This window comes from Mucilaginibacter frigoritolerans (assembly GCF_007830615.1).
Taxonomy (GTDB): Bacteria; Bacteroidota; Bacteroidia; order Sphingobacteriales; family Sphingobacteriaceae; genus Mucilaginibacter; species Mucilaginibacter frigoritolerans.
Genome location: NZ_VLLI01000001.1, coordinates 782,290 through 835,653 on the forward strand (window position 1 = coordinate 782,290; position 53,364 = coordinate 835,653).

The 53,364-nt window shown below is 40.2% G+C and carries 39 protein-coding genes and 1 riboswitch (1 of these 40 only partly in view); of the genes, 20 read left to right on the forward strand and 19 right to left on the reverse strand.

Going from position 1 to position 53,364, the window contains the following annotated elements; all coding sequences use genetic code 11:
- Together JN11_RS03215 and JN11_RS03220 are read left to right on the forward strand one after the other, a co-directional pair.
- Positions 1-30, forward strand: the end of a protein-coding gene (locus tag JN11_RS03215) for a dihydrolipoamide acetyltransferase family protein (RefSeq protein ID WP_144909552.1). It extends 1,506 nt beyond the left edge of the window; only the last 30 of its 1,536 coding nucleotides appear in the window; its start codon lies beyond the left edge, outside the window; its stop codon occupies positions 28-30.
- A 171-nt stretch (positions 31-201) separates the two neighbouring features.
- On the forward strand, positions 202-990 hold the full coding sequence (locus tag JN11_RS03220; RefSeq protein WP_144909554.1) for a hypothetical protein: 789 nt from the start codon (positions 202-204) through the stop codon (positions 988-990).
- Between the two features lies 1 nt (position 991).
- Here the strand turns inward: JN11_RS03220 and JN11_RS03225 are convergent, their stop codons facing one another.
- The 6 genes from JN11_RS03225 to JN11_RS03250 all read right to left on the reverse strand — a co-directional run bounded on the left by JN11_RS03225 (position 992) and on the right by JN11_RS03250 (position 9,112).
- A complete protein-coding gene (locus JN11_RS03225; protein WP_144909556.1) occupies positions 992-2,164 on the reverse strand; it encodes a glycosyltransferase family 87 protein in 1,173 nt (390 codons plus the stop codon).
- Between the two features lie 167 nt (positions 2,165-2,331).
- Entirely contained in the window at positions 2,332-3,567 is a 1,236-nt protein-coding gene (locus tag JN11_RS03230; RefSeq protein WP_144909558.1) for a homoserine dehydrogenase, read from the reverse strand.
- Positions 3,567-4,622, reverse strand: coding sequence for a homoserine O-acetyltransferase family protein (locus JN11_RS03235; RefSeq protein WP_144909560.1), 1,056 nt, complete (start codon positions 4,620-4,622; stop codon positions 3,567-3,569). The genes JN11_RS03230 and JN11_RS03235 overlap by 1 nt, the downstream gene beginning before the upstream one ends.
- Positions 4,623-4,686: 64 nt before the next feature.
- On the reverse strand, positions 4,687-5,997 hold the full coding sequence (locus JN11_RS03240; RefSeq protein ID WP_144909562.1) for an O-acetylhomoserine aminocarboxypropyltransferase/cysteine synthase family protein: 1,311 nt from the start codon (positions 5,995-5,997) through the stop codon (positions 4,687-4,689).
- Between the two features lie 259 nt (positions 5,998-6,256).
- A riboswitch (SAM riboswitch) is annotated at positions 6,257-6,367 on the reverse strand.
- 193 nt (positions 6,368-6,560) lie between these two features.
- Positions 6,561-7,955, reverse strand: a complete 1,395-nt coding sequence (locus JN11_RS03245; protein ID WP_144909564.1) for a serine hydrolase domain-containing protein — start codon at positions 7,953-7,955, stop codon at positions 6,561-6,563.
- Between the two features lie 98 nt (positions 7,956-8,053).
- Positions 8,054-9,112: a nucleoid-associated protein gene (locus tag JN11_RS03250; RefSeq protein WP_144909566.1), complete on the reverse strand. Its 1,059-nt coding sequence runs from the start codon at positions 9,110-9,112 to the stop codon at positions 8,054-8,056.
- A 173-nt stretch (positions 9,113-9,285) separates the two neighbouring features.
- Here JN11_RS03250 and mnmE point away from each other — a divergent pair, with 173 nt between their 5' ends.
- The 3 genes from mnmE to JN11_RS03265 all read left to right on the forward strand — a co-directional run bounded on the left by mnmE (position 9,286) and on the right by JN11_RS03265 (position 12,648).
- A complete protein-coding gene (mnmE, locus tag JN11_RS03255; RefSeq protein WP_144909568.1) occupies positions 9,286-10,647 on the forward strand; it encodes a tRNA uridine-5-carboxymethylaminomethyl(34) synthesis GTPase MnmE in 1,362 nt (453 codons plus the stop codon).
- Between the two features lie 318 nt (positions 10,648-10,965).
- A complete protein-coding gene (locus JN11_RS03260; protein ID WP_144909570.1) occupies positions 10,966-11,523 on the forward strand; it encodes a helix-turn-helix domain-containing protein in 558 nt (185 codons plus the stop codon).
- A 3-nt stretch (positions 11,524-11,526) separates the two neighbouring features.
- Positions 11,527-12,648 carry a tyrosine-type recombinase/integrase gene (locus JN11_RS03265; protein ID WP_144909571.1) on the forward strand — a complete coding sequence of 374 codons (1,122 nt, stop codon included), beginning with the start codon at positions 11,527-11,529 and terminating at the stop codon, positions 12,646-12,648.
- 2 nt (positions 12,649-12,650) lie between these two features.
- Here the strand turns inward: JN11_RS03265 and JN11_RS03270 are convergent, their stop codons facing one another.
- Positions 12,651-12,998, reverse strand: coding sequence for a helix-turn-helix domain-containing protein (locus tag JN11_RS03270; RefSeq protein WP_144909573.1), 348 nt, complete (start codon positions 12,996-12,998; stop codon positions 12,651-12,653).
- A 602-nt stretch (positions 12,999-13,600) separates the two neighbouring features.
- On the opposite strand from JN11_RS03270, the gene JN11_RS03275 reads away from it, so the two are divergent.
- Genes JN11_RS03275 through JN11_RS03290 form a run of 4 tightly spaced genes read left to right on the forward strand, consistent with a single transcriptional unit; the run spans position 13,601 to position 19,686 of the window.
- Positions 13,601-14,683, forward strand: coding sequence for a ComEC/Rec2 family competence protein (locus JN11_RS03275; RefSeq protein ID WP_144909574.1), 1,083 nt, complete (start codon positions 13,601-13,603; stop codon positions 14,681-14,683).
- A 3-nt stretch (positions 14,684-14,686) separates the two neighbouring features.
- Positions 14,687-16,033, forward strand: coding sequence for an ABC-three component system protein (locus JN11_RS03280; protein ID WP_144909576.1), 1,347 nt, complete (start codon positions 14,687-14,689; stop codon positions 16,031-16,033).
- Positions 15,993-16,568 carry an ABC-three component system middle component 1 gene (locus JN11_RS03285; RefSeq protein WP_144909578.1) on the forward strand — a complete coding sequence of 192 codons (576 nt, stop codon included), beginning with the start codon at positions 15,993-15,995 and terminating at the stop codon, positions 16,566-16,568. The genes JN11_RS03280 and JN11_RS03285 overlap by 41 nt, the downstream gene beginning before the upstream one ends.
- Positions 16,549-19,686 carry an AAA family ATPase gene (locus tag JN11_RS03290; protein ID WP_144909580.1) on the forward strand — a complete coding sequence of 1,046 codons (3,138 nt, stop codon included), beginning with the start codon at positions 16,549-16,551 and terminating at the stop codon, positions 19,684-19,686. The genes JN11_RS03285 and JN11_RS03290 overlap by 20 nt, the downstream gene beginning before the upstream one ends.
- Before the next feature lie 371 nt (positions 19,687-20,057).
- Here JN11_RS03290 and JN11_RS03295 read toward each other — a convergent pair whose 3' ends face one another.
- Both JN11_RS03295 and JN11_RS03300 read right to left on the reverse strand, forming a co-directional pair.
- Positions 20,058-20,813, reverse strand: coding sequence for an RloB family protein (locus JN11_RS03295; RefSeq protein WP_144909582.1), 756 nt, complete (start codon positions 20,811-20,813; stop codon positions 20,058-20,060).
- A gap of 4 nt (positions 20,814-20,817) precedes the next feature.
- Complete coding sequence (locus tag JN11_RS03300; protein WP_144909584.1) at positions 20,818-22,065, reverse strand: AAA family ATPase; 1,248 nt, start codon at positions 22,063-22,065, stop codon at positions 20,818-20,820.
- Positions 22,066-22,595: 530 nt separating this feature from the next.
- Here JN11_RS03300 and JN11_RS24820 point away from each other — a divergent pair.
- From JN11_RS24820 to JN11_RS03335, 8 genes are all read left to right on the forward strand, one after another.
- A complete protein-coding gene (locus JN11_RS24820) occupies positions 22,596-22,727 on the forward strand; it encodes a hypothetical protein (RefSeq protein ID WP_262713253.1) in 132 nt (43 codons plus the stop codon).
- On the forward strand, positions 22,684-23,901 hold the full coding sequence (locus JN11_RS03305; protein ID WP_144909586.1) for a ComEC/Rec2 family competence protein: 1,218 nt from the start codon (positions 22,684-22,686) through the stop codon (positions 23,899-23,901). Before JN11_RS24820 ends, JN11_RS03305 begins: the two co-directional genes overlap by 44 nt.
- Complete coding sequence (locus tag JN11_RS03310; protein WP_144909588.1) at positions 23,882-26,155, forward strand: ThiF family adenylyltransferase; 2,274 nt, start codon at positions 23,882-23,884, stop codon at positions 26,153-26,155. The genes JN11_RS03305 and JN11_RS03310 overlap by 20 nt, the downstream gene beginning before the upstream one ends.
- A gap of 1 nt (position 26,156) precedes the next feature.
- On the forward strand, positions 26,157-26,801 hold the full coding sequence (locus JN11_RS03315; RefSeq protein WP_144909590.1) for a hypothetical protein: 645 nt from the start codon (positions 26,157-26,159) through the stop codon (positions 26,799-26,801).
- 49 nt (positions 26,802-26,850) lie between these two features.
- A complete protein-coding gene (locus tag JN11_RS03320) occupies positions 26,851-27,270 on the forward strand; it encodes an HNH endonuclease (RefSeq protein ID WP_211360620.1) in 420 nt (139 codons plus the stop codon).
- A gap of 657 nt (positions 27,271-27,927) precedes the next feature.
- Positions 27,928-30,432: a hypothetical protein gene (locus JN11_RS03325; RefSeq protein WP_144909592.1), complete on the forward strand. Its 2,505-nt coding sequence runs from the start codon at positions 27,928-27,930 to the stop codon at positions 30,430-30,432.
- 2 nt (positions 30,433-30,434) lie between these two features.
- Positions 30,435-31,670 carry a hypothetical protein gene (locus JN11_RS03330; RefSeq protein WP_144909594.1) on the forward strand — a complete coding sequence of 412 codons (1,236 nt, stop codon included), beginning with the start codon at positions 30,435-30,437 and terminating at the stop codon, positions 31,668-31,670.
- 207 nt (positions 31,671-31,877) lie between these two features.
- On the forward strand, positions 31,878-35,768 hold the full coding sequence (locus tag JN11_RS03335) for a tetratricopeptide repeat protein (protein ID WP_144909596.1): 3,891 nt from the start codon (positions 31,878-31,880) through the stop codon (positions 35,766-35,768).
- 151 nt (positions 35,769-35,919) lie between these two features.
- Here the strand turns inward: JN11_RS03335 and JN11_RS03340 are convergent, their stop codons facing one another.
- The 10 genes from JN11_RS03340 to JN11_RS03385 all read right to left on the reverse strand — a co-directional run bounded on the left by JN11_RS03340 (position 35,920) and on the right by JN11_RS03385 (position 49,986).
- Positions 35,920-37,155: a hypothetical protein gene (locus tag JN11_RS03340; protein ID WP_144909598.1), complete on the reverse strand. Its 1,236-nt coding sequence runs from the start codon at positions 37,153-37,155 to the stop codon at positions 35,920-35,922.
- A gap of 11 nt (positions 37,156-37,166) precedes the next feature.
- Complete coding sequence (locus tag JN11_RS03345) at positions 37,167-37,547, reverse strand: hypothetical protein (protein ID WP_170227676.1); 381 nt, start codon at positions 37,545-37,547, stop codon at positions 37,167-37,169.
- Between the two features lie 823 nt (positions 37,548-38,370).
- Positions 38,371-39,201 carry a PRTRC system ThiF family protein gene (locus tag JN11_RS03350; protein ID WP_144909602.1) on the reverse strand — a complete coding sequence of 277 codons (831 nt, stop codon included), beginning with the start codon at positions 39,199-39,201 and terminating at the stop codon, positions 38,371-38,373.
- Positions 39,198-39,941: a PRTRC system protein B gene (locus tag JN11_RS03355; protein ID WP_144909604.1), complete on the reverse strand. Its 744-nt coding sequence runs from the start codon at positions 39,939-39,941 to the stop codon at positions 39,198-39,200. Before JN11_RS03355 ends, JN11_RS03350 begins: the two co-directional genes overlap by 4 nt.
- Positions 39,934-40,359: a hypothetical protein gene (locus tag JN11_RS03360; RefSeq protein WP_144909606.1), complete on the reverse strand. Its 426-nt coding sequence runs from the start codon at positions 40,357-40,359 to the stop codon at positions 39,934-39,936. Before JN11_RS03360 ends, JN11_RS03355 begins: the two co-directional genes overlap by 8 nt.
- 781 nt (positions 40,360-41,140) lie before the next feature.
- Positions 41,141-42,733, reverse strand: coding sequence for an alpha-L-fucosidase (locus JN11_RS03365; RefSeq protein WP_246138931.1), 1,593 nt, complete (start codon positions 42,731-42,733; stop codon positions 41,141-41,143).
- A 122-nt stretch (positions 42,734-42,855) separates the two neighbouring features.
- The gene (locus JN11_RS03370; RefSeq protein WP_144909610.1) at positions 42,856-44,388 is read right to left on the reverse strand and encodes a SusD/RagB family nutrient-binding outer membrane lipoprotein; all 1,533 of its coding nucleotides are present in this window, start codon (positions 44,386-44,388) and stop codon (positions 42,856-42,858) included.
- A gap of 18 nt (positions 44,389-44,406) precedes the next feature.
- Positions 44,407-47,850: a SusC/RagA family TonB-linked outer membrane protein gene (locus JN11_RS03375; RefSeq protein ID WP_246138932.1), complete on the reverse strand. Its 3,444-nt coding sequence runs from the start codon at positions 47,848-47,850 to the stop codon at positions 44,407-44,409.
- Between the two features lie 224 nt (positions 47,851-48,074).
- Entirely contained in the window at positions 48,075-49,244 is a 1,170-nt protein-coding gene (locus tag JN11_RS03380; protein ID WP_144909612.1) for a FecR family protein, read from the reverse strand.
- A 151-nt stretch (positions 49,245-49,395) separates the two neighbouring features.
- Positions 49,396-49,986: an RNA polymerase sigma factor gene (locus JN11_RS03385; protein WP_144909614.1), complete on the reverse strand. Its 591-nt coding sequence runs from the start codon at positions 49,984-49,986 to the stop codon at positions 49,396-49,398.
- Positions 49,987-51,413: 1,427 nt separating this feature from the next.
- Here JN11_RS03385 and JN11_RS03390 point away from each other — a divergent pair.
- The 3 genes from JN11_RS03390 to JN11_RS03395 all read left to right on the forward strand — a co-directional run.
- Positions 51,414-52,286 carry an AraC family transcriptional regulator gene (locus JN11_RS03390; protein WP_144909616.1) on the forward strand — a complete coding sequence of 291 codons (873 nt, stop codon included), beginning with the start codon at positions 51,414-51,416 and terminating at the stop codon, positions 52,284-52,286.
- A gap of 116 nt (positions 52,287-52,402) precedes the next feature.
- Positions 52,403-52,552 carry a MoaF-related domain-containing protein gene (locus JN11_RS24950; protein ID WP_394348822.1) on the forward strand — a complete coding sequence of 50 codons (150 nt, stop codon included), beginning with the start codon at positions 52,403-52,405 and terminating at the stop codon, positions 52,550-52,552.
- A 387-nt stretch (positions 52,553-52,939) separates the two neighbouring features.
- Positions 52,940-53,364 (forward strand): immunoglobulin domain-containing protein (locus JN11_RS03395; RefSeq protein WP_144909618.1); only part of this gene is annotated, 425 nt, incomplete at its 3' end.

Genomic DNA, 53,364 nt, shown 5'->3' on the forward strand with positions numbered 1-53,364 from the left:
GAGAACTGGGATCCTGGAAGAGAATTGTAAATCTAAATACATGTCCCGCCTTAACAAAGGCGGGATTTTTTGTTTTATAGCACAGTTTACCTCAAGAAGACGCTATTTCTGAATTTGTACAGCTTTGTACCAACATGTACAGGCTGTGAATTGGCTGATGTTTTATTCATTCCGTAATTTGAATTATAACAATTACATTGAATGAAAAACCTAATCAAACCTGCGCGCATTTCTTACGGTATTTTAATAGCCGCATTGGCCATACAGCAAATCTTTTACAAAGATTTTAGGCCGGTAATTTTGCCACCATGGCACCCATCTATTACTGGTTACGCCATTTATGTTTACGTAATAAGCACCCTTTTTATTGCGGGTGGAGTTGCCATTATTTTTGAAGTAGGTAGCAGACCGGTATCCCTTATTTTGGGTGGAGTATTGCTCTTGCTTTTTTGCATTTGCCAGATTCCATATGAACTTATTGTCGATCCTTATTATAAACATTTTGGTGTTTGGGTAAATGCCTTGAAAGAACTTGCCATGGCAGGTGGTGCTTTCGTTGTAGCCGGATCATTTATGACGAAAGATGAAGGTAAAGAAAACTCATTAATTATGCTCCTGGAAAGATTGATTCCTTTAGGCAACGTTTTCTTTTGTATAATGATTGTGGGCTTTGGAATTGACCATTTTTTGTATGCTGATGGTATTTCAACATTGGTGCCCAACTGGATGCCCTTGCATCTGTTCTGGACATACTTTGCTGGCGTGGCTCTAATAGGCTCTGGATTAAGTATTATCTTGAGGATAAGGCTTAAATTGAGTTCGTTATTGCTTGCGCTAATGATATTTTTATGGCTCGTTTTGTTGCACATCCCACGTGCCTTTACCGACCCTTATTCACTACAGGGTAACGAGGTTTCGAGCGTGTTTGAGGCATTTGGCTTTAGTGGTATTGCATTTTTAATGGCTTACGGATACCACACCAAAAAATAAATTAAGCAACTATTGAAGTTGCAGATTGTTCCTTATTGAATTTGCGGAATATCGTTTCATAAATAATCTTTAACCATATCAGTACGCAAGGCAAAGCTTTCAATTTATAAGGCACCACATAATTCATTTTAATATATCGTGGAAATAAATCAGATGGCGACATAACGGTTAATATTAGCGCAAAAACCAGCAAACCTATTTCAAAACCGGTAACTGGTCTGTTCAGATTCATAAACCAAATACCCACACCGGCTACTGCAATAATATAAGTTGGCGACTCAGACGAGCTGCTGAAAATAATAACAAATACTAAGGTTGATGCCAGTAATAAAAGTTGGTAGGGTACAGTATTGTATTCCTTTATTCTTAAATACCAGATTGCAAATAGCACAATCGCAGGTGCTATTATAGTGATGTTTGATAATTGCCTGTAGTTGAATATATTACGAATAAGCCCCATTGCAGAAATATCCTGCAAGCTTGGGCCTATATTGGCAAGGTTCTTTTGCACTAAATCGCCATACCAATCATGATAAGTATGGATGATATAGGATGGTGAAGAGATAGCCATTGGCAGTAAAAACAACACTACAGACCAAAATAGAAGGCTTAAAATAAACTTCGGCTTGTTTTTTGAAAAGAAGAAGAATGCCAGGCCAACTATTGGATAAAGCTTGATAAATGTTCCGGCAACAATCATCAGTGCAGCCCAGAAATCTTTTTCGTTCCTAATAAAAACATAGGCCAATATAATTAAAGCACCTATAAATGGATTAATCTCCACGTTTGATGAAGACGTCATCAGCTCATGGGCACAAATAAGTAAAATAGCCAGATATTGATACTCAGTTATAGGTAGTGCCTTAATGGCTTTGTATAATATCCAGGCGTTAAACATCACCCATAATATTACCCCAAAACCATCTGGTAACAAAGCAAACGGAGCCATTAATAGAGCGAACACCGGCCCGTAATGATTTAAATCCTGAAATTGGGGTTGATAGCCGAAAATAGTATGCTGATGAATAACATTGATAAAGTTATATTTATATACAAAGTAATTGTTGTGAATGTGGTTAAGCAGTACGCTTTTACCAACCGCAAAAAAGCTAAGACCAAAGTATAGTGTAAATACAAAAGGTTTGTTTTTTACAAGATTAGCAAGTTTACTCATCAGCTTAAATTATAGCGGTATGCTTGCAAAGATAATAATCCGCCTAATAATACCTGCATAGCACAGAAGATGCTTAACTACGTTCCATGGCAAATGGAACAAGCAAAAAAGGCCCCTTTGCAGGAGCCGTTTTTAAACTAAATAAACCTAAATGAAAATATAAAATTTTAAAATGCTTCTTCAGCTACTGTTGCTTCAGCCGCCAGATTTACACCAGCAAGCTGATCGGCAAAGGCTACAAATGCTTTGTTGTTGGCTATTAATTGTTGGTTATCAATAAGGCTTTGCAGATTGATTTTACCAATAACAAACTTATAGCTGCCCGAATAATAACGCTCATGGATATGGGTGAAATTTAGCGTCTCTACTAATGCTTCATCCTCATAGCGTAGATAAATATTCAGTTCAATATCATTGGTGAAGTTAAGACTGGTGCGTTCTTTCGCCTTTTTGTATTCGTACGCGTAATCATAACGTAAAGCGGCTATATCAGATAATACAGCAGAACCAGTTGGGTGTCCTCCGGCACCTTTTCCGAAAAAGAATTGCTGATCGGCAAAGGCGGCTTGTACAATTACACCGTTGTATTCGTATTCTACATTGTATAAAAATTCTTTTTCGTTTACAAATTTGGGTAGTACAAACAAGGCTACATGTTGATCGTCAAGTTCTTTAGCTACCGGAACCAGTTTTATCTTCAGGTTCTTTTCACGGGCGTATTGCAGATCGTTTGCGGCAAGATTTTGGATGCCAAGGTTAAATACATCATCAGGGTTAACAATTACACCATAAGCATGTGAAGCGGCTATTACCAGTTTATATTTGGCATCAAAACCGCCCACATCACTGGTAGGGTCCGTTTCAGCAAAACCAAGGTCTTGCGCCTGTTTTAGTGCTGTATCATAATCCATATTCTCATTAAATCCTTTAGAAAGAATGTAATTGGATGATCCGTTAAAAATACCACTGATAGAGTGTAGTAACTCATTATCATAATATTCTTCCAGATTACGGATAATAGGAATACTGCCGCAAACCGCACCTTCATATAACAAAGAAGTGCCATGTTTTTGCTGAAGGTCAATAAGCTCCTTTAAATGCAGGGCAATCATTTTTTTACTGGCCGAAACCACATTTTTGCCAGAGCTTAATGCTCTCGAAACAATTTCAAACGCTGCTTCGGTATCATTTATCAGCTCAACAATGGTATTTATTTCCGGGTTGTCCAGCAATTCATCGCGTTCAGTCGTGAATAGGTGTGCTGGAAGTGTACGTTGTTTGTGCGCGTCTTTAATGGCGATCTTTTTGATCTCCAGATTCAGATGTTTGGTTTTAATAATGTCATACAAACCCTGGCCAACCACGCCAAAGCCAAATAGTCCGATGTTTAGTTTTTTGCTCATTATGCAGTGCGTTGCAATTCAATAATTTTTCCTTTTACGTCTGTTTTAAAAAAGGAAGTGATGATATTTGTTAATACTCCGGTTTCAATTAAAAAACCATCGTGTCCGTAAAACGAATCTAATTCGGCGAAAACCGATTTTGGGATGTGCTGAAACAGGTATTGCTGCTCCTCAATAGGAAACAACACATCTGATTTAATACCGATAACCAATGTACGTGCTTTTATCAGGCTTAAAGCCTTTTCAACCCCATGGCGGTTGCGGCCTACATTGTGTGAATCCATGGTTTTTGACAGATACCAATAGCTGTAGGCATTAAATCTGTTCACCAGCTTTTCACCCTGGTAGTTTTGGTATGATGCCGCTTTGTAGCCATCTACATGATTGTCTTTTTCTTCCTGCTGTGTAATGCCGTAGGTTTTGTAGTTACGATAGGAGAGTAATGCTATACTGCGGGCAGCTTTTAATCCCTTTTTACCTCCATCGGGAGCGTTGGCATAAAAAGTACGATCAGTACTGATAGCCAGGCGCTGAGACTCATTAAAAGCTATTCCCCATGGTGAATGACGGGCGTTTGTGGCTATTAGTATCAAATTCTTAATACGCTCGGGTTCCATAATGGCCCATTCAGATGCTTGCTGACCGCCCAGCGATCCTCCTAATAAAATTCCTATCTCTTTAATTCCTAAATGGTCGGCTAATAACTGATGTCCCTTTACAATATCTCTTATAGTAAATTGCGGGAAAGCAAGATAATAAGGATGTCCGGTAACCGGGTTTATACTTAACGGATTACTGGTGCCATATGGTGACCCCAAAATATTGGCGCATACAATAAAATGCTCTTTAGGATTAAAGTAATCATTCTCGCCAAAAAAACCTTTCCACCAGTCAAAAACATCAGAATTTGCTGTAAGCGCATGGCATACCCATACTACATTGTCGCGGTTTTTGTTTAGTGTTCCGTATGTATTAAATCCAATCTCAAGCTCAGCTAATTCCTTGCCCGATTCTAGTTTAAAAGGCTTTTCGTATTTAAAAATCTCTGTACTCATTCTCTTCTCTATTTTTTAAGCCGGAAGGTCTCTCAGGTCTTCCGGCTTTTTGGGTCTTCAGACCTTAAACTAATTCAGCTACTTTGGCAAATGCCTGGGCAAAATCAGCTTTAATATCGTCAATGTGTTCAATGCCTACAGCTACACGAAGGGAGTTTGGTAATACACCCGCTGCAAGTTGCTCTTCATCTGATAATTGCTGATGCGTGGTTGCCGATGGCTGGATGATAAGTGTTTTGGTATCGCCCACATTAGCCAGGTGACTTACCAGTTTCAGGTTATCAATTATGCTGCCTGCATTTTCTTTTCCGCCCTTAACTTCGAAGGTTAACACAGCACCAAAGCCATTTTTTAAATATTTTTTCGCTAATGTATGTTGTGGGGATGAAGGTAATCCCGGATAATTTACCTTATCAACCAATGGATGCTGCTCCAGCCATTTAGCCAGTTCAAGCGCATTGTCCACATGGCGTTGTACACGTAATGACAAAGTTTCTAACCCCTGAATGTTTAACCACGAATTGAATGGCGATTGTGACGGGCCGAAATCTCTCAAACCCTCTACGCGGGCACGGATAATGAACTGGATATTGCCAAACGGACCGCCAATACCAAATACATCAGCAAATACCAAACCGTGATAACCTTCGGATGGCTCCGTAAACTGCGGGAACTTACCATTGCCCCAGTTATAGTTACCGCCATCAATAATGGCACCGCCAATGCTGGTACCATGTCCGCCAATCCATTTGGTCGTTGATTCAACCACAACATGGGCTCCATGCTCCAGCGGACGGAACAGGTAACCGCCAGCGCCAAAAGTGTTGTCAACTATTAAAGGCAGATCATGTTTTTTAGCCAGGGCAGCTACCTTATCAAAATCGGCAATGTTAAAGCCCGGATTGCCAATAGTTTCCAGGTAAATAGCCTTGGTTTTATTGTCAATTAGTTTTTCAAGGTTTTCTGCAGTATCATCTTTAGCGAAACGGGCATCGATCCCTAAACGCTTAAAAGCAACTTTAAACTGGTTATAAGTACCGCCATATAGGAAAGGAGAGGTCACAAAATTATCACCGACCTGCAAAATATTATTTAAGGCGATAAACTGTGCCGCTTGACCTGATGCTGTTGCCAAAGCAGCTACACCACCTTCAAGGGCAGCGATACGTTTTTCAAAAACATCGGTAGTGGGGTTCATTAAACGGGTATAGATGTTGCCAAATTCTTTTAGTGCAAAAAGATTGGCGCCATGCTCTGCATTTTTAAATACATAGCTGGTAGTTTGATACAGTGGAACGGCACGTGAGCCGGTAGCATCAATTTCATGACCGGCATGTAATTGAAGGGTTTCGAATTTCAGGTTTTCAGTTGACATAGGATTTAAGAATTCTTTTATAATTGTTTTTTGATGATTTGGATTAAGACAGTCACAACAAGGGATATAAACGATCACGTTGTGTGAGCATACACGTATTTTTCAGGAAATGGAAAAATTAAAACGTGTTAAGGCTCAGCAACAGCAACGCATACACATATGGTTGCCAGCATAGCTGTAACAATACACAGGTATATAAGTAGGTTGTGCCTTAAAAATGTTTTGCAGAATGTAATTAATCAGACTTTTCATGGTTGTTAATTTATATTCCCCGGGGTTATTTGCCGGGACAGGAATTGGCACCTTCTTCAACATTGAAGGGTTGCCAGCGGGTCATTGAGCCTGATCTCTCGCCGCTTCTTTATAAATCAAAACCTGGGTGAGAGGTAATGATCATTGGTATTGCTACCAAATTTTGTTTCAAAGATAGGATGTTATCATTGTAAATTCCAAATAAAATTTTTATTTGTTGATTTCGATGGAAGGTGAGAAGATAAAAGAGGAAAGAAAAAGCTTTATCATTGACGTTAATATTAACATAGGTTCAAAGAAGCCTAAACAGTCTACTTAGCTAACGGTGGTAAAATGTAGGTTTTTATCAGCTTGTCTGATGGAGATTGGCTATTGAAATTGCCGCCGGTAATTACCACCACCATGTTTTGTTGTTTGAAAATGTAAATTTTTTGACCGCCGTTGCCTTGCGCTCCTACTGTATAGAAACGTTTGCCGTTAACGTCAAAATATTTGAGCCACCACAAGTAACCGTAATCAACCCCTTGTACTACGGAGTGTTTAATGGTTGAGGCAGCCACCCAACTGGCAGGTATCACCTGTTTGCCATTCCAAACGCCGTTGTTTAGATAAAGAAAGCCAAATTTGGCCATGTCCCGGGGGCGCAGGTAAACCTGGCAAAAATCTTCTGATTCCGTTTTATCAGGTTTAAAGCGCCATTTGAAATGAGTTATTCCTAACGGGCCAAATAGGTTTTTCTCTACAAAATAAGCAATAGGATAGCCTGACGCAATTTCAATAATACGGCCCATGGTTATCGGATTACCTGAGTTATAGCGTCCCACCTTGCCTGGCGTGTCAAGCATCGGTAAATCGAAAGTGTATTTTATCCAATCGTTGGTATAGCCCATGGTGGTTTCGTCACCGGCTGCTTTGTTATAAGCTTCATCATAACTTACGCCACTTTGGTTACTTAGCAAGTTATCAATAGTGATGGCCTCTTTTAATGGTGAATCATTAGCGGGGTGATAGCTGGGGAAGTAGGATAACATCCTGTCGTTCACACTTTTTATCAACCCTTTATCAATGGCAATTCCTGTAAGAGCGGACACCACACTCTTTGAGGCCGACCGTTGTGATTGCAGGCTGTCGGCTGTGTATTCGTAAAAATACTCCTCAAATATCAGCTTACCATCTTTTATAATCAACACACTGTGCACGTTTGGATAATCGCCAGCTATAATTTTGCGCACCATATTATTTAATAATGCGCTGTCTAATCCAGATGAGGTTATGCTTCCGGTAGTTAGTCCATCATGGAGTATGGCAGGCTGATGATATTGATAGGTATCAGGGTTGACACCTAACCGTGGATACCACATCTTATCAGATATTTTTATATCGCCATTAATGAGCGCAAAAGTTTGGTTATTGTAAGTATAAGCTACGATTTTATTAGACGTGTTCCGCAAAAATTTAATAGGTTGATGAGCGTTATTCAAAAAGGAGTCTTTACCGGCGGGATGTAATGCATACCTTGCCTGTGCAACAATTGCATACAAAACAGTATCCTTTGGCGATGCGGCCATTTGCAATGTACTACTATTGATATAATGATAAACGCCCTGGTATTCTTTTAACTGCTGATAGGTGTATTTGGAGGCTTGCTGAGCATTGGCAAACAAACAATATAGGCAAAGGCTAAGTAACAACCAGGTGTTTTTCATGCATTAAAAGTATTAAATAATATTTTAATAAACAGGAGGTTACGTTTTTGCTTTGTTTTTTTGCAAGTTTTAGAATTTGACGGAACGATGAATGCTGACTATGCCTCTTCTTTAAAATAAACCTTGTAATAGTTCATGTGTTTATCATCGTCAAAGCCTTTTTCTATTAACTTATTATCACCATGGATATATATGTGAAAGTTTTTATCAAGCTTTAGTACGCTTTTGTATACACGGGCCTGTTTCTTTACCGCATTGTCTGAAATTTCGAAAGTATTGGCAATAGGACTGTCGAACTCCTGTTCGTACTGGCTCTTAAAGTTTTTGAACGATTCTATAGCTTTCTCATTGCCAATCACCTCACCGGTAAACTCGTCCATATCAAAAGTGTCCTTTTCCTTGAAATACTTCATGCTACGATTCAGCAGGTCTATTTTATCAGCCTTGCTCATTTCAAACTCGTCGTCCAGTTTTTGGGTAACAAAGTTTTTGTAGATACCCAGTGTGTTACTGGTCTGGTTAAAACTATCGTTACGGATTTTAAGTTGCAAAAATTGATCTTTCCAGTAAATGGCAGCATCTTGTCCGCCATTTGTTTTATCAACCACAACTACTTTATATCCGTTTTCTTTTTCAATATTAAAAATCAATACGCCTTTATCAAGCTTATTAATATTGATGGCATCCTGTTCATAATCTACCTGGAAACCGCCAGTGTCAGGATAGACTTTAAGGTAGGTTTCCTTGTTTTCTGATTTAAAGATTCCGATGGCATCCAACGGGTTACCTTCAATCTGCACCTGGTTAAAATACACTACATACAGTTCACCACCTTTTATGTTAGGATGATTGGCAACCTTGAACAAATGCTTGGCGATTTGTTTTGATGCTTCGTGGAATTTTTCCTTATCATCAAACACCTGCGTGGCAAAATGATGTAATTCATTAAGGTTTAAATCGCCACTGCTATGGGTTAAATGATAAACTTCATTAGCCTTTTCAAAGGGTTTTAAAAAGTACTGCATTAATAAATTAGGAATAATATCGTCTTTTAATATGATCGGATGATCGGATAATGAATATAGTTCATTTAGGGCTTGATTGCCAACATGATGCACGGAAATAGTATCGAGCGAAGCTTCAAAAAAGGTTACCATAGTTAGTGGCGAAGGTAGGATTTTTAGCGTGAAATAGATAGTTTATAGAGCATAGTTTGTTATGGTTTATATATGACAAAAAGATGATTTAGGAAGATTGGGCTTAAATAGCGACTTTTGCATTGAAAGTTTATTGGTGAATAAAAACAATGATCCAATGACTAAATGACCCAATGACAAATAGTGAAACCATCGTTGCCCTTGCTACCCCGAACGGAATTGGGGCTTTAGGAATTATCCGCCTTTCCGGACCGGATGCCATTACCATTGCCAACAGTGTTTTCAAGGGTAAAGATTTAACCCAACAGGCATCACACACTATCCACTTTGGTAATATTGTTGATGGCGATGTTATTTTGGATGAGGTTTTAATGTCGTTGTTCGTTGCGCCACGATCATACACACGTGAGAATGTTGTTGAAATTAGTTGCCATGGTTCTGCATATATTATTGAGAGCATTATTAAACTGTTGATAAAAAAAGGTGCACGTTCGGCAAAGGCAGGAGAGTTCACACTTCGGGCATTTTTAAACGGACAGCTTGACCTTTCGCAAGCTGAGGCTGTAGCTGATTTGATTGCATCTAATTCAAAAGCATCTCAGCAGGTTGCTTTGCAACAGCTTAGAGGAGGCTTCAGCAACCAGCTTCAAACCCTGCGTGATCAATTGGTACAATTTGCTTCACTCATAGAATTGGAACTTGATTTTGCCGAGGAAGATGTAGAATTTGCCAACCGCGATCAGCTTAAAAATTTGATCCTGCAAATAAACAAAGTCATAATAAACCTAATCAATTCATTTGAGTTAGGCAATGCCATTAAACAAGGGGTAAACACCGTTATAGCTGGCCGCCCTAATGCCGGGAAATCAACGTTGTTGAACGCATTGTTGAACGAAGAACGTGCTATTGTTAGCCACATCCCCGGAACAACCCGTGATACTATAGAGGAGGTCTTGAACATTCACGGTATCAATTTCAGGCTAATTGACACAGCCGGAATTCGCGAAGCGACTGACACAATAGAGCAGATAGGAGTACAGCGAACAATGGAAAAGATCAGCCAGTCGGCCCTGTTGATTTATGTTTATGATGCATCTCAAATCACTCTTGATGAACTTAATCAGGATATTGAAAGCCTGAAAGATCCAGGCATCACCATGATGGTGGTAGCAAACAAAATTGATCTTTTAAACAACGAAGAAATAGCTGCCTTACCACATACTCAGAAGGAAGTAGTAATATCGGCCAAAGAAAAGTTCCATATTGACGATCTGAAGAACAAAATTTACCACGCCGCCATAAAGGACAAATTAACCGGCGACGAAACGCTAGTAACCAATATCCGTCACCTGGAAGCACTGCAAAAAACAGAAGAAGCACTATCAAGGGTACTCAACGGTATGGATACGGTAACTTCTGATTTTTTATCAATGGATATCAAGCAGGCACTGCACTATTTAGGTGAGATTACCGGTGTGGTTAGCACGGATGATCTGCTGGAAAATATTTTCAGTAAGTTTTGTATCGGGAAATAGACCCGCCAAATAACGCATAAATTTGACAAGTATTGAATATTAAATAGCTTATTGTTAATAAGTTACAACTTTTCGCATTGTCGTTATTCCTCAATGTTTCTCCATATTTGACTGCGTTTTGTTACTCAAATGTAACTCAAAAACCAAATTTATATCAGTAAAATTAAGTGGGGGGAATTAAGTCTCTTAACTACCCTTATTGACTCTTATAGCTCCTTAATTACCCTTAACAGGAGAGATTACCACTGATTATTTTTTAGGTTTTTAGGCCAGTTTTGGACTAATAAGATGACAAATTTTAAGTAAATCAGTCAAATTATGAGTTCGAATTTTACGGTAAAAAGATTGTGTGAGCAATGCGGTAATGTATTTGAAGCAAAAACTACAGTCACTCGTTTCTGTGGCAAGCTTTGCAATAAGCGGAATTTCAAACAGCGCATTCGTGGTGTCAAAATGGCGGCTATGGATGAGGTAGTGAAAAGTATTCTAGATAAACCGTCAGATGATCTTAAAGCCACTGAGTTTTTAAGTGTAAGGCTTGCTGCAAAGCTTCTAGGGGCTTCCCAGAAGATTATCTATTCGATGATTAGATCGGGCAGGCTAAAAGCGGTCAATCTGTCTAAAAGGAAAACTACGGTCTATCGAAAAGAGATAGACAATCTATTTGCCTTGCCTGAAATAGATAGCACAAATATTAGCCTTAAACCTGAAATTGTTGAATGCTATCATATGGCTGAAGCTCAAGAAAAGTTTAACATCTCTGAAAAAGCACTATATGAACTGATTAAAAGAAACCATATTTCGAAATTCCAGGCAGGGTGGTACACTTATGTGGCCAAATCGGACTTGGATAAGATATTTTGTTTAACAGTTTAAATTATGCCGAGAGTAACAATAAGACAACGGCCCTTGGCGAATGGAAAGCACAGCATCCTGTTAGACTATTCTCCACCACTTAGGGATCCTAAAACCGGGAAGCCAAAAAGGTTTGAGTTTCTGGAGGTTTATACCTATGACAAACCCGCGGACAAGTTGGAAACAAAGCATAATTCAGAAACTCGAAAGTTAGCCGAAGTTTTAAGAGCACAACGCCAACTTGATATTCAAAATAGGAAATACGGGTTTATTTCGGATGATACAAAGGATTCCAGCTTCATCGATTTTTTTGCTGAGTATATAGGAAAAAGGCAAAAATCAGAAAGTGATAATTGTGCCATGTCGTTCAGATATTTTGTTGCATTTGCTGGACATGACTTTCGTTTTAATGAATTGACGGATTTTCTTTGCGAAGATTATAAGCACTTTATGTTGGGAGGGCCTGGGATTAGCAGAAGGGGCAAGGCAATCACGAGAAACACTGCCGTTAACTACTTTGCTAAATTTAGGTCTGTCCTAAAATTAGCGTACAAGCGCGGTTTTATTCCAATAGATCTTTATGAAATCGTTGATCCGATTTCTCTGAAAGAAACCCATCGTGAGCGTTTAACCATTGAAGAATTCCAATTGCTTGCTTCAACACCGGCTCCATCAGACCTTATTAAAAGGGCTGCAATCTTTTCCGGTTTAACTGGATTGAGGTTTTCTGATGTAAAAGGATTGAAGTGGAAAGACGTTAGGGGGACTGAAGGGAAATATAACCTGCAATTTATACAAGAAAAGACAGAAGGAGCAGAGGTGTTACCTATTTCTGATCAAGCAGTCGAATTGATGAGACAGAGAGGTGAGCCGGAGGAATTTGTATTCAAAAATTTAAGATATTCCAATCTGCAGCTCTTTTTTAGAAAATGGTTAGCAAAGGCAGGCATAACAAAAAATATCACCTTTCATAGTTTTAGGCATACTTATGCTACTTTGTTACTTGATATGGGAGTTGATATCTATACTGTTTCCAAAATGCTCGGGCATAAATCAATTAAGACGACAACTATTTACGCGAAAATCTCTGACAAGAAAAAGGTGGAGGCTTCAGGAAGAATTAGGCTAAACTTAGAGATGGTTTAGTTTCATTGATATTCAAAAGGCTTCTTGAATTTTTTCGAGCGTGATTTTGAATCGGCATTGATTTCAGTAACAGTTTTTTGTTTTCCAGACCGTACCCACTCGTTAAGTTCACCTTTATAAAAATAAAGGTTCTTTCCTGGTTTGTTGGCAGGTATTTCTTTCCTGCTGACTTTAGAATACAATGCGGGCACGGTCGTATTTAAAAATTCAGCAGCTTCCTCGATTGACATAGGGCTACTGTTTTCATCTATCTTGGGTACTGAGTTTCTAATTAGGATCTCCAGTTGCTCAACTTTTTCGAATAGTAAGCGAAGTACTTCAGGGATATTTTCGAATTGAAATGGTTCCATAGTGTCCTGTAAAGGACAGCAAAGTGGAAATTTAACTAGTTAGTTAAAGACAATATGCGAAAGTTGTTATAAATTTTTTTTGGTATAGCTGTTTCCTGTTCTTTCAATAAACGTTCTGTTTCAGCGGAGAGCTAGGGATTTATTTTACCTTTTCAATCAATTGTTAATCAATATTTTATGGCGGTTATTTATTCTTACTCACCGAACTACTCACCGCTTTTTGATTCACTTTGATAGCTGCAATCGCTATGCTCAAAAATAAAAATTAACTATCTATAATCCAAATAGTTGTGAAAATAAATTGGCTGACACCGGAATTTGTCTCCGCTGCAAAAAATCCCAAAGGATTCGAACCCTCAAGAGATTTAAACTGTTTATTCGTTTTAAATTTTGAAGATCATGAATAATTATTGAACACTTTTAGGTTAGGTAGATCGCTTAAATTTCTATGTATGAAATATTCTAAATTGCTCTAATTCTAACGAGGTGTTTTTTGCAAAAAAAAAGATGCGTGATGTGATATCGGATCGAATGGATATTCCAGAAGAAAGCATTTGTTAATACATTAAAATATCTATAGGTTTACCTAACCAAACCAAATCATGAATTTTACTTTCTTACCGGCAAATAATGGCGATGCGATACACATTAACTTCACTAACCACGAAGGGCAAATAAAAAATGTGCTTATCGACGGTGGAATGCCACAGACCTACCTTAGTTATGACAAGAAAGGCAAAATAGTCGATGGCACTTTAAAGCAGCTCATTCGCGATCTCCGGACTGCTAAGCAAAAGTTTGATCTGGTCATCCTCACACATGTTGACCAGGACCATATTGGCGGTTTGGTGCGCTGGATCGAAAAAGATCCCTTGGCTTATGAAATGATAGGTGAGGTCTGGTTTAATTCAGGGAATACCATCAAATCGTATTTAAAGTCTACCGCTGCGCCGCCGCCTGAAATCATACTCACATCCGATTTAGGTAGAGAAACCAGTATTGGTGAGGGCGTTACTTTTGAAAAATACATCACCGATCACGACTTATGGGATAAAAAAGTCTTGCTACATGAAATGGAGCACACATTTCAAGGATTAAACTTCCAATTTTTATCGCCTGGTGAGCAGCAGTTGGAAGGACTGCTCGACAAGTGGCAGGAGGAAAAACCTGATTCGGTGCAGACCACGAAACGACTGGATCATTTTGAACCTTTAGCCAAACTATATCAACAGGATTTGGCGATCAGTGACCTTCAATATAAAGAAGATGCTGCTGTCCATAATGGCAGTTCACTCGCATTTATCTTAACTTTCCATGGAAAAAAATACCTGTTTTTAGGGGATGCTTTTCCATCAGTGTTGATCAAAGGGCTACAATATTTCGGCTATAGCGCTAAAAATCCGATAAAGCCGGAATTTGTAAAGATTTCGCATCATGGCAGCCTGGCCAATAACAGCCGTTTGATGCTGCAAATGATTTCAGCCAGGCACTTTGTGATCAGTACCGACGCAACTAGACATAACCACCCGCACAAACAGTTTTTAGCCCGCTTAATCTATTGTCATCCTAATTGTCACATTTATTTTAATTATCCTGATTTGATCGGACGTATCTTTACAGCAAAGGACAAAGAAGATTTTCCTACATTCAAGTCCTTACCAATAGACCAATTACCTAAAGTTTAAGAAATGGAGTTAGAAGAACTCAGACGATATATCGTGATTATTAATGGTGGCAGCGGGGTGATCTATCAAGCTTCCGATATCAAACATACCTATATTCTGACCGCAAAGCATGTCATCGAAAAAGCCGACAACACGGTAAATCAATTAATTCGCTATGAATATAATGGTGATAGTTGGAGAGCTGAAAAAATACCATTTGAACTCAAAGCTGATGAGAATTACTTTGCTGACGAGCAAGTCGATATCGCGATCCTTAAAATTGCCCGTTTGGATGGATTTGATCAGGTGTTCCGGACACCCGGCAATATAGAACGCAATGGGTATATGCTGGTCGGCTACCCCGCAAAGCGGAGAGGGCAGTATACTTCGATAGATTTGAGCAACAGCTTCAGGGTCAACGAGCCCATTACGCTTCAAACCTTAAAAAACAACCACTTAAGAGAAGCAAACATCGCAGGAAATCCGAACATTGATGAAATTAGCGGGCAATCCGGCGGCGCTATTGGAATCGTTAAAGACAATATTTTCCTTTTAGCAGGCATTCAAAGCCAAATGGCGGAAGCAGTTGATGAGTCGCTGGGTGCTATAGAGTTCTGCCCAATTAGTGCGTTCGACCAGTTGGTTAAATCTTATCCTAGTAAACTATCACCACTGTACCCTGCATTTATGGGCTGCTTTTCACACTTAAAAGAATGCGTGCTCAAGCTGGATGCAGGTTTTTTTGAAACCAATGTCGCTTATACCCGCGCTTACTTACAGGACATGACGACCCGTATCGTAGCCAGCGACTTAACACCGGTAGTGATCAAAGACCATTTTCAAGCCCGTTTGCTCATACATAATCAGCATGAAAACCTGCTCGATCAAAAAGCGATATGGATCGCGTGGCTTGAATTTCTAATCATTCTTCGTTTTATAAAGGAGGAGCAGGTCCTTGCCGAAAATATGGAGCAAATGTTCTGTGAATACCGACTAATGTTTTCCGGCACGAAGGAAGATTGGGCAAAAGATATGTCAAATATCGTGAAATCAGACTTCCGCGGTCTGAAAAAAGGGGGGAAGGTCATTATTGCAACCGATTCGGTACCGCGGCAATCGATCATACCCGCTGGCATAATAGATAATATTGTCCGCGCAAGGGAGCCGCTAAAAAGCCAGATGCAGATTGATGAAGGCATAGCCCATCCATTGGCGAGTTATCAGCTTATTCATTTACATGCATTCCAGGAGCATGGGATTATCAATAAAGCCATGGATTATACAGATTTTTGCGCACTCAATGAAGACCAATTAGTGATTAAATTACAAGATGAATTCAACAGACTCTTTGCTCCAGCAGCGAATAATTGATATTTTAAAGGCGGAATACCCGGAGCAGTTCATATCGCTTCAATCCGTTCCTTACCAGGGTGATATTTCGCTCTTTACGCTTTGGTTTGACAATGAAGCCGGATTGGAAAAAGAATGGGATAAAATTTCGGGGATGATCGCCGCGTATTATCAGGCCAGCCTAACCGATCAATTCACTAAATGGAATATTTACGTATGCTATCTCTGCAAAACACTGATCAGCATCAGCCTGAAATACAAGATCGAAAATGACCGGTTTTCCAGCAGGAAAATCATATTGGACAATTTCAGCGAAACCATCAATGATCTGACTCTGGATCATATCATTCGGACACATATCACAAACAAAGATCTCAACTTTTCCGCAGACGTATCCAAGGCGAGAAACGCCGCCTCCACTTACGACTCAAGCGGTATAGCCTGGGATTTGCTCAAAAAGGTTACGCTAAAGCCAGGTAAGGGCAATTTGAAGGATACTCAGGATGTACTGGAACAAATAGAAGCCAAGTTAACAGATGAAAATAAGAAAAGTTGAAATCCAAGCCTTCAGGGCCTATGATGAAGTCAAAGACGGCACTTTCGATTTTAGTTTAAAAGATGGCCGAGTCGCTGATTTTGTTTCGCTTTATGCCCCAAACGGCTTTGGCAAGACTTCATTCTACGACGCGGTGGAATGGGGCGTAACCAAAAATATCTACCGTTTTACCCGGCAGGATATTAATAAAGCTTATGCTCACGATGAGAAGCAATTAAAGTACGAACTGGCTCCACAAAAAAGTCCGCACTATATCCTGAGGAATAAAAATAGTCCGCCGGAACGTGCCAGCTTTGTTAAACTGGATTTGCAAGGCTTCCCGAACATTACAGGTGAAGAGTTAGAAGAATTGCCCAGAAAAGACAGTTCGGACTATTTGTTTAATGAAAAGGCAACCCAAAATATTTACTTCCGCGATGTCATTCTATCACAGGATAATATCGATGCTTTCTTAAAAGAAGATGACCCGCATCAACGCTACAAAAAATTCATGGATTTTTTCGGCGACAAAGAACTGGACCGTTATTTTACCAATATCTTGTGCCTGATCAGGGCCAACGACCAAAAGATATCGGGACTGGAAGCCGAACTAGATAGACTTCGACAGGAGTTACCGCTAGATACCGATAACCAGATCTTGGAAAAAGTCAATCAAAAGATAAACGACTTGGCTGCGCAAGGAGAACAGATGAACCAGGTCCTGCCAACGTATACCGAACAGGATTTTATCACTTTTTCCAACCATATCTCTGACCGCAAAATCGTTGTCAATCATCAAAAAGAGGCAACGGCGGAACTGTTAACAGTACTGGAGTCCAATCAATCCAAAATTGTCGATTTCCTCATCCTGCGTAGCCGGATCAGATCGGAACAAGGTAAGATGGCCGAACTCGAGCGTTTTAAAAGCGTTTTCGAACAACAGACCAAACTCAATAATGAGCTGTCGAATAAAGCGTTGGAAATCAACAAGACAACTGCTGAAATTAAGAAAACGCAAGAATTGATCGATAAATTACCCGCATTTACCAGGGCATTGTCCAGCATAGCGGGACAGCAGGAAGAAATCAAGAACCAGCGTGACCTTATCGCCCGGCAGGAAATTCAACTCGCAGATATCACCAAACAGTTCAATTCCTTAAATGCCCAGCTGAACAGCGCAAACACCAGTTTATATAATCTGAGCCAAAAGCAAAGCGAAATAGAAGGCTTAAAAGAAACATCGGAAAGCAGTGAGCGGGAAGCAACCCGTTTGCGTGATCAGATCAAAAACGAAACCGCCAAGATAGCCACAATTGATCAAAAAATACAAGTACTGACAGAAGCCCAGGCAGCATTTGAATCAGATATAAGAGAGATCGGTAAGAATAACTTCTCCGAAGCCCTAAAAAAGGATAGCGCTTTTTCCGCATTTATTGCCAATATCGATCTGGAAAACCAAAAACTAAAAGAACTCAACACAACGCTGAAAAAGATCGAAGAAGAAATTAGCCAGAGCAATGTACTGAACAATGAACTTAAACAAATTATTACCATCACATCCGGTTATATCAATAAGACGCAATCACCAACCTGCCCTGTATGCCTGCATGAATATGATAACTTTGAAGAATTGTCTCAGCGGGTTTTAAATAACCCATTGCTGGACGTGTTGGTTCAGGAAAAGCTCACTAGAAAAAACGACCTGACCGGTCAAATAACAGCCGCTGTGGATGATGTCGCAGCCGCCAGATCCGAAATGCTTAAATTGAAAAATGAGCAATTGCTGGCCAATCGTACTGAATTCAAAGATCTCAACCTAGAAAAAACCCGCTTATCGCTCGAGCTCACCAATCTTCGAAATGCCCTGGAAAAAACTGAGACCCGGATCAGAGATATTTTTGTTAAAACGGAAGGAGTAACTATCTCCGAATATCAAAAAAAGATCAGCGATAATATTACGCAAAAGAATTCAGATGTTGAGCAGACCAATAAAAAGATCGATGAACAAACTAAAGCATCCAATGAGCTCAAAGCATTTATTGAAGCCTGGAATAAAACTTTAACCACACTTGAGTCGGGTATCAAAGCCTACCGCGCGTCAGAAGACTACTTGCTATTGGACAACTACATTAGGCGAAATGGCTTAGACGAGAATGTTACGGCCGACTATTTTAATGACTTGCTGCTCAATTTGAACCGCGTGCTCACGAACTATCGTACGGAGGAAAAAGAGTTGCAGAGTCGTATAAAAGTTTTAGCCGATACTTTAAGTCAGCAAAATGTGCTCAGCCTCGACGGCGATATCAAAGACTTGCGCGATTCGATCACAGTCAACAAAGAAGTCACTGATGCCTTCGAACGTTTTCTAAATCAACATTTTTCCAACATTCCCAACGTCGACACGCAGGATATCCTGGACGAGCACTTCGATACGGCTCAAACGGAGGCTCGGCAAAAGATCAACGATGTCGAATCGCTATTGGCAAATTTTGAAAAATTGGAGGATTATAAAAACAATGTTCTTCCTTACTTAAAATTTAAAGCCACGGAATTGCTTATCGCCAATCTTGAAAAGTCGATCCTGCAGCAAAAAGAAGTAGTTGGGGTTTCCTTAGTGACCGAAAAAGACAAACTTTCGGCATTTATCAATCTTCAGATTGAGTCCTTTTTCTATGAAGACCTGATCAATCAATTGTATAAAAAGGTCGATCCCCATCCGGAATATAAAAAGATCAAATTCAAATGCGATTTCCATGGGGATAAGCCTAAGCTGAATGTATTCGTCACCACCGGCAATGAAGATATTCACCTGATTCCTAACCTGTATTTCAGCACAGCCCAGATGAATATCCTTAGCCTGAGCATTTTCTTGGCAAAAGCCCTGAATGCGCACGATGAGGCAGGTAATGCCATAGATTGTATCTTTATAGATGACCCCATTCAATCCATGGATAGCATCAATATCTTGTCCACAATCGATTTATTGCGGAGTATTGTCGTTAATTTTGATAAGCAAATCATCTTGTCAACGCATGATGAGAACTTTTTCTACCTATTGCAACGAAAAATACCTACAGATCTCTTCAATTCCAAGTTTGTCGAATTAGAAACGTTTGGTAAAGTTAAATCGGAAAAATGACCATTATACAAAGATAGCTTCTTGGATTTCAATGGAATTTGATATGTGCTAGATAAGGCGTAAGAATATTAATTTAACTAAAAATGCCCTTATCTATTTTAGAAAGGGCATTTTTGTCGATTTGTTAGTGGAGCCTGAGGATTCTGAATCCTGCGGAGATTATATTTTTAAGTATTTGACTGTTATGTAGTTATGATATATTGTGTGAAATGAGCGTATCGAAAATACCTTAAACAATGACTAATGGTTACGCTAATTTTTTGGATAATTCAAGTTCAAAATACACCAAATTGTAAGCGCTTTAAATTGTGGACAACAGAAACATTTAAGCCGCCGATAAGCGTGTTCTCCGAAGTGTTACGATGGCTTAATTAAAGTATATTAGTTTGAAACGGAAGTAACTTTTCCACTAGATGATGAACCATTGTACAGGGATTTCGGAGGTGAAATTCCGTGTCATTATTAAAGTTATTTTCAAGTTCAATCGCGTTTGCCATTGCTGTTTCGGTGTTTGCACGTAAAATCGGCAATACAAAACGTATAAATAAACTTCTTTTTTTTAACGTTGATTTATATTCAAAATTAGGATTGGAAGCTACTCGTTGGTACTCTTCAGAGTCAGGATGTAGTGATTTAAATATTTCGGTTAGCCTATTATAAAAATAAGTACGATGTAACATGTTTTCAGTCGGGACAGTTTCAAAATGCAGCAATACCCATAATTCAAATGCGTCGTTGCTCCAGGCTACATTAATTCCGGCGTTATTTGCTGCTACTATCGCTGTATCAAACGCAACGTGTTGCGATTGACGTATTTGCGCAAAGACTTCATGCTCCATGTCCCGGTCATAAACACACCAGATGTTTTCATTGCGAGGTTCTTTTACCTGGTAACTATCTTTCTTAAATTCAATCAACCCATTGCTTTTACAATGAGCAATTGTATTATCAAGATTTAATTTACTTTGCTTTTGATTGGGTATCGCATTAATTCGCAAAATATCGCTAACCTGAAATGAACTGAAATAATAAGGTTCGGAAACCTCATCTTCACAAAAAATGATATAGTTAGTTATCTGATCTGCGCTACGGGCATCATTTGTATCAAGTTCCCACTGTTCTGGCATAACGTTAGATCGATTCTTCTTCTAAAAATGTTCCTAATTTGGGTAACGCGCCGTAGTATCCAGCCAAATATTGACGTGCGAAATCGGCATTATTTCTAATCCCTTTTAAATCCGCCAATGAGAATAGCTTGGTTGAATCTGTAACTGTTTTTTCCGTAAAATAAAACTGATCTCTTCTCATTATTTCCGGATCCATCAAGTTGACATCATGGCTGGTAAAAAGTAATTGGGCGCCGGCACTGTTTACTGATTTATTTTGAAAAAGCTTAATTAATTTCAAGAGCAATGACGGGTGGAAGTTATTGTCGATTTCATCGGATACGTATAAACCGCCGCGGGAAAATAATTCAGAAAGATCTCCAATATAATTGTAGAATTTTTTGGTGCCTTCAGATTCATCGGCATCCAAATCCATAGTTACTTTATCAACTATTTCTCCGCTTTCATTGTATATGTTTTTAGTTAACAATATATAGTTTCTTAACCGCGTATTCGAAGAAGCAAGCTCCCTCAGCTCAATATCATTAAAATTGAGACCAGCCTCGGCTAACCATCTTAATACAATATCTTTATTACCCGTTTTTAAAAGGCGATTTGTTCTTGACCTGCTGAATGTAGAAGAATAGAATAAACTACGTGCAGATGTATTTTCAATGATAACTTGCTCGGTCAAATAGTCCTTTATTCGCCCTGAAATATTACCATCATAGGAAGAGCAAAACGTCAGAAATAAGGCGTCTGCTCTTAACCGTGAATAGGGTAACTGCGTGCCTTCTTTAAACCTTTCATCGTTTACTTCGATTTTTGATCCTTTGCGTGTAAAATAAAAAGTTTCGTTTTTATCTGCCGGACCAAATAACCATTCTGACTGGATGTGAGCTTTATCGTCAATAGAAAAACCGTACCTGTATTTTTTGCCTTTGATTAGCAAAATGATTTGAAAATATTCAGAATTATCAAGTAAGCTTTGTGATAGTTTAAATGGATTGTATTCACTGGAAAGAAAATTTTCAAAGGTCAATGAATTCGCGATAAATTCCTTAAAAAACGCTAATGCTTTAATAAGGTTGGATTTACCACTTGCATTAGCCCCATAAACCCCAAGTATTTTCAACAACGGACCGTCTTTGGTACTCAATATATTGCACTTGTCAACCTCTTTATTTTCAGAAACTAAGCCAGTTGGTCTGAAATTAATTGTTTGCCTTTCGTGAAATGATCGAAAGTTCCCCACCGTAAATTGGATAATCATAAGGTATGTTAATTATTGCAAATGTCGGTAAAATTATTTTAAAAATACGTTAATTTTTTGTATAATTGCAGGTATTAAGCAAATTTTTAATTAATAGCCATTTTTTAAACTAATTAAATTAGCAAAAATGGACTTTTTGTCAGCCCAACTAGTGACAGGCTTTAAAAAAAAGAACTGACATGCTGGCATTAATGTTTGTTTATATAGATTTTTTACCAAATTGTTACAAAACTGTTTCAGTGGCATAATAATAGTCGGAGAAAATCGATTCGTTCTTTATAAAAAAGAAAAAGCCTGAAGGATTCCCGCCCTCCAGACTTTTAGGATGTTCAGATTCAGAAGGCGGTATTTAACCGCAACATCCTGCTATCCGTGTTTGTGTAGTATTTAACGCCAAAAATGTATAAAAAGTTTAGACTACCAAAATCTTTTTAACATTATCTCTCACATATAGCCTTATTTCTGGATCAACAATTAATGCCGGGTTACTAATCATGGCCCGGCTATTCTTAAACTCATAATAACTAAAAATGAGAAAATTGTTAACCAATGGCTATACAAGCCGGCCGGGAGCTGTTTTGCGCACCCTATCGCCGAAAGTAACGTTTATGTTTTTTAATGGTATCACTGCTTTATCAGGAAGTGAGGTGTGCTGTGGCTAATTCAAGTATTAAGTATTATCCTGTTCGCAATGGTGACACCGGGTTAATTACACTTTTGGACGGTACAACATTTATTATCGACTGTAATATATGTGAAAGTTCAAAAGGGACCAGTGATCCTACTATGTTCGATGTGAAGGCCGACCTGGTTAAATCATTAAAAAAAGACGGTAAGATACTTTTTACCGACATTTTCATATTGACCCATGGTGACGAAGATCATTGTTTGGGCTTTGAAAATAACTTTTACCTGGGCGACCCAAAGAACTACGGTGATACTGACGCACGTAATGAAAAGATTCGTGTTGATGTACTATGGTTTTCACCGCTGGCGCTTGAAAAAGGCACTAATGACGATGCGAAAGCCTTTCGCAGGGAAGCAAAACGCAGAATCAAATTACATAATGATAACCATCCCGATAAAGATATTGCAGGTAATCGGATCGTTATTATTGGGGATAATGGCAGCGAGGAGTTAAGCACGCTGAATACCGTACGTTATGTTCCGGGGCAAGTTATTACCCGTTTTAACAATAAAACCCGCACAGATTTCTCCATTTTCATCCATTCGCCGTATAAAAAGCAGTTAATGCAAAATGATGCGGAAAAAAATCATTGCAGTATCGTTTTCCAGGCCCGGTTTATACACCCATTAGACCGCAGCAAGTTTACTTGTTTGGCCATGTTCGGCGGCGATGCTGACCACTATGCTTTTAAGAACATTTTGGAACAAACCAAAAAACATGGTAATGATGCCAAAGAGCAGGCCCTTTCCTGGGATTTGTTTTTATCACCGCACCATTGTTCGTGGACGTTTTTTAACGACACGCCCCAAGGCGAAAACCCGAAACCTGTTGCCAGCTCAATATCAATTCTGAGCTATGCCAGAACGGGCGCACGCGTTATCGCTTCCAGCAAAACAATTAAGAATAACGATGATAACCCGCCCCACTACCAGGCAAAACAGCAGTATGTCAATAAAGTAGGTGAAGCCAATTTCCTCAATACTGAAGTGTATGACGTCAAGGGAAAAACTCCCCAGCCTATCATATTCGAAGTATCCAACCAAGGTCCTATGAAGCCTAAAGTAGCCGAAGGCTCTAACCGGAACGCCGGTATGGCAGGTACAAGTGTAATTAATTCTGTATCATCCTATGGCAGCAAAGTTATATAGTGCTTCGCTTCCGATTGTTACGGAAGAGTTGAAGAACCCCGCAACGCGGGGTTCTTTAGTTGCCATTGGCAAATTTTTAGGGCTAAGGAAACTTGTATTAAGGCAATATTCCGATGAGTTAATTGCAATTTCGGTTAAGATCAAAGTTGAACTACCCCCTTTAGGCAACTTTCAGGACATTGATATTCGCCCGGAAGAACCGGTCCTTATTCTTTTCGACGTTAAAAATTATCCGTCGGTACCGCCAATAGTAAAGACTGACCGCCTGGATTTTCCAAAGGACGCTTTGGCCCACCTGTATGTAGCTGTCAAAGGAAAAACGCCTGCTTTTTGCCTGGTGCGCGGCGATATGGCCGACTGGTATGCCAAAAAGAAGCCGCAGGACCTGATCATAAGAATTGGCAACTGGCTTCGCGATGCAGCAAACGGTGAGCTTACCCTTAATGGGGGCCGGTTCGACCCGATGCGTTATGAAGCTTATTCAGGGAAACTGGTTTATGACTATGACCAATTTGCGGCATTGGTTCAAAAAAATCAATCGTTGCCCGGTGAAGCAAATTTTGCCATGGCCATTTTCAAAAGAACATCAAGTAGCACTTATCAGGTTCACAAGATAGTCAGTGCAGAAAACGCCGCAGATACAATAAAACTATTAGCCGATGCATTTAAAAAGGAAGACGATGGTGTCAAAACCACCCATTATCATATTGGTTATATTGCTTGGAGTGCTTCAGAGGAAAATATTGCAACCTATCAGATTGAGGCACCCAATAATTGGCAGCAATTAGTAACCTATGCTGCTAAATATGGGATAGATTTAGAATCTTTAGGCAGGTACATTGCTGTTGATGACCGCAGTCATTTTAGAGGTATCGTTGTAGTGATCGGTATCAAAAGGCCGGCACAGGTTATTGGCTTCAGTAGCTCAATCGAATTTTCTAACCATGTTATTGTTGTAGAGGATGCAGATAAAGCCGGAGGGAAGTTGAATGAGGAGGTCGCCGTGCTTCAATATATCCATAACCAGCCGCTCACCCTTCAACTGGCGCAAAAAATTTCCGGAGTAGAATTTATTCCACCGGGTATTAATCTGGCTGTTGGTTGCGGTGCCTTGGGATCGAAGATACTTTCACACCTGGGCCGCAGTGGCTACGTGAATTTTATTGTGATTGATAAGGAAAAGCTATCCGCACACAATTTAGCAAGGCACGCTTTATTTGCCGACCACATTGGTAGAAATAAAGCAGAGGCTTTAGCTGAAGAAATCAAAAAATTATATCCGGCGAACTCCATTTTAATGACTGGTCTTTCTTCACATATCGACCCAACCATGTCGGATGAAGTTAGTAACGGTTTCAAATGGATTTTTGATTTTACCGCATCTGAAAGCTTTTTTAATACCCTGGTTAAAGCTGATAAATTAACTAGCCCTAATATTTGTAGGGTTTTAATTTCTGATCATGGCCAGATGGGCGTAACTATGCTTGAGGGTGCTAACCGTAATCCACGGATCGATGACCTGCAGATCAGCGTTGTTGCTGCCTATAAAAGTAATCCTTGGGTAACTGACTGGTTAAACCGGGAGGCTGACCAATCCCAATCGAAAGACGTTGAACTGAATATTGGGGTCGGCTGTAATTCTGAAACAACCGTAATTGCTGATGACCTTATTTCCCTGCATGCCAGTTATGCCAGTATAGTTATAAAAAAGGAGATGGAAAATACAGAACACTCCGGTAAAATATTTTTAAGTCGTGTTGGGCAGGAAGGATTGCCGCTGATCCAAACCGATTTTATTTCCATTAAACCATTTGTGTTATACCATACTGTCAACGAAAGTATATGGGAAATTCGTTATATGAAAACCGTAATCGATACGATGAAAAGTCAAATGGGTCTGAAAATGCCAAACGAAACAGGTGGGGTGTTGATTGGCTCTGTAAACTACAGTACACATACGATCCACGTTATGGATATCATTACGGAGCCGGCAGACAGCGCCTCGACTGACGTTTATTTTTTAAGGGGAATTGAAGATTTACCAGAACAGGTGTTGGAAATTACTCAAAATACAGGTGGCCAGTTAGGTTATGTAGGCGAATGGCACAGCCATCCTTTTGGCCCGAATAAACTTAGTTCAACAGATATGCGTTCGGTCATGTCGTTTAAAAAGGACTTTGAAATTCAAGAAATACCACTACCGGTATTTTTAACAGTAGTGACACCGGATTTACTATTACCTTATGTATTTTGAGATGGCAAAAAATAAAATCAAATCGGAAAAAACTCTAAAAGAAAAAAACAGCACCCAGCAATGGGTGTTTTTTGGTATCAATCTCATCGCCTTTTTGGTGATGGTTTTTGCATTTTCTATTTCGGAAAATGGCAAAGATTTTAAAGAAATGTTAATGAACAAAGGCATTTGGTTCATTGTTTCACCTGTGATTTTATTTATACTTAATGGACTTGTTTCTGCGGATCAGAAGGCCATGTTAATTTATTGGAAAAGAAAATATTCTCTGCCTGGTTGCAGGGCTTTTACGCATTATGCAAAAACAGATCCTCGGATAAATACAGATAGATTGAAAGAGATGCATGGCGATCTGCCCATTTTGCCTGAAGAACAGAACTCGAAATGGTATGCTATTTACAGAACTTTTAAGACAGACTCCATCGTTGATAAAAGCCACCAGGATTTTTTATTGGCCAGGGATCTTTGTGCTTCTTCTTTTTTATTCCTGTTAATATTACCTATTCCGGTTTTAGTATTTTCCCAGCACCCGTTAAAGTATGCTTATTTATTATTATTGGCACTGCAATACCTTTTACTTGTTATCACTGCCCGCAATTATGGAGCAAGGTTCGTTTGCAATGTTTTATCTTTAGAATCGGTTAAATAACTGATTTCTATTAAATAATATTTGGCTTTAATTTTTAATACTACTTAATATGACAAATGACAGGTTAAACTTGATATATGATAAAACGCACGGATATTGCCATTTATGCCACAAAAAACTTGCTTTCATCAATTATGGTATCTACGGTGCGAAAGGAGCGTGGCATATTGAGCATTCCAAAGCGAAAGCAAATGGTGGAACAGATCATTTGAATAACTTGTACGCCGCTTGTATAGCTTGTAATCTCGAAAAGGGAGTACTGCATACCATGACCATAAGGAGAAGAAACAATGTGACAAGTGCGCCTCTGAATAAGGTAAAAAAAGATAAAATCAGAAGTAACAATAGTGTTGGCGGCGGATTTATAGGCTTTATAATTAGTGCCGCTTTAGGTGGCCCCCCTTTGGCGATAGCAGCCTGTGCATTAATTGGTGCAAAAATCGGTTATGATAACCCGGTAAAAAAGTAAAATTAATGTGTCAAGTTATCACATTCGTTCTAATTGGATAAAAGGTAATTGTTTCACAACAACACTTCACAGGGAATTGATACAAGGATAATCAGGACAAATTATGAGGCTTTTTTGTAGTGGAAATTCATTACTGCCTTTATAACCATTAACACCGCTTGTCTTATAAAAAACGGAAGCTGGGAGACAGGATTGCGTTTATTATAAGTCAAGTATCCGCTTTCGCCTACAACAGCTCTTTTCGCAGGAACGAAGGAATGTGCTGATGCTAGCGCTTTAGCCCGATTAGGCGTTTTCCAAGGTCAATAATTTAGTATAAAATCCTCCCAATCCCCTGTTGCCGCTTATCAATTCAGCAAAGGAATTGTCCTGATGTTTATAATGGCGGTAGTCGTCCGACTGTAAGATAGCCAAGCGAACGGATCTTATTGCGGATCGGTTTAAACTCATCATAATAACCCTTGCTCTTTACCATACTATTATTTCACAAAAGCATTTCGTTAAAGTACGAACAATTTGACGGTATAATTATAGCCGGCTGTGTTGTGGAAAAAATTGTTCGACCAGTATAGTACAGGGTACTTATTTATCGTAATTTTAATGGTTAATAGCTGTGCGTTTACCCGCTGTATCAGCGTAAATCAAAATTGTAAAGGCATGCGTCATATCAATTCCACTTCCTTAGTTCAATGGGCCGACCGCGCACAGTTTGCCGGAATACTGCCTGAACTGATCAGAAGGCTGATCATTGCCTCATGTTCCGACCTGCCAGTAATCACCATTCCGGCAGGGGACAGCGTTTACAAGCCAGGAGTGGACGGTAAATGTGAAACCATCGCAGGCGGAATTTATGTTCCTGCGGGAATCTCATATTGGGAATTCGGGCGCAGTTCGAATTATCGCGCAAAAATTAAAGAGGATTTTGATAAAAGGACAGCAGAAATCCCTGCTGTTCAAAAAAAGGTATCAAGTTTTGTTTTTGTAACGCCCAGACGTTGGAGCGGTGAGCCGGAGCGTGACCTTTGGGTCGCCGACCGAAAGGCTGAAAGCGGCTGGAAGGATATCATTATATACGACGCCGACGACCTGGAAACGTGGCTCGGACGTTGCGTGCCGGTCGCTATCTGGCTCGCGGCGAGGCTGGAGATATTTACTGCGAATTATGAAAGTGCGCAAGATTACTGGGAACGGATGACCCATTGGGCCGACCACCAGATATCTGCACAGTTCGTTTTGGCCGCAAGGGAAAACCAGCAGCAAGCCATATTGAAATTTTACGATCAGGAAAACGGCCTGCTAGAGATACAGGCGACCTCCCGGCAGGAAGCCATCTGCTTCACGATAGCTTCCGTACTTGCCAATGATGCCGGAAAAGCGCTGCATTTTTTTGCAAAGGCAATCATTGTAGAAACTGAGATGGCGTTGAAAGAAGTAACCGCCCAGCATGAAGGTATGTTTATTATTTTTGACTGCGGCGATGATCGTCCAGTGCATCAGCTCCAAATCCGTTCTAATCATGTGGTGGTCCCGGTGAGTTTTAAGGTAAAGCCAAGCGGTCTCACGCTACCTATACCACAAACAGATAAATATGTGGAGGTGTTGACTGAATTGGGGATCAGTCATCAACGTGCGTATTCATTGGCAAAGGAGTGCGGCCGAAGTCTCAGTGTTCTTAACCGCATTTTCGCTAAGATACCGGGAAGGGTTTCCTGGCATAATGACAATGATCCGATGGAACTGATCCCATTGTTCTTTGTTCAAAGTTTTGACCAGGAGAAAATAGGTGACCGGCAGATCATTGACCACTTATATCCGCAGGGGTCTGTGGTTTATTTGGAAAAGCTGAAGAAATGGTCTTTGATTTTTGATGCGCCTGTTTATCAGACCGGCCACATTTGGCGTGTTGTGTCGCCTTATGATTTGTTATACGTATTGGCAGGATACATTACAGCAGACCATTTGAAAAACTATGAAACGGCGTTTCTAACTGTTTTTCGCGAACCGGACCCTGCGTTGCAACTTGAGCCACAATTGCGGATCGCAGCAGCGCTATTCAAAAAAGAGAGTTCATTTTCACCAAAGCTACAGGAAGGTCTTGCACAAACCTTGGCACTGTTAGGTAGTCACGGCGAGGGAGCCGGAATCCGTTCCGGCATACGTCTGGAAGATTGGGTTAATTATGTTGTATACCAGTTGCTTTTCGAAAAGCAACTCCCCGAATGGCAAACGATACAAAGCCGCCTGCACTTGTTGGCAGAGGCGGCACCTGGTACTTTTTTACACGTATTGGAGCATACGCTGCAACAACGGCCGGAATTATTTAGTCAACTTTTCAACGACGCTGGCTATACGATCTTTTCGCCGTCGTATCATACCCATCTGCTGTGGGCGTTAGAAGCACTCGCCTGGGACCGGAACCATGTCCAGCGTGTTGCGTTCATTTTGGCAGACCTTACCTTGCTGGACACTGGCGTCAAAACCGCTAACCGGCCTATCAATTCACTTCAAGCCATTTTCTGCATCAAGATACCACAGACTTACGCCGAAGCGCCGCAACGCCAGCAAATTTTGGCCGCATTGACCGTTAAAAATCCTGTGGCTGCCTTTCAGTCGTTTAAATCATTATCTCCGGGAGAGCACAGAACATTAATACCTACTTATCAACCTTTTTGGCGACTGCGAGACGAAGTTCCGCAGATTGTCACACAGGCGACTGCATTAAATGACTTTGCATTTATTGTTGAACAGTTACTCATACTTGCGGGTCAAAGCGCAGACCGCTGGTCATCGCTTATAGAATTGATCGACAATTATACGGGCGATTTGCGGTTGCGTTTAATCGAGGCACTTTACAATATTACCATATTTGAAGGCCCCGTATTGAATCTACGTAATAACCTGCAACGGTTTATTAGCCGTCACAAACGACACCAAAGACAGGCATGGGCTCTTGCAGCTGAGGAAGTTCAAACATTGAATTGTATATATGAAAAACTAGCTGAGCGGGCAATCCACAAATATGCTTGGTATTTCGATTTTGCTATTTTGGACGATGATGACGGATTGGTAGCTGGCTATGAAGAATCCGAGAAACGCAGCCATGATAAAAGAGACATAGCAATTGCAGAAATTCTGTCTGAAGGCGGTTTGCTGAACTCGTAGAAATGGCAGCTATCGTAAAACAGCCAATGCTTCTTGGCTACCATGCCGCGATCCACGAAGTAAATTTCGCTGACGAAGCGATGGGATTATTAGGCAATCAGGAAGCCTGTAAAGACCAGTTCGCTTTGGGCTACCTGCATAAGTGCGCTGCACTGAATGGCTTCACCTGGATTGTGAATATGTCTACAAAATATATTGCTGATCCGCGAATCACCAGGTTTCTTTGCGCTGCGCCCCCGAATGCTATTCTATGGGATTATATCGAAAGTCTTGGGCAGGAAGTTGATGACGAATACTGGAATCAGGTTTTAACGATTATGAATCAGTTCCTATCTCCGGAAGACCTAGAGCGTTGCGTTAGTAAATTGAATAATAACGGCCGTTTTGCATCTGCTTTCAATACAATGCTGTACAAGTTAGACTATGTATCTGCCAGTACCATCCTTAATACGCTACAAGGCCTTATTAGACATCCATCAGAGGTTGGTACAGAGGCAGATGTCAGCGTGTACAACGTAAAGGTGGTTTTTTCTAAACTGGATGCGTTATACCCCGACCCGGCAACAATGGTAAGGCTAGAATGGGCTTATTTTCAGTTACTGAATGAAGAAGACCACGAGCGGCCAGTTACTTATCTGTTCCAGGCCCTACGTGATGACCCCGGCTTTTTTTCCCAGTTAATCACCTGGATAGGTCGCCCGGAAGGGGGAGACAGCGAACTTGAAATTGTCGGAATGGAGCCGCCGGCAATACAGCAGCGGGCCAGAAATGCCGATCAAGTTATTCAGGCCTGGAATCTCTTGCCCGGACAGTCTGAAAGCCGGGAAATTGATCACGAAAAGTTAGCGGAATGGTGCACTATGGCTATAGCCGCCTGCCAGGAAAAGGACCGTACTCGACTTGGTTATAACCGTATTGGGCAGCTATTTGGCCAATTGCGTGATGGGGATGAGCATTGGCCGCAAGCAGCAATTTGCTCAGTCATGGAATTCTATAATCATGACGAAATGAAACGTGGATTTTACAGTGGAGTGATCAACGGACATGGCGTGAAGGTGAACTTTCGCTCTGGCGATAGCGGGGCAGCGCTTGAAAAGGCAAAGGCTGAAAAGTATAGATCCCTTGCAGCCGGGATTGCGATTGAGCATACGGTGGTTAATAGCTTGCTGCTTCAGGTAGCACAGATGTACGATGGATACAGCCGCCAGGTCGCTGAACAAGATGCCCAGCGTGAATAGCCAAGCTAGTTTTTAGGTGTTAATTTCCCATGAGACGCCATTAATCCGTTCGACTACAAATTTCAATGTTGCTGTCACAGGTGCACCCGTCACGAGATTTTTAAACGTTGTCCGGTATAATGAGAATAAAGTATCTGTCAGTAAACTGTTGATGGGTCGATATACGCTGAGACTAATATCATTCTTTCTAACATTTTAAAACTACCTATGAACAATACTTCTACAAAAATTTCCGCATTAAGCAATCAGATTAAGGCGCATTGCCATAGTAATCGTCACTTTCCGAATTATGTTGACCCGACAATTATGGGGGACGACCTGCGCTACAATCTTAGCCCGGTCCTGACCGACCTTTTAATTGCCTTGAAGTCACCATCCCTAACCCGACAGGCAATTGAAGTAATTATTTCGCAGCAAAATCAAGCCAATGGAACGAACTTTTCCTTTCAACTTTTTTTTGACAAAGGATGGATCCGGCAGATAAACGGCAGATACGCCATTCCATCTGCGGTGCGTACCCATATTTGGAAACTGGCGGATCCCGCAAAATTTAACCGCTATAATCATCCAATTGAGTTGGAAGATGAAACACGCTGCATGGTGCCCGTTGAAGCCGCGTTGAGTCAAAACGACAAAACTTCGATAGCAAGGACGGAACTTGAAGCCATTATCGGTCTGCACAACCTGTCGCTAACACCGGAAATCCTGTTGGAAAAAGGTATTGTTGCCTTAAATGTGGAGGGACGTTATTACCTGAACCGTCACCAGCATTACACTGGACAACTGAAAAACCGAATTGCCGCACTGGCGTGGCATCGTCTTGTTGTTGACCCTGAAAATATCGACGATTTCAGAATATATCTTAGTTTTTTGGCAATGCTTGAAAACACGCCTGACAAGTTGCCGGATTATTTGCCGTACGATACCATAAAAAAAATAAGGCAATTGGCCGAGCATCTGCTGATAACTGAAGCAGACCTATCGAACGATAGGATTGAAATACGAAACGATAGGCTGGATGCTGACAATTTCCGGCATGAAAAGATAACCGACCCGATAGCGGATATTGACTTTAACCTTACCGACAGCTTCTTATTCACTAAACAGTTGGAGCATTATAGGGATTATGACCATGATATGCTTTTTCACCATAACTCAAGGCGGGTTTATCATATGCTATTACATTTCCTGTTCCTGTTTGACCAAGATCAGAACCGGTTTCAGGGAACGCTGCGTTTTTTCAAAGAAAGCAAAAGCCCGTATATTAAAGCACAATTGCTGTGGCTTGCTGAGCACACGTATCCTGAGATATTACCTTATTTTATCGGCGACCTCGAGCTTGCTCCGATTGGGTTCGATACGATCAGAAAGCTAAAAATCGATGAAAAGTGGTTGCAACCAGAAGCGGGCTTTCAAGTAAACGCGCCGATCACTGACGAGATGGTCAACAAATTATGGGACAGCGCGTTGGATATATTTGTTGAAGCGGCGCTAAGCACAAGACGGTCAGAAGATTATGCAAGGCCCTTTGCTTTTATTTTAAGTGATTTGGCTCGACTGGTATTTTCTTTCAATACTCTCAGTTACGAGCGTAGCGTTACCCAGCATCAGCAAAATAAAGTACGCTACAACAGGGTGCTGAAACTGTTGCAGGAAAGCCGGGTATTGATGGCAAACCATTATCCAACGCCTCCAGTAAGACCTTTACTGGTGGCCTGCCTTCTTCCGGGCCTGGTAAAGGGTATAGCAGAATATCCCCAATACCCTTTCCGCAATGAGCTAATCGTGGTTCCAAGTGATCGGGCAGATCTTCTGATAGAGGTGCTCCGCCTGTCCCAGCTCGACTTCGGCGATGTCGCACGGTATGGCATTGATAAAGACAACCTCGAATTGGCGGAGCTGGAACTAACCCAGGCCATCTGGGATTTGCTTGCTGAGTATTTCACGGTCAATGAGGTGGATGTAGAACAAGTGCATGGAAATGTTGTAAAAAAGACTGTGAAGCGGGTTGCGCTTAACTTTGGAATTGAGAAACTCGATCTTGCATTTGTTTTCGCAAATTTTCAGAAAAATGATTTGCTTGATGATTTTATAGAGAAATTCAATGGCTGCCTTAACTTTAATAAACAAAGCGACAGCCGGAATGCGATAAATAAAGAACAAGCACAGAAAGTCGCTGTTTTCATGAAACTGGTTTTGGTCGGCTTTATCGGTTTGTCGCAGCGCAAAGAAGAACGCGAGTTTGTTGTGCTGCCCATCACTGAAACGCTGGAAAGGCTTGAACAACTCATTACGGCATTGGCAGTACACTATAATACTGACGATTTAAAAGAAGGCAGGGTAAATGTATTTTCTGAATTGCAGTATTTTTTCTCGCGTGATCTCTATAGCCAGGAACTGGATATTTTGCTTTATCAAGCATTAAATTATTTCGAACCAGAGCCGGCCCGTATACTGATCAGTCAATTTTTTGACGGCAGCCAAAACCTGCAAAAAATGCTGAGCGCCTATAACCGTATCAGCGATAAAAAGATCAAGGGGTTGCTCGCTGATGCTATAAAAGGCATTGCGCCCAAAGATTTTATCAAATCGGCATTTACCATGTTCGAACTAGAGTCGGCCCTTATAGAAATCGCAAATTCACGCAACCTTTTTAGCCTGGCCGGTCCTTTCGTCAAGGCAATCGAAGACCATCTTGAAAAGCGCAAAATAAAAACGTTGGATAAAATTATTTTCCTTTATCGCATCAAGCTGCTGCTTGCCCTGAAAAATAAACAAAGTGATGTAATAGCTACACTGGATGTCCCAAAATCGCAAGGCTACCCGGGACACCCTATTGCCGATGAACAGGCAAGAAAACAGTTTTATCTGGGTCTCGACCAATTTTATAATCTAGGAGACCTTGATGGTGCCATCCGCACATTTGAGCGTCTGAACAGCCAGAACCCACAGCATGTGGAATATGCGGTTTATTTGTACCAGGCCCGCACGTTTCGCGATCTGGCTACAGGTGACCGAGGTAATGCGCAATTGGAATGGGAGGCATTTACCGCAGCTCTCACAGATAAATCCGCTCTAACGCAATATTCTGGTATAGCACAGGCTATGGATCTGTTGTATTACATTTGGACAGACAAGCGCATTAAGTTTGATCAGACATTAAACATCCTTGCGCCGGCTTACCTTTACCAAGATGAGCTTATCTTGCCAGTGTACAATTACCTGATGGACCGCGGTCTTGTCGAGGCTGGATTTCATTATCTTGGAGAAGCTATCAACTATCTTCAGGACAATGGCACCATCCTGTCGGAGGATTTAAAAAGCGCGAAGTTAAACGCGATAAATGACGAACTAATCGGTAAGATAAGGCATGCTTTGGGAGAATTAAGGAATCTACCGCCGGAAGCCATTCCACGTGTAATTCCGCAGATTCTTAACGGCAAAAACCTACTAAATGAGTTCATTTTGGCTGAAATCGTTGAGAGTTTGAAGGTTATGCGCGAAAAAATAAAGGCGGTAGAATCGATTGTGCATGAGGATCATTTCAATGATGTATTTGTAGCGACGCTGCGCCGTAGGTTCCCGCTCCTGGGCTGGGAGATCACTGACCAGCCGCGAACAGGCGCATCAGAATCCGGTACAGACGCAGGTGAGGCAGACATTGTTGTACGCGCAGGCGGTACGGATATCGCCTTGCTTGAGGCACTGAAAATGAATGGTGGTAATTACCCTAATCTGTGCAAGCATATAAAAAAATGTATTGAATATATTCGTGACTTAGATTTTTACTATATCATCGTGTACTACCATGGAAACCGCTCCGGTTATAAATCATTTCAGGAAACATACCGTGATGATATTGCCAAAATAGATTTTCCTACTGAATGGGCATACCATGCCAAGCCCGGGTTTGAAGATATGACAAGAAAATTTGCAAGCGCGTCGAATTTATATGTTGCAAGCACCAAACACGGCGATAGCCAAAGGAAAATTTATCATGTGCTGCTTGATTTAAGCAAGGCTGCACCCGTAGCGCCGAAAACTGTAGCGGTTAAAAAAAGAAAGGGAAGTCAACGACTGTATAAGCATCCGTTTTAAATGCTATCCGGGATAAACTATCGCAGGTTTATGTGTTAAATGCAACGACCTGAAAAATAGCTTCTAGAGTTGTTCGTGTGCCGATCCAGTCATCGCTGGCCCTGATTTTGTTTTTTTGAATCGGTCCAGCTTTTGAAGAAACGCTAGGGATTTAGTTAAACAGCGCTTTTAAGAACATATTAAAATGTAAGGTATCCTGCATATAAGCCTCAAACGCATGATCCTGCTTGCCGAATTTGGCAGGCGTTTGAAAATGTATTGGTAATAATAGCTTTTCCGGATGAGGGTAGCCGTTTATCGACAGTGAACGCCTCGTTTGATCAAGCTCATCGGGATGTCGCGGAAAATGATAGTCACAACCCAGTGTCGTAGCGCCCATTACGGCAGCCAGAACATACTTTGAGGTGGCATAATCATTTGGGTTGTAACCTACCGACACGATGCTAATTTTGTTTTGCGATGGGATGACATTAGGCGAGCGATTATCAAAGTCGATAAAGGTATTATAGCCTGGAATAGCAGGCGCAAGCATTCCCAAGTGAACAGTTACATCGTTGGGTGTAGTTATTGTGCGTGATAAACTATCCAGTTCGTAATCTATCGTCGGATCACTGTACTTACGCCACTTGGAGGTACAGTTGAACAAAGCACCAGTGCCTACGCTTGCCCCAAGACTGTGGGTGACCACCACGAAATTCAGCCTGTCGCTTAGATGACGCATCAATTCCCTAACAGAAAGACCCACATAGCGTGTATTGTTCTGTGCATGTTTCCAAACGGATGGAAAACTTAAAGCATCATTTCCTGTCGAGAGGCCATCCCAAAAGATTTCAATATAGACTGGCCGGGCCTTTTTTTCATAACCCAACGCGCTTACGCGATTTTCAAAAAAAGCATATTCCGCGGTTGGATCCGTCTCGTTAAAACCGTGAATAAGAAACACGATTGTTTTTGCATGAGAATTGCTAATCAATCCGTGGAGCTGTCTATTGATTTTTTGAAGCAATTGCTCCTGAACGTGGTAATAATCCGCATTAAATTTACCAACAGAGTTGACCTTGTAAAAACGAAGCATTGCTTTTGTTGCTACCGGATGTAACTTAAAATAATGGTACAAATTTCCACTGGCAGTATCTGTTGCGCTATTATGCCCGTCCGGAAGCCAAAAGGCGTGCTGATCGATGGGCACTGCAATATCTGGATAAAAATAGCCGAATTTGTCAAGGTATACTCTGACAATCTTTTGATTAGGCGCGTTTTTTACCTGTACAAGCCTCCAGAAAACCTGTTGGTCTGGGCGCTGTGCAGAAACCGAAACTGCACTACTAAGCATTACGAGCACCATTAATGGGCAGTACAAATGCAAATTTTTTTTTAATTTTTTCATTGGAATATTTTTTATTGTGCTGCTGCCAGGAAAGCAGCGTTATGCTCGTGATACCATTTATTAATAAAAAAATAGGCTATCCACCCAACTTCTTCCGCCACATCGTCAACATGGTCGGTATGGCAAAAACCAACGTCGTGCATAAATTCGTGACATAGATGAACCCCGTAGGCATAAGAAAAGGGAATATCCTTTCCCATATCGCATTCTATATTGTCAAAATAGGAGGTCACAGAATCTGTTGCCGGGCATGTAGCGCCCAATCCATAACACGTATCGCTTCTGGGCTCGATTCCAACCTTTTGCAGGTCCATCACTAAAAAAACCGATGGGCGTCTATACAAACTGTCCAATACCACGGATGCGGGTATCCTTTCGCGACGATTACGCACCCCTTTAGAACAACTTTTGCAATGATTACTGTACTTGAAAGTCAGCTTGCGTAGAGAATCCTGAAATTCATTGGAATTTAAAAGGTAGGTAGCGATACGCAACGCCTTATCTGCCGTATCAATTACCACGGCAGGTACTTCTGTGTGCAATTTTTTCCTGTGAAGCTCTATGTGTCGTTGCTGGGAAAATGAATGTAACCCTGACGTGAGGAGAGTCAGGAATATTAACTTTTTCATCGATAAGGTTTTGATTAAGATGAAGATAGTGATTATATCTTGGATATTCTAATAAAGTAATGGATTAAATTCTAACGTGCAATTGATTGAACGATCGTGCCCTAGCTTATTGTTTGGCAGGGAATGATTACTGCGTGCTTTCACAAAGGCTGCACCCAATGACCGGCTGCACCGGCACCGGCCCAGTCGCTTATTTTTGGTGATTGAGCAAACACCCAAGTGTCGTTATTTATTTGCCAGAGGAGGTGTTGAACCTTTTAATGATACGATCTCGCTGAAGGAAACACAATGGATAATCCAGCTAAAGCGTGTTTTCCAGATAGGGAAGTAGTTCTTTATAAAAGGTATACAAAATATACTCTTATTCTTGTATTATAATGGACGAAATGTCGGTGAAACCATGTTTAGTCTATTATAAATCAAGCAGCCGCTGTTGCCCGGAGCAGTTTTTTCCGCAGGCACGGAGGAATGTGCTGCGGAGGGCGCTTTTTATCCCGCTTGCCTACACTTCAATGTAGTAAATTGAAATATACGCCTTCCCAGTATTGATTTTATTGTCGTCAAATCTTATAAGGGATGGGTTAAGCTATGAAGCAACAACCTTTAGTGGTTGCGTCCTGAACTCTTTCAGGTTCAAAAAGAAGCCCCTGTTAAACAGCATACCCTCACGAAAGAGTTGCCATAGGAGGGAAGCTCCGAGATTTGCCAAAGAGGAATTTATAAATAAGTCCTGCTTGGTTAAGGCTTCCGCCAAAGAACAACTTGGTGTATTATCGGTACTTTCTGATGCCATTAACAAGTCTTCAAACTCATCGGTTACCATTGGCAAAGTTTCTGCGGTGCAGTATTTTTTCATTTCAGGCTGAGCGACCTTTCCGACAGTTGATAAAATTACCTGTCCTGTAAAACGGCTGTTGCCAAAGTCCATATAATAAACAGGCCTGTTCCTGCTATTGCCGTTATTCCTGTGAACGGTTTTCAGCACCTGTGCTATCTCTATTCTCGCATTTACGGTATCTACGCAGGAGATGGTTAAACCCGCTTTCGCTAACTCAGCATCTTCCTGAAGTATAGTTTTATCATACATTGAGGTAACCGCTTTCCAGTTCGTCCCAAAAAAGAGGTTGACCCTGTTTATCAAGGCTACAGCCTTGTACTGTTTCAGTTCAGCACTGGCAAATAGCTGCCTGCCGAGGTTAGCCCGCTCCACTTTATCATTATCAAACAGCCTGACGAATAAGCCGGGGTGGTTTAGTGCAATCAGGGCGTGGTTCATTCTTGCCAAAGCCGTAAGCACCTGGTTACCTGTTCCACCTGCGCCTATGAGGTTAACGACAATAGGATTGTAGGGATTTAGCCATTCCTTATCCACGATATGGACGGCTGTCTTGGACTGTATTGATTTTACTTTTTTCATCGGATAAGTTGGTTAAGGGTTAGTCCATTTTTTACTAAAGCTTCTTCGGGGAATTTTTTATCGCTGGTGGTCTGCTGTTGCCATAGTTGCACAATATTGATGTTCGTTTTTCTTCCGCCACCGAGCGTATGGCTGAAATAACTGCCGAAAAAATACTGCTCCCATTGCATCATGAAATTTTCCAAGTGTGTAGTGCGGTCAATATTGATATTGACGTTGCCCATGCACACCCTGCCATCATCATAAATATTAAAGTAGGGGGCATGGTGCAGGACTGTTTTTGCGGTTGGCTTTGATTTGCCTTTGATGGCAAAAACGGAAAGGCCGTCACGGGTTGCTTTCCAAACCATTGCAGGGACTTGCGCCTTGCCACAGGCGATGCCCAAGCTTTTGACAAAGAACAAATCCCTTTCCTGCTGTGGTGAGTACCATATCGCATAGCCTGAATTATCGGGATTGACATATAAGAGGTTGTTGGGCAATAAGCCCTTTGATTTTAAAAAGCCGTTCTGCATTTCGGCACTACTTTGCAATAGTTCTGCTAATGCGATGCTTTCTTTCATGGACAGGGGATGGGCATTGATGGGATTACCCTGTTTGCTGATGTCGTAACTTTCAACATAGACTGCATTGGCTTCGTCTGTGTTGATGTTTGTGTCGTTCTCCCTATTGCAGTTATAAATTAATAGGGCTTTATAAGGCACATACAGGTCGTTAAAGTCATTGCTCACGTTAGTCATTGTCGTATGGATTTAAGATGGCACACAGCTTATCTATGAGGTCAAATAGCCGTCTTTCAAAATTCAGTTCATTAGTGATTTGGGTTTGTGGCGTATCAAAATACTGCACAGACATGGGCTCGTCCGTTATGCCACATTCCTGAAACTCATTGTTCACCATCTCGAACAGCATATCATAAAAGCAGTCGTTCCCGCTCCAATAAAAGCTGATATATTGTTCTGCCCGCACCCGTTCGGTTTCTTCGGGCTCAATCAGGTCGTCATGGATATTGTCGAATAAGGTTTGCGTAGGGTATTCTTTGAATAGAGCTAAGAAATCTGTAGCCATGCACTCCGTTTCCAAATCCCAAGTTTCGGTTTCTTTGTAGGCTTTAATATTTGTATCGGTAAGTAGTTGGAGTAACTTATTGATAATCAATAAGTTGTAAATTATATTAAGAAAGTAAAAATTTCATTTTATTTTTCTTAAGTATCATATATTCAATTAGTTATAAATAAGGCTGATTGGTATATTTACATATTTTATTACTGAAAGCATTTTATTTTGTTACTTATTTGTTACTCAAAGTACAGATTGTTTCTCGTTTTTTAATCCTGGTAAAATTATTGTAACTATCGGTAACTGTTTGATAATAAACAGTATAATAAGTGCGAAACATCACAAAAGTTAGGAGAAATAACAAGGGATGCCCAACTCATAATTTTTATATGTTAAATGCCCAATTCTGATTAGATTTTGAAAATTTAACATATATGAGTTCAAACTTCACAATTGAAAGAAAATGTGTGCATTGTAAAAAAACATTCTATGCCAAGACTACCGTCACACGATTTTGTGGCAAGTTGTGCAATAAGCGGTATAATGTACTGTCCAGTTTTAAGTTAACGGTATTTAAGGCTTTCCGTGCAACGGTAATTTGGATAGTTATACCACTTAATTGTTTGATACATTGTTTAAAGAAATTGGTATTTTTATCATTATTCCATTACCTAAGTATAGCGCGGTTCTCTTATTTAGCTTGAAAACTTGATTGTTTACCAACACATTGTCCGGCTGGTGTATTATTGAAATTATTGGTTTATTACGAACTGTTTGAGCCATACATGGCTGCAAAAACAGATTGCCAAATAATGCTATACGAATTAAGATGGAATATACCCTAAAGCTCCGTTTAAGCTTTGGATACATAGATAGTTGTTTAGTTGACAACTTTAGTACCCCCTTCAATAGCAATACTACGCTGTTTAGCTATGGCTTTATATTCAAAACCGGCTTTAAGGTTAGTAATGTTTATCTTGAAACGACCATCAGGGTTTACATTTTGCCAGGGGGTAAAGGTCCATTTATCAGCATACAACGTTTCAATTATTCCTTTGTAACTGCGATAAGCGAACCTTGCCTGCGTCACATCCTTGCCTTTAAAGTTATACAATTTACCGCTTAGCACAGCTCTGTTTCCTACCTGTATGGCATCGCCTGTTACTACAGTAACGGGTTCATCAATTGCAGGCAATACATTTTCAAGTTTAATAACCACTGCATTGGGCCAACGGTGGTCATCATAAATGCGCTGCGCTTTTACCACTGAAACTAGCAGCCCTGTTGTGGTTTGTTTATAATTACAGCTTACATCCATATTGGGTTTATATTCTATATTTTTACTGTTTTGCCCCAATACGCTGACTCTGGTATTTGTTCCGGCTTTTACCGAATAAAGTGTAAAGGCTTTACGGTCTCCTTCTTTCCAGTCGGCAGCTTCGGTAATGATGGCGTAAAGGTCAGCGCCTTTAGCGGTAAAATAAATATTATTTTCTTTATTAATCACCCATGATTTAACGCTATCCACACACTCGTGATTAATAAAATACCAGGCTGCTATTTCACGCAATCGCCCCTCTTGTTCTGCATCAAGCTCACCATTAGCTTTAGGGCCAACGTTCAATAGTAACGAGCCGCCTTTTGAGCGCGCTTCAATCAATAGATCAATCAATTGCGTGCCTGATTTATAGCGTTCGTTAGTAGGCTGGTACTGCCAGGCCGTGCCAATAGTTATAGGTGAAAGCCATGGCGGCGTAATTGATTTGCCCGGTAGCGTTTGTTCGGGTGTTTGTATGGCGCCGCGTGTAATCAAAATATTCGGCTGTAGCTGCCAGCAAGTTTGTTTCACCACTTCTTTCGGCTCTCCGTCAATAAAAAGTACATCAATTTTGCCATAGTTTTTCATCAATTCTTCACATTGCTTTCGGGTATAATCGTCATACTCTTTACGGGTTGCAGCATCTAAAATAACATTGGTGCGGCTTATGGGGATTTGATGTTTGTATAAAAAATTAAAATCTTCCGGAGAAAAATAAAACCCTACCTCAAGGCCTGCTGCCCTGGTCGCGTCAACAAACTCTTTAAGCAGATCTTTTTTATACGGCGTTTTTGTAATGTTATAGTCGGTAGTTTTGGTATCCCACATACAAAAGCCCGAATGGTGTTTTGTAGTGAATATAATGTATTTCATGCCGGCAAGCTTTGCTAACTGTGCAATTTCATAAGGATTGAATTTATTAGGGTTAAATGTTTTTGGTAGTTCATTAAAATAACGCTCCAAATAATCATTGGATGCACCTACCAGTGAATGGCTGATAACAATACCAAGCTGAGCATCAACCCCAAAATGGATAAATAAACCAGCGTCAGTATTTTTTAGCCAATCTTCCCTTTCAGGCTTATTCAAATTGTAATTGCTGTTGCCGGCATCTTTAACCACATCATTTTGAGCAAAGGCGGCATATGTTGACATTAAGATAAAAGCGATTAGGTGTAAATTCTTCATAAATATGGAATTCTGTATGCATAAAAAACAGGAAGAGATTTTATCCTCTCCCTGTAACTAACTCAACCCAACTAATTATAAAATTAGTATTACTGTTTATCCCACCATATACGGGTGGTTATTAAATCAGGACCCTGGCGGGCAACCGCTGCGTTGTAGGACACTGTATTTAAATTCTGTTCTGATACCGGGTATTGAAATCTCCTGAAAATTTGACCATTGGTAGCATTCCCCGGATAGTCATTTGGCACAAGAGCAGGGTAACCTGTACGCCTGTAACTACAATAAACCTCTTCTGCATCAGGAAATATACTTACCCAAAATTGCGTATATATCTGTTGTAGTTGCTGATCTGTAGTGCCTGCGGTATTTAATTGATTATTTGCTAAATAAGCATTTATAGCTGCCGTGCTGATAACGCCATCGCTTGCGCCCACGCTAATCAACGTCCATTGGCGCATAGCGGCAGATATACCGTTTTGATATAGTGTAGCAGCAGATGCGCCTGAGTACCAACCTCTCAAAGTGGCTTCGCTTAATAAATAATAAGATTCTGCTGGTGTGAAAACCAAAAAGGGCGAATTAAGCAATAAAAGCGTTTTGGGATTGGGCTCGCTCAGGCTTCCGAAATTTGCCGGCTTGGCGCTAAGCGTGGCAGGCATGCCTTGCTGTAAGGCGGTGGTTGTATCTGGTTTACCATTATTGTAAACGATTGAAAGGATCGGTAAACGCGGATCATTGGTCTGTTTCAGGTAATTGATCCAAACATTCTGGTATTTTCCGCCTTCCTGGTTTGTATTTCCGTTTTGTGCTATGTAATCATTGTTCCACAGATTTAAGGCTAAAGGATTTTTGTTTATATCCAAACCTGTTGCGATATAAGGTGCTTTGGCAATATCGGCATCCTGCGTAATTACGCCGCCATTTATAGCCTTTGTGACCCATGTCTGAGCGCTTGCGATATCTATTTTTGTAAGCCTCATACCCAGGCGAAGCATAAGTGAATAAGCAAATTTTTTCCACTGAACAGTATTACCACTGTAGAGCAAATCCGATGAACCGTAGGTGGTTTTTGAAGCATCAAGACTTTGAGCCGCGGCATCAAGCTCACTTAGCATATTGGCGTATATGTCTTTTTGTGCATCGTATGCCGGTGTAAAATTACTGCTCTCATACCCTTGTGCAGCTTGTGAGTAGGGAATATCGCCATACAGGTCGGTCAACCGGCTAAAACAATAAACTTTCCAGATACGGGCTTCTGCCAGCAAATTCACTTGCGCAGGGGTTCCCTGTACTGCATTTATTACCTCAATGAGTTCGTTGATCTGGTTGGGGTAGGCATTTGAAAAAGCGCTTGCAGTAGTTGTTACTTCGCTTTGTACATACTTGGAGCCAAAACCGGCAACATCATTAAAGCTGGTAGTATACTGCATGGTGCCCTCTAAAAGTACGGGCATATTTGCTATCCCGTCATATTCCGCCTTAGTAAACAGATATTGCGGAGTAGGCTTACTTACCGCGTTAGGATTAGTATTAAGTTCTGTAAAGTTTTTTTTGCAGGATGCCAGTGATAGGAAACCCATTAGTGCAAAAAATTTATATTTAAAAGAATACTTTTTCATTTTACTAATGTTTTTAGGTTAAAATTTAACAGAAAGATTTAAGCCAAATGACCTCGTTCTGGGTAATTGAACAGATTCAAAGCCTTGGTAATTACTATTGCTGTAACTTTCTTCAGGATCAAACCCGTCGGTCTTTTTGTAAAGGATAGCCAGGTTTCGTGCTACAAGAGACAGGTTAAGCGATTGAATTTTAAATAGTTTTAAATTATTAACGGGTATACTGTATGATAGCAATACCTGGCGTAACTTTACAAAGCTTCCATCATGTAAAAAAAGATCACCATAGTTCTTGTAGTTATCGTAATAGGCATGTAAGCCGGATACAGGAATCGTTTCTGTATAGGGTTTTCCTGTTTGATCTACACCTGTCACCGTTAGCCCATTTGCACGGCCAGGGAGTGTTGTTTTAAGTAAGCCCAGGCGGGTTTCATAAACTTCAGATATAGAAAAAACCTTGTTGCCGAATTTACCATCAAGCAATACATCCAACGAAAATCTTTTATATCTGAAAGTATTGGTTAAACCCATAGTTACGGGCGCCACTGTTTTGCCTACTGGGTGTAATGGCGCCTGTACCGGCAAGCCGCTTGAAGAGTTAAAAACCACGTTACCGTGTGCATCCTTCAACATGCTGGTCTCTACGAGTTCGAAAGCGGAATAACCTACAATGTTATTGATGTTGCCCCAATTACCCACCGTGCTTGCCAGGTTCATGGAAGTTATGCCGTTTGTTAAATAAAGTACTTTGTTATCATTGTAGGAAAAATTATAGCTCACATTCCAACCAAAATCGGGTCTTTTTATAGGTGAGCCGCCTATTAATGCTTCGATACCCCTGTTTCTTAACTTACCGGTGTTAAGGTAAACGCTGTTATAGCCGGAGGTTGACGATATTGTTGCATTAACGATATCATTTTTTGTAAGCCGGTTATAATAGGTGAGGTCAAAATTCAGCCTGTTACCAAACATTTGTCCTTCAATGCCGCCTTCTGACGTGGTAGAAGTGTAGGGTTTAAGGTTTTGATTGGTAATACCTGAAACACCGGATCCTCCGGTATTGCTGCTGACATTCTGCAAAGGTGGCCCAGAACTCGAAACGTTACTGTAAGTTAAATTAATTGCATAGGGATCAGGCGCGCCACCACCCACTTCTGAATAAGCGCCCTTTAATTTTAAAGAATTAAATACTGCAGGAAGTTTGAAAATATCTGATAGAATTAAGCTAGCGTTAACGCTTGGATAAAAAATACTGTTATTCTTAGGGCTTAAAGTCGAGAACCAATCATTTCTGCCCGTCACTCCTACATAAAACACGCTTTTGTAATTAAAATCTGCAGATCCGAAAGCAGAGTTCACATCCTGATGAAGGGTTGTTATGGTGGTAGTAGGTGCAGTTAAATTATTATAGCTGTAAAAATATGGTATGATAAAACCTGTACCGCTTAAATTCAAATCATTTTCGGCGGAATGTCTTTTGTTTACGCCTGTCAAAAAAGACATGCCAAAATCGCTCACCTGTTTCTTATACGATAGTGTAGCCAGTCCGTTTGTTTCTGTCAAATCAGATTTTAAGCCTACATACTGTCCGTTTAATTGGTATAAGGTACCTGTGGGTGTTATATCGGTCCAGTTGTAATCAAAGTGATCCTGGCTAATGGTTGCCTTCAGAATAAGATCCTTAGCAAACTCATAAGCAATAGAACCCTGGCCTATAAACCTGTTCTTTGTATCGTCCTCTTTAAATTTATTGATAACAAAATAACCGTTGGTGGCTACGCTGGCATCGTTCCATACGGTTTCATTGCCATTAGCGTCATAACCCGGTTTTAGCCATTGTACATTAGCCGTATTAGCTATCATATAGGGCGACCAGTTCGGGTTACCGGTAGCATCGCCTGCACTGGTACGATTGTGCCCGGTTTCCACGTTATACTGCGCCAGGGCTTCAAAAGTTAGTTTAGGACTTAGTTTGCCGCTTAGTGACAGGTTGCCCGTTTTCCGGTCATAGGTGGTTCCGGGTAAAATACCTTTGCTGTTCAAGTCAGCTACTGAAAAGCGATAGGTAACAGCTTCAGTACCGCCTGAAAGGGCTAACGTATTGGTATAAGTAGATCCATTTTGATAATAATTATCCAAGTTATTTTTTTGCGCCACATAAGGATGGGTGAGCCCATCCACACCCACATAATTAGTCGAACCATCTATTTTTGAACCCCACGACAATCTCCCGGTTGCCTGTGCCGCAGCTAATGTTGTAGGTTTAACACCGAGGTTTCCTTGCCCGTATTCATATTGAAAATCGGGTTTTACAGCGATAGTTTCCATCGTGGCTGTTGAATTAAATTCAACACCTACTCCTTTTTGCGCCTTACCTTTTTTAGTGGTGATCAAAATAACGCCATTTGCAGCTCTTGAACCATATAAGGCTGCTGCGGTACCGCCCTTTAGCACTGTAATTGTTTCAATATCATCGGGGTTAATGTCTGCTATGCCGTCGCCGCGGTCAATATTAAACCCTCCGCCATTCGATGATGCCGAGCCTCCTGGTACGGTATTATCAATTGGCATACCATTGATCACATACAGCGGTTGGTTGTTGCTCGTACCGGAAAGTGACCCATCTCCACGGATGATAACCCGGCTTGAGCCACCAGGGCCCGTTGAAGCTCCAATTGCATTTACACCGGCAACTTTACCGGTAAGTGCGGCGGCTACGTTATTTTCTCTCGCCTGGGTAAAATCAGAACCCTGAACCACTGTGGCTGCATAACCTATTGACCGTTGCTCTTTATTTATTCCTAAAGCGGTTACCACAACCGTATTAAGCGAACTGGCACTATTTACCAATTTTATAATAACTGGGCTGTTAAAATCAGTAACAGTAATTTCCTCCGTTTTATAACCTATAAAACTTGCTGTCAGTATAACAGGATTGCCTGTTAGCTTGGCTGGCAAATTCACTTTAAAACTTCCGTTAACATCACTGGTAACTCCTATATCGGTACCTTTTACCTTCACGGTAGCGCCAGGCAAAGGCGCTCCTTTTTCATCGGTTACTTTGCCATGGATATCTGCATCCACATGATTAACAGCAATCGTTGGTTTAGGCGTAATCACGATGGTTTTTCCGGATATTCCATAAGACAATGACTGGCCCGCCAGGCATTGTTCTAATACCTCATTAAGTGATGCGTCCTTCACGTTGATATCAACATTGTGAGTATTTTTTAAAAGTTTATTTTCGTAAAAAAAAGTATACCCGGCTTGTTCTTTTATTTCTTTAAAGATTTTTTCCAGTGAGGCATTTTTTTCTGTCAGGGTAATTTTCTGTGCGTAAACAGCAGCCTTTACCTGAAGGGAGCATATAATGACCAATATTATTGCTACTTTCATAACCAGGAAAATTTTACGGTACAGCGAAGTCGGTTCATGAGTGGTTATACCATGTAAATAAAATTTCATAATTTTATAGAGATTTTTGGTTGATAATTAAGAATTCTGTCAAGGAATCGTAAATGTTACCCCAAAATCCTCTGCAATGCAGAGCCAGCCGGTTGTGTTAGCGCACACCCGGTTTTTTTGGTGATGAACATTAAATTGTGGGGTTAAAGTGTATTTTTTTTCTTCATATTTTACTTTTAGTTAGTTAAATTATTGGGTTAGTTATCATTTAATATTGGCTATTTTTAATTAGGGGCCACTATTATTTTTTTATCATTTACTGTATAATGTATATTGCTTAATTCCAGTACTTTTAATACTTCAGAAAGCTCAGCATTTCTTGATATTTCGCCGGTAAATAACCTCGGCTGGAGAATTTCGCCTTTATACTCAATATCAACATCATACCACCTGGAAACCTGTCGCATAATGGCTTTTATATCTGCATCTTTGAAGCTGGTTAAGCCATTTTTCCATGCTATTGCCTCTTCTGTATCAGCATCTTTTATAGTTATTCCTGTTTGTTGTTTTTGTATTACAGACTGCTGCCCTGGGCTAAGGAATGCAATGTCAGTGCCTTTAGAGACCTTTACTTTTCCTTCCAGTAAAGTTGTTCTCAGTTCCGTTTCGTCCGTATAAGCATTGATGTCAAAGTGGGTGCCTAATACCTCAACTGTTTGCCCTTCTGCGGTTACCTTAAACGGCTTGCTTTTATTATGTGCAACTTCAAAATAGGCTTCACCAGTTATACGCACAGTCCTGTCGTGACCGTTAAAAACTACAGGATAAGTAATAGATGATGCTGCATTAAGCCAAACTCTTGTACCATCTGCTAAGGTCAGATCGTATTTACCACCACGCGGTGTGCTCACTGTGTTATAAACCATTACTGATGATGAAGTATCCATGGCGGCATAATTCAATTGCCCGTCAGTCAGTTTTATCACTTTTGCATTACCTTGGTGGCTTATTATTCCATTTTTTTGATCGTTCAAATTTACCTGTTGACCATTGCTTAAGGTAAGTATTGCTCTGTTTCCTCCGGGATGAGCACCTTGCTTAAAATTCTTAGCTAAATGGTTATCCTCTCTCGTTTTTCGATTCATTAAAAATAATGTTGCCGAAAACAAGAGGATAACGGCTGCGGCTATTTTCACCCAGTGCAATGATTTCTCTTTTATATGAACGATCTGCGTTCTTTCTGCATCGAATATTTTATCGAGTATAATGCTCTGTCGTTCCTTAGTCAATGTATTATTAACAGGCTCGTTATTTAATAAGGCTTCTAATATGCTTTTTACTTTTCTGGCGTTTTCCTCGTTGTTTATGCATTCAAATAGCTCATGCTTCTCCTCATCACTGCATGTCGAGTTTATATAACGCTCAAATAAATCTTTTAATCGGCTTTGTTGCATTTTGAGTTGGTCGGATCTACAATAAGACAATCCTTATGTTAAATTTATATTAAATCCTTTTTAATACATTGACAACCGGCAAAGCAAACAGGGGGAGATAAAAATGATTTTTTTTTAACTACTCAAAAAAAACCGGAGAATATGGGGTTTTTTAAAGGAAAATGCGGAAGAAAAAGTAAATAAAAAGCGGGGTAAGTCGCAGGAAATAAGCCCGTATGCTCTGTAAGGCCTGTTTCATGTGGCTGTGAACTGTTGAGGTTTTTATGTTTAAGCGATCAGCCACCTCATTATATTTCAGGCCCTCCTGATGGCAAAGTGTGTAAACAACCTTTTGTTGAGGTGTGAGCTTTTCAATAGCCTTATTTAAAGATTGACTGGCATCCTTGAAATAAATTTCATTTTCAGTATCATTTGATACTTCGGACATTTGTTTGCTTAATTCGGAATCGACCAACGCCTTATGGCTAAGCCGTTTTAGAATATTATAAGTGTGATTTCTGGTAATACGGTTGAGATATGCCCCTAAATTCTCAACAGCGGGAAGCTGAGTACGGCTCGTCCATATTTTTAGAAATATTTCCTGCACAATTTCTTCTGCGGTGGTTTCAGACCGGGTAAGCTTTAAGGCGAATGAATATATAAAGCCTGAATAATATTCAAAAATAATGGCAAATGCTTTCTGGTCGCCGGAGCTAACCCGCTCCAGTAGCATTCGCTCGTTTTCTAAATATCTATTTTTCAAAGTTTTATAAGAAAGTGAATAAACTTAATAAAAAATATTAATTTGTAAAAATATAGTTACAAGATTATATATTTAATTACATCAGTTTTAGCTCGTATACCGGGAAGAGTAACTTAAATAAGTATCTCTTAATCTCTTCTAATAGGTAGATGTTGAGCCATCAGGTACGGTTCATCGATTAATATTCCTTATTCATCGATAATTGGTAACGGATTTGTTGTAAACGGTGCACCTTCAATCAACAAAAGAATTGTCAAATGAAAAAGTTAATCAAACTATCAATCCTGCATATTCCCTTTTCTCCAAAAATGCCGACTGGTGTAACGCAAGCCGTTCGCGCATTGACTGATGAAGATTCATTATCCGCTAATAACTAAGTTTCCTCTGTTGCATTATCCAAAATTTTCCTGCTCATGGAATCTGCGTACTTGGTCGCCGGATACGTTTTTTGACATTTATTGCAAACGTAATGCTGCGAAACAGCGCGATAAGATGGTGTGCGTAATTCCAGCTCCCCCTGGTATTGGCGATCGTCGCAGACAGGATGAAGTTCATCTGTTTTCCATTTTTTTATTAAATCGTTGTATACTCATTTCCATTTCCAGATAAAAACGCGGAAGCTGTCTGCGGTATAATTTACAAACCGAGAAAGCGCGCTTTTTTGTTGCAATTGATAACTGAAATAAATCTTTTTGAAGAATGACCATATCAGCGGTATATCCATCGAAAGGCCTGAGCTGATGTACTAAAGGTGGTTATTTTAAAATTGGCCAAGTGGGGGCAATTAGGTGTGGTTTATCCAATCAATTACTTGTCAATCAAAATGTTATAATTGATTGCTTTAATTTCCGTGATCCCTATGATACAATTCCCGAACCAATTTATAGAAAGCCAGAGGAAAATAACAAACTTTATGATTGGGCGCTAAACACTTCGAATAACGTATTTGTAAAAATTTATTAGCATTTAGCATAATTTAAAATAAAACATCATATCTTTTAATAAACATCGTATGTTTGCATTGTCAATCAGATCAAATGGTTTAAAGGCAGAAAGACCCTCGATAGTTTGGAAGTTTACGGCGCTTTAAAAACTGGCGATATGCTTATCAGTAATGCTACAGATGAATTGAAGAACGGAACTGTTGTAAGCATTTCCCAAAGTTCGGGAGATAATAGGCTTGTCAAATAACTTCGTCAGCGTTTTAACAAGCTGTGCAGAATCAAAAAGGTTAGTTGATTTAGACTATCTTTTATAATTTAATTGATATGCAAAAAGGGAACGAAAATTTTTTCGCTCCCCTTTTGTGAACCCTATTGGATTTTTTTCGAACCATTTTATAGAGAATCTAAAGAGTACAGGGAATATAGGTTAGTAGTCCGAACTGAAGGAAGGTTAAAAGTGAATAATTGTAAAAAAAACTGTAAATGATAACAAATATAAAAAAATACAGCTTCAAGGAGGGACTTCCACAAGAATTTGAAATTGTGGAGCTTGCCGGATTTTACGAAGGATTTAAAAAGATAATAACCGCGGCACATCGGGCAAGCTTTTATCATATTATCTGGTTTCAAAAAGGGAATCCGACACATTCAGTTGACTTCATTCCTATAAATATTAAACCCAATACGATTCTTTTTTTAAACAAAGACACTATTCATCATTTTGATAGTAAAAACCCATTTGACGGGAGGGCAATTTTATTTACCGACAGTTTTTTTTGCAAGACAGACGCCGATCACAAGTTTTTGCGGGATACTATTTTGTTCAATAATTTATTTCCGGTTTCGCAAATTAAAGTCGGGCATCAGGAGAGTTTATTTGAAAGTGTATTTCAATTGATGACTAATGAACTGCTAAACGCAAAAGACAGTTCGCAAGATGAGATCCTGCAAAACCTTCTTCATAATTTGCTTTTAATTTCTGAGCGGGGGAGGAGAAAACAAAATATTACTGAGTTGAAAAAGGGCCTTGATCTTGATTATGTAATGTTGTTTAAAGATGCCTTAGACGCAAATTACAAAAGTAAAAAACAAGTAAGTTTTTATGCAGAAAAAATACTCATTACAGAAAAACGCCTTAACCAGGCTACAACAAAGCTTCTGTCCAAAACCCCCAAAGAGTTTATTGACGATAGAGTTATGCTGGAGGCTAAACGGCTTTTAGCGCATACCGCCGAAACCATAAAAGCGATTGGCTTTGATTTGGGTTTTGATGAGCCGACAAACTTTATTAAATATTTCAGGAAACATAGCCATTCGACCCCAGCTGAATTCCGAAAGAAAAACAATCAGGACTAAATGTATCATTTAAAGTAGGATTTTTACCTTTCCAACGTGTCCCATTGTTCCGATCTTTGTTTAGAAATATAAAAGCAAAAGAGGGTTGGAAATAAAATTGAGATTATTAAAAAAAAATCAAAGCCGATTTTGGTGGCTATGTTTTTGAATTAAATTTTGAAAGTGAAACACAGCCAAAGTGGACCGCTTTGGCTAATAGCGGCTTTGGTGATTTTGAAGCGGTACAAATTACAAGGACCGAGATCAGGCCGATAATGTTCAGTTAGGTGGAGATATTATACCTGTACGAGCGGGGGTAGATATTCCGGGATCATTGACCATCTCGTTCCTGAATATTAAAAGCATCATTCCGAGACACTTTAATCAGAGGCAGAATCAATTTGGTGATAAATCACACCCAAATACATGACCGGAGCACGGAATCACATGATCAAGCCTTTCGGAACTTCCTATCAGTAAAAAAACGGTCAAATCAACACTGGGAATAGGAGTCAATATAATTTACCTGCACCTTATTGACATATGTTTTATAACAGACTTATATGATATTTATTTAACATTTTGTAATATTATTGTAATATTATTGCAACAATATTGTGATATTGACGTATTATTGTCACGATATTGTAAAAAAACTAAATATTAAAATTTGTATGTTATTGAAAAACAACTATTTTATTTTCTTAAAATCCATTTTTGTAGCACTATTATTAATATTTGCAATTAACGGTGCAAAGGCTGCTTTTTCAATTAGCGTACCAGCTTGTGCAGTAGCGGGTAGTGACTTACCTGGTGGTACAACAGGTGGTGTTGGTAACGGCACTTATATTGGATTAACCAATTCAACAGTCGGCACACATACCATAACCTTAACGGTGTATCCCTCTGCCCCAACGGTTGCAAATGTTTCCTCTTGCGGGGGCGGGCCAGTAACCATAACGGCTTCCGGAGGATCTCCGTCTGGGGGCAATTATGTTTGGTACGCGGCATCAACCGGTGGAACTGCATTGCAGGATAGTACCTTAACTACGTATACCCCCATTGTGTACACTACAACAACCTTCTATGTAACTTATTC

Bases quoted from the DNA above. Each gene is read 5' to 3' on its own strand.
- JN11_RS03260 (WP_144909570.1), top strand. From the start codon at position 10,966: ATGAGTTCGAATTTTACGGTAAAAAGATTGTGTGAGCAATGCGGTAAT.
- JN11_RS03365 (WP_246138931.1), bottom strand. From the start codon at position 42,733: ATGTCAACATATGCCGCCTTTGCTCAAAATGATGTGGTTAAAGATGCC.
- JN11_RS03235 (WP_144909560.1), bottom strand. From the start codon at position 4,622: ATGAGTACAGAGATTTTTAAATACGAAAAGCCTTTTAAACTAGAATCG.
- mnmE (WP_144909568.1), top strand. From the start codon at position 9,286: ATGACAAATAGTGAAACCATCGTTGCCCTTGCTACCCCGAACGGAATT.
- JN11_RS03330 (WP_144909594.1), top strand. From the start codon at position 30,435: ATGGCAGCTATCGTAAAACAGCCAATGCTTCTTGGCTACCATGCCGCG.
- JN11_RS03250 (WP_144909566.1), bottom strand. From the start codon at position 9,112: ATGGTAACCTTTTTTGAAGCTTCGCTCGATACTATTTCCGTGCATCAT.
- JN11_RS03240 (WP_144909562.1), bottom strand. From the start codon at position 5,997: ATGTCAACTGAAAACCTGAAATTCGAAACCCTTCAATTACATGCCGGT.
- JN11_RS24820 (WP_262713253.1), top strand. From the start codon at position 22,596: ATGAGAAAATTGTTAACCAATGGCTATACAAGCCGGCCGGGAGCTGTT.
- JN11_RS03380 (WP_144909612.1), bottom strand. From the start codon at position 49,244: ATGCAACAAAGCCGATTAAAAGATTTATTTGAGCGTTATATAAACTCG.
- JN11_RS03315 (WP_144909590.1), top strand. From the start codon at position 26,157: ATGGCAAAAAATAAAATCAAATCGGAAAAAACTCTAAAAGAAAAAAAC.
- JN11_RS03325 (WP_144909592.1), top strand. From the start codon at position 27,928: ATGCGTCATATCAATTCCACTTCCTTAGTTCAATGGGCCGACCGCGCA.
- JN11_RS03355 (WP_144909604.1), bottom strand. From the start codon at position 39,941: ATGACTAACGTGAGCAATGACTTTAACGACCTGTATGTGCCTTATAAA.
- JN11_RS03245 (WP_144909564.1), bottom strand. From the start codon at position 7,955: ATGAAAAACACCTGGTTGTTACTTAGCCTTTGCCTATATTGTTTGTTT.
- JN11_RS03370 (WP_144909610.1), bottom strand. From the start codon at position 44,388: ATGAAAAAGTATTCTTTTAAATATAAATTTTTTGCACTAATGGGTTTC.
- JN11_RS03350 (WP_144909602.1), bottom strand. From the start codon at position 39,201: ATGAAAAAAGTAAAATCAATACAGTCCAAGACAGCCGTCCATATCGTG.
- JN11_RS03230 (WP_144909558.1), bottom strand. From the start codon at position 3,567: ATGAGCAAAAAACTAAACATCGGACTATTTGGCTTTGGCGTGGTTGGC.
- JN11_RS03220 (WP_144909554.1), top strand. From the start codon at position 202: ATGAAAAACCTAATCAAACCTGCGCGCATTTCTTACGGTATTTTAATA.
- JN11_RS03275 (WP_144909574.1), top strand. From the start codon at position 13,601: ATGAATTTTACTTTCTTACCGGCAAATAATGGCGATGCGATACACATT.
- JN11_RS03390 (WP_144909616.1), top strand. From the start codon at position 51,414: ATGATAACAAATATAAAAAAATACAGCTTCAAGGAGGGACTTCCACAA.
- JN11_RS03295 (WP_144909582.1), bottom strand. From the start codon at position 20,813: ATGCCAGAACAGTGGGAACTTGATACAAATGATGCCCGTAGCGCAGAT.
- JN11_RS03340 (WP_144909598.1), bottom strand. From the start codon at position 37,155: ATGAAAAAATTAAAAAAAAATTTGCATTTGTACTGCCCATTAATGGTG.
- JN11_RS03285 (WP_144909578.1), top strand. From the start codon at position 15,993: ATGAATTCAACAGACTCTTTGCTCCAGCAGCGAATAATTGATATTTTA.
- JN11_RS03320 (WP_211360620.1), top strand. From the start codon at position 26,851: ATGACAAATGACAGGTTAAACTTGATATATGATAAAACGCACGGATAT.
- JN11_RS03280 (WP_144909576.1), top strand. From the start codon at position 14,687: ATGGAGTTAGAAGAACTCAGACGATATATCGTGATTATTAATGGTGGC.
- JN11_RS03265 (WP_144909571.1), top strand. From the start codon at position 11,527: ATGCCGAGAGTAACAATAAGACAACGGCCCTTGGCGAATGGAAAGCAC.
- JN11_RS03335 (WP_144909596.1), top strand. From the start codon at position 31,878: ATGAACAATACTTCTACAAAAATTTCCGCATTAAGCAATCAGATTAAG.
- JN11_RS03300 (WP_144909584.1), bottom strand. From the start codon at position 22,065: ATGATTATCCAATTTACGGTGGGGAACTTTCGATCATTTCACGAAAGG.
- JN11_RS03375 (WP_246138932.1), bottom strand. From the start codon at position 47,850: ATGAAATTTTATTTACATGGTATAACCACTCATGAACCGACTTCGCTG.
- JN11_RS03225 (WP_144909556.1), bottom strand. From the start codon at position 2,164: ATGAGTAAACTTGCTAATCTTGTAAAAAACAAACCTTTTGTATTTACA.
- JN11_RS03310 (WP_144909588.1), top strand. From the start codon at position 23,882: ATGGCAGCAAAGTTATATAGTGCTTCGCTTCCGATTGTTACGGAAGAG.
- JN11_RS03305 (WP_144909586.1), top strand. From the start codon at position 22,684: ATGGTATCACTGCTTTATCAGGAAGTGAGGTGTGCTGTGGCTAATTCA.
- JN11_RS03270 (WP_144909573.1), bottom strand. From the start codon at position 12,998: ATGGAACCATTTCAATTCGAAAATATCCCTGAAGTACTTCGCTTACTA.
- JN11_RS03290 (WP_144909580.1), top strand. From the start codon at position 16,549: ATGAAAATAAGAAAAGTTGAAATCCAAGCCTTCAGGGCCTATGATGAA.